A 56,076-nucleotide genomic window follows, 5' to 3' on the forward strand; every position below is an offset into this window, starting at 1 on the left:
AGACGTAGTACTCGCGGAAGTGGTCCGGGTCGGCGGGCGGCGGGTAGAGCACGGTCAAGCGGTACATCGGTTCTTCCTTCCTCACGACCGGCGGGCGAGGAACTCGCCGGTGCGTTCGGCGGTGGCGAGGATCCGCCACTGCCGGTCGGGGTAGTCGAAGTTGTTGGTGAACTCGTCGGCGATGGCCTTGTTCTCGTCCATCGCGCCGAACATGCGCAGCAGGTGCTCCGGCGGCGGGGCGAGCATCAGGTTGGTCCACTGCGCCGCGCCGAGCACGACATCGGCCCGCCGCGCGGCGACCCGCCGGCAGAACAGTTCGTCGAACCCGTAGTCCGCGAGGATCTCCTCCCCGGTGACCCACGCGGAGTGCGACGCGGAGTTCGCGCCCTGCCCGATGACAGGGTCGACCACGGTGTGCACGTCGCCGATCGCGAGCGCGTACTTTCCGTTCGGCAGCTTCGCGTAGTCCTGGCGCACGGTGGGCGTCAGGGCGCCCTGCAGGATGTCCAGCGGGGAGGTCAGCTCGAACTGCGCCGGGTCCACCCGTTCGAACGTCCTGGGGTGGTGCGTGGCGAGCTTGTCCAGCACCAGCCGCTCGTAGGCCTTCGGATCGTCGTCGTAACGCCGCTTGCCCAGGATCTCCAGATCGCCGCCGGGCACGTTCTCGAACAGCAGCGCGGTGGTGAACCCGGCGGCCGTGTACATCGGGATCTCCAGCAGTTCGCCGTGGCCCGGCGAAGCGCTGATGGTGACGCCCTTCGGTTCGGAATAGGCGATGCCGCGGTAGGTCCCGACCGACAGCACCCGCTGCGGCCGCTCGTACGGGCTCAGTTCCGGGCGGCGCGGGAACAGGCTCGCGAACGCGCCGCGCCCGGCCGCGACGACCAGCAGATCGTGCCGTTCGGCCAGCGGCTCGACGTCCTCGGCCTGCAGCATCCGGACTTCGAGTTGGCCGCCGCGCTCCTCGAAGGCCTCGGTCAGCTTCGGCAGGTAGAGCCGGTAGTCGATCGCGCTGGACCACTCGTCGAAATCGCCGCGGAACACCAGCGGCCGCGGCCCGCCGACATAGTGGTGGTGGCAGGAATAGCCGTACTGCTCGACGGGCCAGTAGTGCACGCCGAGCGCCTTTTCGCGCTTGATCGTCGGTGCGTGGTGCGCGACGCTGTTGAGCAGCCGCCCGTTCGCCAGCGCCGCGGCGGGCTTGTCGGTGTAGATCGTGACCGGGACGTCGTGCTGGCGCAGCATCAGGCCCAGATGCAGCCCGGCGATACCGGCGCCCACGATGCCGATGTCAGGCAGGGTTCTCATGCCTGACAGCTTCCCGCCGCGGGGGTGGCCGGGGCTTTGCCTCAGGCGAACCCTTGTTGACGATTCGCGTACTCCCGTGGGCTCATCCCGTACGCGGCCTTGAAGGTCCGGCTGAAATGCGCGGCGTCGGGCAGGCCCCAGGCCGCACCGACGGCGCTGACCGTACGGCCGGGCCGGGCGAGGTCACGACGGCACTGTTCGAGCCTGCGCGCGCGGATCCAGCCCGCCACGCCGGTGCCCTCGCCGGCGAACAGCTTCTGCAGGTACCGCGTGGAAATGTGCAGCGCGGCCGCCACCACATCGGGGCACAGCCCGGGATCGGCGAGGTTCTCGTCGACGAAAGCCTTGGCGCGCAACACAAGCGCGGCGTGCGACTGGTCGGCCGGTGCTGCGTCGGTGACCTGCTCGGTCAGCAGCGCGGAAAGCAGGTCCAGCACCGCGTCGGCCAGCGGCATCGTGCTGGCCGGGTTGCCGCCCTCCAAGCGCCGCGCGAGGCGACGGAACAGCGGCGAGAGCAGCGATCCCGTCTCGTCCTCGGCCTCGATGCGCCGCCCGAGCACGTGCTGCGCGCTTGTGGCGCCCAGCCGGAGCCGCTCGCGCGGGAACATGAACACCGCCATCGACGTGGTGTCCTCGAACGCGAGCGTGTACGGGCGATCGGTGTCGTACAAAGCGAAATCGCCCGGTCGCAGGATCGCCTCCCTGCCGTCCTGCACGAGCAGGCAGCCGCCGCGCAACTGCAGGCCCAGCTTGTAGTAGCCGCGTTCCCGGCGCGCGATCATCGCCTTGGTGCGGCGGACCCGGTGTGGCTGGGCGTCCACTCGGGACACCACCATCGCGCCGAGCTGGTCGATGCACACCTGTCCCTGGAACCGGTCGCGTTCCGCCGTCGCGTCCAGCGGCACGAAGGCCTCGGAGATGACGTGGCGCCAGTAGTCCAGACTCTCGGCCTCGGAGACCGACCTCGTCGTGTGCACCGCCAGATGGACCACGATGTCCTCCTTCTCCGCTAGCTGCCGAGGAAGTTGCGCACGCGGCGCTCCGTGGCGAGTGCACGCCACTGCCGGCCGGGATGGTCGAAGTTGGTGGTGAACTCGTCCGCCCGTGCCTGGTCCCGGGCGAGCCCGGCGAACAGGTCGTGCACGTACGCCGGCGGGTCGAGCATCAGGTTCGTCCACGACGAGGCCGCCAGCAGTGTTTCCTCGCGGGCGCGGGCGACGCGACGGCAGAACAGTTCGTCGTAGACGGTGTCCTCGGCGGCGTGGCTCGCGATGACGGCCGCGCTGTAGGACGCGATGTTCGCGCCCTGCCCCATGACCGGGTCCACGACCACGTGCGCGTCACCGGCGGCGAGCGCGAACCTGCCGTCGCCGAGGGCGAGCCAGTCCTCGCGTACAGAAGGGGTGACCGCGCCCCGCATCAGGTCGAGCGGATGTGTCAGCGCGAACTCGCCCGGGTCGACGCGCTCGAACGTGTCCGGATGGTGCACGCGCAGCTTTTCCAGTGCCTGCTTGGCGAAGAGGCCCGGATCGTCCGAAGAGGACAGTCCGGCGAGGTCACCGCCGGGCACGTTCTCGAACAGCAGCGCGGTGACCGGCCCGTGCCTGCTCAGCAACGGGATCTCCAGCAGCTCACCCGCGCCGGGGGCGATGCTGATGCTCACGCCCGCCTGGGCGGGCGGACGGATACCGGTGAACAGGCCCGCGCACAGCAGCCGGCGTGGTGCGTCGTGGGGGGAGTGCTCGGGCCTGCGGGGGAACAGGCCACTCAGCGGGCCGCGGCCGGTGGCGACGACGAGCAGATCGTGGCGCGCGGCCAGCGCGGCGAGATCCCGAGGACCCACCTCGGCGACCTCGACACGCCCGCCCCGCTCGGCGAGATCGCCGATCAGGCGGGGGAGGTAGAGCCGGTGGTCGACGGCGCACGAAGGATGCGCGAAACGGCCGGTGAAGCGGATCGGCTCGGGGCCGCCGACGTGGTGGTGGTGCGCGCCGTAGCCGAACTCCTCGGCGGGCCAGTGGTGCACACCGAGCGTGCGCTCGCGCTTCAGCAGCGGGTGGTGGTGCGCGACGGTGTTGAGCAGCCGGGCCCTGGTCAGGGCTTCGGCAGGCTGCTCGGTGTACAGCGTGACGTCGATGCCGGCGGCGCGCAGCAACAGACCGAGGTGCGTGCCCGCGATCCCCGTGCCCACGATGCCGACCGTTGCCACCGCGCTCCTTGCTCTATTATCGAGACGCTTTCTCTATTTCAGAGACAATGTAATCGCGGGCACAAGATACCCGGGGGAGCGATGGCGGAGCGCACGGTGGTCGGCGGCCAGGGGCTGCAAACGCTGGAGCGGGGACTCTCGGTGCTGGAGGCCGTCGCGGCGCGCGGCGCGTGCACGGCGAGCGAGGTCGCCGAGACCACCGGCCTGCACCGGTCGATCGCCTACCGGGTGCTGTGCACGCTGGAGGCGCGCGGATATCTGCGGCGCGACGCCGCGGGCCGTTACGAGGTGGGGCTCGCCGTGCTCCCGGTCGCCGCCGCCGCGCACGCGGACCTGCAGTCCTTGGCGCACAAGGAACTCAGCGGGGTCGCCGAAACGGTGGGGGCCACCGCGTTTCTCGCCGTCGCGCACGGCGAGGAGGCCTTCACGCTGGTGACCGTCGAGCCCCCGGCGAGCGAGGCCCCCGTGGTCTACCGGCCCGGTGCGCGGCACCCGCTGACCCGGGGTGCCTGCGGGCTGGCGATCCTGGCCGCGCAGGAGCCGCGGCCGCACGAACGGCCCGAGGTCGCGCTGGCCAGGGATCTCGGGCACGTGCGCACGGTCGGCGAAGTACTGCCGGGGGTCTCGCTGGCCGTGCCGGTGGCGCTGCGGGACGGCCGGGCGGCGAGCGTCTGCGTGCTGTTCGCGCCGGGCGCGCTGGACGAGGACGCGGCACTGGCGCGCCTGCACGCGGCGGCCGGGCGCCTCCGGGGTCGGTGATCCGGCTCTAGGATCTGTGCCCGGTCTCGCTGTGCTCGTTGTCGGTGAGCAACCGCCGGATGGCCTCGCTGACCGCCTCGAAGATCGGTGTCGGTTCGCCGGCCACCTCGGTCCCCCCGGCCTGCTGGTTCGTCTCGCGCTCTCCCATGCTGGTAGTGCAGCACACGCGCCGGGTCACCGCATGTCTACTTAGCTGTGTGGGTGATGGCCTCCGGGCGAGGTGTGATCACCCCCATTCTGGCGCGGTGCCACTCGGTCGGTTAGGTTAGCCAAAGCTAATTCCCCTGAGGAGGTCGTCGCATGTCCGGAACCCGGCCGAGAGGTCGCGTCGCCGCGTTGGTGTGTCTGCTCGGGGCGGTGCTCGCGCTCGCCGGCTGCGGCGGCTCCGGCTCCGGGGACGCCACGCCGGAAGCCGGTTCGGCACCGGCTGCCGAGGGCGCCTTCCCGGTCACGATCCCGACGGCCTTCGGCGACGTGACGGTGCCGAGCCGGCCGAAGCGGGTCGTCGCGCTCGGCTGGGGTGACGCGGAGGTCGCGCTGACGCTGGGCGTGCAACCGGTCGGCGAGGCGGACTGGCTGGCCATCGGCGACAACGGGGTCGCGGACTGGGTGCCGCAGGACAAGCGCTACACCACCGCGCCGAAATCGCTGGGCACGCTGGACGTCGACATGGAGCAGGTCGCCGCGCTGCAGCCGGACCTCATCCTGGACACGCGAGCGAGCGGCGAGCGGGACCGCTACGACAAGCTTTCCGGCCTCGGCGTTCCCGTGGTGAGCATCCCCCAGGGCGCAGAGTCCTACCGCACCACCTGGACCGGCCAGCTCGACCTGATCGGCAAGGCGCTCGGCAAGACCGCCGAGGCCGCCAAGGTCCGCACCGGCCTCGAGAGCAAGTTCGCCCAGACCGCCGCCGCACATCCGGAGTTCACGGGCAGGACCGTGGTGGTCGGCTCGAAGACGGCCGGCTCGTACGGCGCCTACGTCGCCGGCGATTCGCGTGTGGACTTCATGACCAAGCTCGGTTTCGTTCCCTCGCCCAAGGTGCAGGCACTGGCCGGGGAGGGCTTCTCGGTGACCATCTCGCCCGAGCGGATGGACCTGCTCGACGCCGACCTGACCGTGATCTCGCCGATCGGGGTGACCGCCGAGCAGATCAACGCCGACCCCCTGTTCCAGGCGGTGCCTTCGGTCAGGGCCGGGCACGGGCTGGTGCTGTCGGACCAGTCGATCTCGCAGGCCTTCGCCAGCGCCACGCCGCTGGGCCTGTCGTGGGCGATCGACAAGGTCGTCCCGCTCGTCGCACAGACGATCGCGCGACCAGGCCGGTGAGGACGACCGGCCTGGTCGTACTCGCGGCGATGCTGGCGGCCGCCGTGGTCGCCAGCATCGCCGTCGGTGCCAAGGGCATCCCGCCCCCGGTGGTGTTCGACGCGCTACTGCACCACGACCCGGCCAATCCGGACCACCTGATCGTCACCGGCGTGCGGGTGCCGCGCACGATCATCGGGCTGCTGGCCGGGGCGGCGCTCGGTGCCGGGGGCACGATCATCCAGGGAGTGACCCGCAATCCGCTGGCCGATCCGGGCGTCCTCGGCATCAACGCGGGCGCGTCGCTGCTGGTGCTCATCGCGATCAGTGTGTTCGGCGTGGGAACGATGACCGGCTACGTGTGGTTCGGATTCCTCGGTGCCGCGCTGGCCGCCCTCGTGGTGTACCTGGTGGGATCGTTCGGCCGCGACGGCGCGACCCCGCTCAAGCTCGCGCTCGCCGGCGCGGCGTGCATGGCCGCGTTCGGTTCGGTCACCACCGGCATCCTGGTCACCGACGACCTCGCGTTCGACCAGTTCCGGTTCTGGCAGGTCGGCTCGCTCACCGGCCGCGGCATGGACGTCGTGTGGCAGGCGCTGCCGTTCGTGCTCGCGGGCGCGGTGCTCGCGGTGTTCTGCGGCCGTGTCCTCAATGGTTTGTCGATGGGTGAGGACGTCGCGCGGTCGCTGGGCATGAACGTGACGCTCGCGCGCGTGGTGTGCGCGGTCGCGGTGGTGGTGCTGTGCGGGACGGCCACCTCCATCGCGGGCCCGATCGCGTTCGCCGGGCTCGTCGTGCCGCACGCGGCGAGGCTCGTCACGGGCCCCGACTACCGGTGGATCCTGCCGTACTCGGTGCTGATCGGGCCGTCGCTGCTGCTGGTATCCGACATCGTGGGACGGCTCGTCGCGCAACCGGGCGAGCTGCAGGTGGGCGTGGTGACCGCCGTGATCGGCGCGCCGGTGTTCATCCTCCTGCTGCGCAAGCGAAAGCGGGTCGCGCCGTGACCGGCGTCGTCGCCGTGCGGGCTCGCCTGAGGAGGCGGACCGTGCTCGTGACGTCGGTGCTGGCGCTCGCCGTGCTGGCCGTGTTCCTGCTCGCACTGTCCATGGGGGATTACCCGATCGGGGTGCCCGATGTGCTGGGCGCGCTGACCGGGCAGGGCAGCGTCGCGACGCACTACGTCGTGGTGCGGCTGCGGCTGCCCCGGGCGCTGCTGGGGCTGCTCGTGGGTGTCGCGTTCGGACTGGCCGGGGTGATCTTCCAGCGGCTGCTGCGCAATCCGCTGGCCAGTCCCGACGTGATCGGGCTGAGCGCGGGTTCCTGCGTCGGCGCGGTGATCTGCCTGCTCGTCTTCGGCGCGTCCGGGCTGGTGCTGCCCGCCTCGGCGCTCGCGGGCGGGCTGCTCACCGGCGTGCTCATCTACCTGCTCGCGTGGCGCCGGGGCGTGACCGGGTACCGGTTCGTGCTGACCGGGGTCGTGGTCTCTTCGGCGCTGATGGGTGTCGTGTCCTACGTGATGACCCGCGCCGACGTGCGGCTGGCGTCGGTGATGCTGCTGTGGCTGTCGGGCAGTCTCAACGGCGCCGACTGGGCCGATGTGCGCACGCTCGGGGTGTTCCTGGTCGTGCTCGTGCCGCTGGCGTTGCTGCTCGGCCGGATGCTGCCGGTGCTGCAACTGGGCAACGACCACGCGGCGGGACTCGGGCTGCGAGTCGAGCGGTCCCGGCTCGCGCTGCTCGCGGTCGCCGTCGGGCTGACCGCGGTGGCGACGGCGGTGTGCGGGCCGGTGGCGTTCGTGGCGTTCGTGTCCGGCCCCATCGCGTCGCGGCTGCTGCGCACCGGGCGGCCGGGCCTGCTCGCCGCGGCGCTGGTCGGCGCGCTGGTGACGCTGGTCGCGGACTTCGTGGCGCAGCACCTGCTCGGCGGGACCAAGCTGCCGGTCGGAGTGGTGACGGGGGCGGTCGGTTCGCCGTACCTGCTGTATCTGATGGCGACGGCGAACCGGGGAGCGCGCACATGAGCACATGGAAACCGGACGAGGCGCAGCTGATCACCAGCGAGGAGGAGCTGCGCTCGATCGTCGAACCACCGGTCCCGGCGATCGCGGCGAAGGGCGTGCCCGGGATCGACCCGGTGAGCCGGAGGTTCATCGAGGCCGCGCGCCTGTTCTTCGTCGCGACCCGTGGCCGGGACGGCGGCCTCGACGTCTCGCCGCGCGGTGACGAAGGCCGCGCCGTGATCGTCTTCGACGACGACAAGACGATCGCCTTCGCCGACCGGCGGGGCAACCGGCGGGTGGACAGCCTGCGCAACCTGCTGCTCAATCCCGAGATCGCACTGCTGTTCACGGTGCCCGGCGCGAGCGAGGTGCTGCGGGTGCGCGGCACCGGGCGGATCGTGCGGTCCGCGCCGTTCTTCGCCGAACTGGGCGATCCCGCGCTGGCCGTCGTCGTCGACGTCGAGGACCTGTTCGTCCACTGTGGACGTGCGCTGTCGCGGTCGGGGACCTGGAAACCGGAGATCTGGCCCGATCGCGCCGGGCTGCCCACCGGGGCGGAGCTGCTGCGAAGCCAGCTCGACGCGATCGGGTTCACCGGTTAGCGGGACCGCATGAACTGCCCGGGCGAGAGTGCTCGCGCCACGATGCGGGTGTCGCCGATCCAGCCGTAGAAGCCCTGCCCGTACTGGCCGCCACCCTGGGTACCGCCGATCGCGAACGGTTTGCCGACCGTGCTGATGCCGTTCGAGTCCAGGCTCGCGTTGCGCGCGATCTTCGAGCCGTCGACGTAGACCGAGGTGTGGTGCCCGTCGTTGACGACCGCGATGTGCAACAGGTACTGCGTGTCGGGAAAGACCGCGAGCGTGAACCGGGGGCTCGCGGAATCAGCGGGCCGGCCGTTCTCGCCGGCCTCGGCCGGGGTGCGGGCGACGGCCTGGGACGCCGCGATCGCGACGGGTGCGGCGGCAGCCGCCTGCAGCAGCGCGCGACGGCCGAGGCCGCCGGGTCCGGCAACACGATCCATTGAGGCTTTCCTCCTGTTTGGTGGGATCCGGCCTCAGTCTCATGATCATGGTTGGCGGCAGGGTGACACCGAGCCGAACAATCCGTGTGCACTGATTTGTGTCCACGATGTAAAGATTGGATCCGAAAACGTGGAATCAGGATCCACTGCTCGTAGGGTGGGACCTGTGTCGATCCGGCGATCACGGAAGCCCAGTTCACCAGGGCCGAAGGTTCTTGCCCGGCATCAGCGCGCGCACGGTGACCCGGCGAGCCTCGCCCGCGGCGGGTCGGGCGCCGGTGAAGCCGACCTCGCCGGGATCCCGGCCCGACGAGGGAGCCGGCGTGCCCTCGTGAACATAGATCGAAGCGTCCGGGCAGTAGTCGTACAACAGTTCGCGGCAGACGCCACAGGGTGCGATGACTCGCACCGTGCCCGCGGGGCGGTAGAGCACGGCCACGACGGCTTCGATGTCACCCTTGCCCGCGGTGAGTGCCGCACCCAGCGCGATGCCCTCCGCGCAGATCGACGACCGGCCCGCCGATCCGGCCACGTGCAGTCCGGTGTGGATGTCTCCGCCACGGGTGCGCATCGCCGCCGCCACCTCGTGCCGTTCGTGCCGGTAGGTGCGGCCCAGCAGGGCGACTGCCTCCTGCCACAGCACGGCGTCCGCCTCGGCTATTCCTGGATACGATTCCATGCAGATAGGATCCACTGATGGTCTCGCTGCTGCTCAGCGGGGGGCGGCTGATCGACGGCACGGGCGCGCCGCCGGTCGGTGACGCCGTGGTGCTCGTCGAGGACGGGCTCATCTCCTGGGCCGGTCCCGCGGCGGCGATGCCGCCGGTGCCGCCCGGCACGACCGAACTCGCGCTCGGCGGGCGGACCGTGCTGCCCGGGTTCTTCGACTGCCACACGCACCTCACGATGCGGCCGGGCGAGGGCGACGCGCTCGACCGGCTCACCGCGCCGCAGAGCCTGCGGGTGCTGCGCGCCGTGCCCAACCTTCGGGACACGCTCGACGCCGGGGTCACGACCGTGCGCGATCTCTCTGGTGCGGACCTCGGCATGAAGCTCGCCGTCGATCGCGGGCTCGTGCCGGGTCCGCGCATCTCGATCGCGATCCGCATTCTCAGCATCACCGGCGGGCACGGCGACTGGCGCAGCGCCAACGGCGTCGACCTCACCGGAGGCTCCGGTGGCGGCGCCGTCGCCGACGGACCGGACGAGTTCGTGCGCGCCACCAGGGCCGTGCTGCTCGAGGGCGCGGACTGTGTGAAGATCGCCGCCTCGGGCGGGATGAGCAGCCCCAACGGCGAACCCGGGCACGGCGGGCTGACCGCCGCCGAGATCAGGGCCGTGGTCGGCGAGGCCGATCGGCACGGCGGTGTCCCGGTCGCCGCGCACGCGCAGGCTGGGCCCGGCCTGCACGACGCGGTGCTGGCCGGGGTGCGCAGCATCGAGCACGGCTATCAGCTCGAAGCGCGAACGGTCGAGGAAATGCTGGCACGCGGCACCTTCCTCGTTCCCACACTGTCCACTTTGACCAGAGAGGTGACCGGGCCGCGGCCCGTGGTGGAGCGGCGGCGGCGCTGGATCGACACCGCCCGCGAATGCCTGGGCCGGGCGTTCGCCGCGGGCGTGCCCGTCGCGCTGGGCACCGACGCCGGGCTCGTGCCACACGGAGCGAACCTGCGCGAGCTGGCCCTGCTCGTCGAGTTCGGGCTCTCGCCGATGGCCGCACTCGTCGCCGGCACGTCGGCCGCCGCGCGGTTGTGCGGACTCGGCGACGAACTCGGCTCGATCGAAGCAGGCAAGCGTGCCGATCTGGTCGTCGTGGACGGCGACCCGCTCACCCGCATCTCCTCGCTCGCCGATCCCGCGAACGTGGTGCTCGTACTCAAGGACGGGCGAGTGGAGAAGAACCTCGGAGTAAGGAGTCCCGCCACATGAGCGAGTACCTGCTGGAAGCCCGCGATCTGCACATCACCTACGGCCCGAAGCACGCCGTGCGCGGGGTGAACCTCGGCGTGCGTCCCGGCGAGACGCTGGGCGTGGTGGGGGAGTCCGGATCCGGCAAGTCCAGCCTCGGCCGGGCGCTGGTCGGACTGGAACGCTGGAGCTCGGGTTCGGTGCGCTACGACGGGAGGGACCTGTCGCCGAAGCTGAAGCTGCCGCGTGCGGTCCGGCTCGATCTGCAGATGGTGTTCCAGGATCCGGCGAGCGCGCTCAACCCCCGGCGGCGTCTCGGCCGCGCCGTCGCCGAAGCCGCCGCGGCCCGCACCGGCACGCTGCCCGGCCGTCACGAGCTGGTCGCGCTGTTCGCCCACGTCGGGCTGAACGACTCGTTCCTCGACCGGTATCCCGGGCAGGCCTCCGGCGGGCAGCTGCAGCGGGTCGTGCTCGCCCGCGCGCTCGCGGTGCGGCCCCGGGTGCTGGTGGCCGACGAGCCGGTGTCCGCATTGGACGTCTCGGTGCAGGCGCAGGTGCTCAACCTGCTGTGCGATCTGCGGGAGGAACTCGACCTTTCGATCGTGTTCGTCTCCCACGACATCGCGGTGGTGCGGCACATGGCCGACCGGATCGCGGTGATGTACCAGGGCCAGGTCGTGGAGTCCGGCGACGCCGAACGGATCGTCGCGGATCCCGGCCACGACTACACCCGTAGCCTGCTCGACGCCGTTCCCGATCCCGACGCCGTGAGACCGCGGGCACTGACCTCGTGACGGTGCTCGACATCGCGGGCACGCCACGCGGCGTGTACCGGTTCGTGCTGGGCTACGAGCCGATTCCCGAGGCGATGTCGGTGCACGGCGGCGATCCCGCGCGGTTCCTGCTCGAGCCCGTGACCGCCGCCGCGGTGTGCTACGACGAGCAATGGGTGCTGCTCGATTCCGGGTTCAATGTGGACACCGTGCGCGACTCCGAACGCCGTGCCGCGCAGTACAACTACGACAGCTACACCGCCGTCGTGCCGCCGGGTGACCCGCTGGCCGATCAGGTGCGGCAGGCCGGGCTGGACTGGCGCCGCCTCGCCGGCTGCGCGCTCTCGCACCTGCATCTGGATCATTCGGGCGGGCTGCGGCTGCTGCCGCCCGGCACGCCGGTGATCCTCCAGCGTGCGGAATGGACATTCGCGACGACGGTCGCGGACAAGCGGCACGCCTACGCGCGCGAGGACTACCTGCGGCCGGGGCTGGCGGTGCGCCTGATCGACGGCGACACCGCGCTGGCCCCCGGCCTCACCGCGCTCGACACGCGTGGCCACACCCCGGGGCACCAGTCGTTCCGGATCGATGTGCCCGGCTGCGCCGTCGTGCTCGCCTGTGATGCCGCCGATCTGCGGATCAACCTGACCGGGCGGCGGCGCTGCGGCTGGATCGCCGAGCCGGGGCTGGCAGGCGCCGCCCAGCGGGCGGTCGAGCGGCTCGCCGGGCTGGCGGAGTCGGGTGAGGCCGAGGTCTGGCCCGGCCACGACCCCGGGTGGTGGGCCTGGCAGTCGCAAGGATTGTATCCAACACGTTAACAACGGATCCATGTTATTTGAGAATGGATCCAATATGTTTAGGCTCGGCAAGCGATCCCCGAAATGCAGGCCCCTAAGTGGAGGACACCCATGAGCGAGAAGCCTTTGCGTGACGAGGACGGCAATCCGATCCTCCCCGTGCGGCTGAGCAGGCGAGGCTTCCTCGTCCGCGCCGGGGCGCTCGGCCTGGCCACGATGCCGCTGGGCGCGTTCCTCGCCGCCTGCGGCCAGAGCACCGGCGACAGCGGCGCGAACGGCGAGATGGCCAAACTGCGCAAGGGCGGCACCGTCACCTTCGCGATCGACGGCACCAACGGCGTGCTCGACCCCGCGCTCTACACGACCCTCGGCGACTGGATGGCCGTCGACTGCGTGTGCCGGGGGCTGACCACGATCGACTTCGCCTCGACCACGCCGCAGATGGCGATGGCGGAAAGCTCGAAACTGTCCGACGACGGCAAGACGCTCACGCTGACCCTGCGCCAGGGCATCACGTTCCACGACGGTTCCGCCTTCACCGCGCAGGACTGCGTGCGCACCTTCAACCGGCAGCTCAACGACCAGGACGCCAGCCGCCCCGCCAGCTCCACCCGGCCGATGCGGGGTTCGCTCAACCGCAACGTCGCGGGCCTGCGCGCGGTGGACGAGCGCACGTTCGAGATCACGCTGAACCAGCCGGACGTGACGTTCCTGTCGCGGCTGACCGACATCGCGTGCCGCATCGTTTCGGGGGCGGCGCTGGACAAGTACGGTGCCGGCGTCGGCCAGCACCTCGTGGGCGCGGGCCCGTTCAAGCTCGTGTCGGCGGTGCCTCAGCAGGCCATCACGATGGAGGCCTACGGCGGCTACTTCGGTGGCAGCCCGCTGATCGACCGGCTGGTGCTGCAGCAGATGACCGACCCGTCCGCGCTCAACGCGGGTCTGCAAAGTGGACAGATCACGGCGTCGTCGTTCGTGGCGCACTCTTCGGCGAAGAGCCTGTCGGCCAACCCGAAGGTCACCGTCTACAAGACGCCCCGGCTGGTCGCGATCTTCCTGCTGATGAACGTCACCGATCCGGCCCTGTCGGACATCCGGGTGCGACAGGCGGTGAACCTCTGCGTCGACCGGGCGCAGATCGCGCAGAACGCGTTCTTCGGGTACGCCGACGAGCCCAAGGGCTACCTGCTGCCCGCGGAGCATGTCGGCTACGACGAGAGCCTCGCGGACCTGTCCGCCTACGACGTCAACCGCGCCAAGCAGCTCGTCGCCGAGGCCGGTGCGACCGGGCGGGCCGTCGAGCTGATCGCGCAGAACAACAACTGGTACCCCAAGGCCGCGCAGATCCTGGAGGAGAACCTCAAGGCCATCGGACTGGTGCCGACCGTCAAACTGTTCGATCCCGGCACGTTCTCCGGCAAGGTGTTCGATCTCAAGGCGCACCAGATCGCGCTGTGGGAACGCAACGGCTACGTGCCCGACCCGGAGGACCTGGCCAACAACATGCTGTCCTCCTCAGGCAGCTACGCCAACCGTGGCACCGGACATGCCACTTTGGACCCGGCGGTGGTCAAGCAGCTGGACTCGTTGCTGGTCAAGGGTTTGCAGACCAGCGATCCGAACGGACGCAAGGCCGCCTACACCGAGGCGCAGCGTTTCTTCGCCGAGAAGTTCATGGCGATCTCGATGGTGGCGCACGCGCAGAACATCGTCGTGTCCAGCGCCGACCTCGGCGGGGTCAACGCCGCGGCGCTGTCCAGCCAGCGCATGCAGCTGGAGAAGGCGGGTTTCAAGCAATGACCACGATCGCCGTAGCCGGGAGGTGGTCGCGGCGGCGCCTGGCACGTAAGCCGCTCGCGATCGCCGCCTGGGCCGTGCTCGCGCTCTACGTGGTGGTGATACTGGCCGGACCGCTGGTCGTATCGGGCGATCCGCTCGCGCAGAGCAGCGATCAGCTGCTGCCCGCGTTCTCGCCGGGACACCTGCTCGGCACCGACGACCTCGGCCGCGACCAGCTGGTGCGGTTGCTGCACGGCGGGCAGCCGTTGCTGCTGGTCAGCGTCGCGAGCACCGCGCTGGCCGCGGTCCTGGGGTCGGCGCTGGGCATGATCGCCGGGTTCTTCGGGCGGGTGCCCGACACCGTCGTGATGCGCTCGATGGACATCGTGCTCGCGTTCCCGCTCGTGCTGGTCGCGATCCTGATGGTGGCGGTGCTGGGCGGCGGCGCCGTCAACATGATCATCGCGATCACGGTGTCACAGATCCCGTACTTCGCCCGCCTGGCACGAAATCTCACGCTGCGCGAGCGCACGCACGACTACGTCCGTTCGGCCCGGGCGCTGGGCGTGTCCGGCGGAACCGTCCTGCGGCGCGAGATCCTGCCGAACCTCACGGGGTCGTTGCTGGTGCAGGCCACCTCGACACTCGCGATCGCCGCGGGCCTGGCCTCGGCACTGTCGTATCTGGGACTCGGGCTCAACGCGTCCACTCCGGACTGGGGTTACATGGTGAAGGCGGGCCAGGAGTTCATGTTCTCCAACCCGGGACTGGTGCTGCAGCCCGGACTGCTCATCACGGTGTTCGCGGTGGCGTGCAACTTCGCCGGGGACGATCTCGGCGACGCATTGGGGAGCCGCAAGTGACCACCGCCGAACTGACTCCGGCCCCGCCCCGCCGCGGCAGCACGCTGGTGCGCTCGCCGGTCCTGCGCCGCCTGCTGCTCGTGCCGGTGATCGCCTTCGTGGTCGTCGTGGTGGTGTTCTTCGTGGTCCGCGCGCTGCCCGGCGACGCGGCGCAACAGCTCACCGCGACCATGAACGGCGCCACGCCCGAGGACATCGCGCAAGTGCGGCAGAGCCTGGGCCTCGACGGCTCCCTCGCCGGCCAGTTCTGGGCCTACCTCGACGGGCTGGTGCACCTGCGGCTCGGATCGTCGTTCTACTCCGGACGCGAGGTCGCCGATCTGCTCGGCAGCGCACTGCCGGTGACCATCGAACTGGCCGTCGCCGCCGCGCTCGTCTCCACCGTCGTCGGCGTGCTGACCGGGATTCTCGCCGCCCGCCACCGCGACACCTGGATCGACTCGGTCATCCGCGGTGGCGCGACCATCGGATTCAGCCTGCCCTGGTTCGCGCTCGCGGTGCTCGCGATCGTGGTGTTCGGGGTGTGGCTGGAGTGGCTGCCGATCTTCGGGCGGCTGCCCAATACCGTGGACTACCAGCCCACAACGGGTTTCGTGCTGATCGACGCGATCGGGCAAGGCAGGTTCGATCTGCTCGGCCCGTGGCTGCGGCATCTCGCGCTGCCCGCGCTGACCCTGGCCGCCACCAGCGCCGGGTTCGTCTGCCGGATCACCAGGGAGGCCTACCTCACCGCGTCCGCGCAGGGTTTCGTGCGGACCGCCCGGATGAAGGGGCTGCCGGAGCGGCGCATCGCGCTCGGGCACGTGCTGCGCAACGCCTCGGTGCCCATCCTCACCGTGTCCGGCCTGCAGTTCGGTTCGCTGCTGGGCGGCGCGGTCATCACCGAGACGGTGTTCTCCTACCCGGGTGTCGGGAGCCTGCTCGTGGAGGCGGTCAACCGGCGCGACTACTTCCTGGTGCAGGGCGCCGCGCTCGCGATCGGGCTGATGTTCACGCTCGTCAACGCGATCGTGGATCTCGCCGTGCTGGCTATCGATCCGAGGACTCGCCGTGCCCACTGATGGAGGACCGATGACGGATGATCGCGAAGCCCGTCATCAGGGCCGACCGGGTGCGGGTGTCCCGCACGGCACTGAAACGTTGCGCATCACCGGACTCCGGGTCGGTTTCGGCACCGGGGAGGACCAGGTGCTCGCCGTCGACGGTGTCGACCTCGCGCTGACACCCGGCCGCGTGCACGCGCTGGTCGGCGAGTCAGGGTCGGGCAAGAGCGTCACCGGACTGACGGTGCTGGGACTGACCCGAGGCCGCGGCACGCACGTGTCCGGCGCGATCGACTACGCCGGCCGCGATCTGGTGCCGCTGGCCGAACCCGAGCTGCGCGGGCTGCGCGGCCGCGAGCTGGCCATGGTGTTCCAGGACCCGATGACCAGCCTCAACCCGCTGCACCGGGTGGGCAGGCAGATCGCCGAAATGGTGCGGTTGCACGACGGCGCGGGCAAACGCGAGGCCATGCGCCGCGCGGTGGAACTGCTCGGCGAGGTCGGGATACCGGAGCCGGAGCGGGCGGCCCGCGCCTATCCGCACGAGTTCTCCGGCGGGATGCGGCAGCGGGTGATGATCGCGATCGCGCTCGCGTGCCGTCCGAGGGTGCTCATCGCCGACGAGCCCACGACCGCGCTCGACGTCACGATCCAGGCCCAGATCCTGAACCTGATCCGCACGCTGTGCCAGGACTACGGCACCGCGGTGCTGCTGGTGACGCACGACCTCGGGGTGGTGGCGCAGTACGCCGACGAGGTCAGCGTCATGTACGTCGGCGAAGTCGTGGAGACCGGCACGGTCGCCGAGGTGCTCGCCGCGCCGCGCCATCCCTACACCCGGGGCCTGCTCGACGCGATCCCCAGGCTGCGCGGTGCCAGAAAGCCCCGTCTGGCCACGATCGCGGGCTCGGTACCGGTGTTCACCGCGGCGACCGCGGCCACGTCGGGCTGCCGGTTCGCCGCGCGCTGCGGGCACGAACACGACGCCTGCGGCGAACGGCCGCCGATGCGCGAGCTGGGGCCGGGGCGGGCCTACCGCTGCTGGCTGGAAGGAGAGGAAAGCCCTTGATCATCGACGCCTACAACACGGCTCAGAACGTGCGGGGCCGCTCGGACTACCTCACCGGGGTGCGGCCCGGCGAACAACCGCCGCCGCACATCCCGTTCGATCCGGGACGGCTGCTGGAGCGGATGGACGCGGCCGGCGTGGACAAGGCGATGGTGTGCTCGCTCGCGCAGCGCATCGAGAACGACTTCATCATCGAGCTGACCGCGAAGTTCCCCGACCGGCTGTTCGGCTTCGGGCAGGTGCGCCCGCAGGACGACGACGCGCTGGACGAAGTCGAGCGGATCGCGGCGGCCGGGCTGCCGGGGCTGAAGCTGCATCCGACGTTGCACGGCTACTTCGCCTCCGACCACGGGCTGCTCGACCCGGTGTTCCGGATCTGCCGCGAGCACGGGCTCATCGTGCTGATCAACGCACTCGACGACCCGTTCTGCCATCCGATGGCCATCGAAGAGGTCGCCAAGGGCTTCCCCGAGGTGCCGACGATCATCGCGCACATGGGTGCGGTGTGGAACGTGCCCGACGCGATCACCGTCGCCGAGCGCAACCCCAGCATCTACCTCGACACGTCCGCGACGCTGCTGTCCGATGTGCGGCGCGCGTACGGGCGGCTGGGACCGGAGAAGATCCTGATGGGCACCGAATGGCCGGGCCACGATTTCGACCTGGAGCGAATGAAGATCGCCAAGGCGATCACCGACGACGCCGACCGCGCGCTCGTCGAGGGCGGGAATATGGCAAGGCTGCTGGGGATGGCCGATGGAGGCACCTGTGATCCACAATGACGAAGTCCCGGTCACAGGGGCCGGCCGGGTGCGGGTGTCCCGCAATACTCCGCGTGAGCCCGAGGTTTCTCCTGAGCTGGCAAAGGAATTGGGCGGCAGCGGAGCACCCGTGCGCTGGGAGCGGCTGACCGCGCCCGAGGCGGCGGAGGTGGTCGGGGCCCGCGACGCCGCGATCATCCCGGTCGGTGCGACCGAGCAACACGGGCAGCACATGGCGATGTGCGTCGACACGACCGTCGCCAACCACGTCGCGCTGGGGGTGTCCGCGCTGACCGGTGTGCCCGTGGTGCCGCCGCTGTGCTACGGCGTGTCCGGCTCGCACGGATCGTTCCCCGGCACCATCGCGCTGCGCCCGGAGACGATGATCATGCTGGTCGAGGACGTCGTGGATTCCCTGTACGCCAGCGGGATCCGGCAGTTCATCCTGCTCAACGGGCACACCTGGAACAGCGGCTCGCTCGACGTCTCCGCCGAGAAGCTGCGCACCCGCTACGACGACGTCCGTGTCCGGTATCTGGCCTACGTCACCATGTACCCGGGGTCCGAAGTGGACGGACGGGTCACCTACGGGCGGGCGCTCATGCACGCCAACTTCTTCGAGACCTCCCTCATGCTGCACATCGATCCGGACGCGGTGCACATGGATCGGGTGGTCTCGCTGACCGACACCGACAGCTTCTGGGACTACCGCACCGATCAGGTCAGCCGCAGCGGTGTCTGGGGCAGGGAAATCGACCAGGCCACCGCCGCGCACGGTGCGGCCGAGGCGGCGCGGTGCATCGAGACGACGGCGCGGGCCGTGGCCGCCGCGGTGGCGGAGCCGTGGCCGGAACCGAGGGGGTGACCATGACGCAGACCATCGGCCTGCCCAGCATCGGCGAGACCGAGCCGATGTTGCTGGGCGGGGAATGGACCACCGGCACCGGGAACGGAATACCGGTGCTCAACCCGGCCACCGAGCAGGTGCTCACCACCATCGGCCAGGCCGGCCAGCCCGAAGTGGACGCCGCAGTGCGGGCCGCGGCCCTGGCGCACGAGGACGGCCGCTGGCGGGGCCTGCCGCCCGAGCGGCGGCGCGACACGCTGGTGCGGCTCGCCGAACTCGTCGCCGATGCCGCCGAGGAACTCGCGGTACTGGAGACGCTGGACAACGGCAAGCCGATCGAACGGGCACGCGGCGACATCGCGCTCGGCCTGGACGCGATCCGGCACTTCGCCGGGGCACCGGTCCGGCTGACCGGGCAGGTGCAGCCCAGCGCGCCCGACCGGCACGTCTACACACTGCGCCGGCCCATCGGCGTCGCGGCGCTGGTGCTGCCGTGGAACTTCCCGTTCATGATCGCGGCGTGGAAGCTCGCCCCGGCGCTGGCCGCCGGCTGCACCGTGGTGATCAAACCGGCCGAGCAGACTCCGCTGACCGCGCTGCGGCTGGCCGCGCTGTGCCTGGAGGCGGGCATTCCGCCGGGCGTGGTCAACGTGGTGACCGGCGACGGGCGCACCGGCGCCGAACTCGTGCGCCATCCCGGCGTGGCGAAGGTGTCCTTCACCGGCTCGACCCAGGTCGGGCGCGAGGTGATGGCGGCGGCCGCGGCCAGGATCGTGCCGGTCACGCTGGAGCTGGGCGGGAAATCGCCCGACATCGTGTTCGCCGACGCCGATCTCGACCGGCTCCTGCCGATGCTCTCGCGCACGATCTTCGGCCACTCCGGGCAGATGTGCACCGCGGGCAGCAGGCTGCTGCTGCACCGTTCGATCGCGCGCGAGGTGCTCGAACGGCTGGTCCCGATCGTCGAGTCGCTCAAGATCGGGCCCGGTCTCGACGGCGGCGTCACGATCGGCCCGCTCGTGTCCGCCGCGCAACGCGACCGCGTCGAAAGCTACCTGAAGCTCGGCGAGGGCACCGTGCTGACCGGGGAAGAATCCCCGCCGGGGCCGGGTTTCTTCGTGCGGCCCACCGTCCTTACCGGACTGTCAGCGGACGCGCGCTGTGCCAGGGAGGAGATCTTCGGGCCCGTGCTCACGGTGTTCGAGTTCGACACCGACGAGGAGGCGCTGGCGATGGCAGGCGACACCGAGTACGGCCTCGCGGCCGGGGTGTGGACGCGCGATCTGGGGCGCGCGCACCGGATGGCCGCCGAACTCGAGGCCGGAACCGTGTGGATCAACACCTACAACGAGTTCAACTCGGCCGTTCCGTTCGGCGGCATCAAGCAGTCCGGTTTCGGCAGGGATCTCGGCGATGCCGGCCTCGAGGGCTTCACGGTCCTCAAGAGCGTCACGGCGGCCTGGTGAGCGCCGCGGACGGGGTGGACGTCGCCGCCGAACGGGCCAGAACACCCGGCGCCACCACCGGACATCACTTCAACGCCGCGGGCGCGGCGCTGCCCGCCGCGAGCACGGTTGCGACCGTCGTCGCCCATCTGGAACTGGAAACCGCGATCGGCGGATACGAGGCGGCTTGGCAGGCCGCACCCCGGCTGGAGGGCGTCTACCGCCTGGCGGCCTCGGCGATCGGCGCGCACGAGGACGAGATCGCGCTCGTGGAGAGCGCGACCGCGGGCTGGCAGCGCGCGGTCGCGGCGCTGCGCCTGCGGCCCGGTGACCGGGTGCTGGCCGCGCGGTCCAGTTACGTCAGCAGCGCGCTGCAACTGCTGGCGCTGGAGCGTGAGACCGGCATCGCCGTGGAACTGCTCGACCTCGCGCCCGATGGCGGCGTCGACCTCGACTCGCTGGACCGGTCGCTGCGCCGCGGCCCCGTCGCACTGGTCACCGCGGCGCACGTGCCGACCTCGTCGGGACTGGTCGAGCCGGTCGAGCAGATCGGCGCAGCGTGCCGGGCCGCCGGGGTGCCGTTCCTGCTCGACGCCACCCAGTCCGTGGGGCAGCTCGACGTGGACGTGCGGCGCATCGGGTGCGATCTGCTGGTCTCGACCGGCCGCAAGTTCCTGCGCGGGCCGCGCGGGACGGGACTGCTCTACGCCTCGGCCGGAATCACCGACCGGCTGGCGCCGGTGTCGCCCGACGTGCGGGGCGCGCGGTGGATCCGGGAACGCGACTGGACGGTCGCGCCCGGCGCCCGCCGTTTCGAGCTGTGGGAGGCCGCGCACGCGCTGCGTCTCGGGCTCGGCGCCGCCCTCGCTGACTTCGCCGCGCTGGGCGGCGCGACGGTCGCGCACCGGATCGCGAGCCTCGGCAGCAGGATCCGCGCCGAGCTGTCCGAAGTAGACGGTGTGCGGGTCGTGGACCCGGCCGCCGCGGGCGGCGGCATCGTGACCTTCGAGGTGCCGGGAATTCCGGCCGAGCGGGTGCAGGCGGAGCTGTCCGCGCGCGGCGTGCACCTGGTGTCGGTGCCCGCTTCGCACGGCCGCTGGGATCTCGGTGCGCGGGAGCTGCCCGCGGTGCTGCGCGCGTCGGCGCATGTCTACAACGACGACACCGATGTCTACGCCCTCGTCGAGGCCGTGCGTGAGGTGGCGCGGGACCGGCCGAAGCAGGCGCGCGTGGTCGCGCCAGCCGAACCGGATCCCTTCTCCCGGCTCGTTCCCGGCGGCGGCAGGCCGGTGCCCGAGGTGTTCGACGCGGTCGTCGTCGGGCTCGGCGTGCACGGCCGCGCGACCCTGCACGAGCTGGCCCGGCGCGGGCTGCGCGTGGCCGGGCTGGAGCGGTTCCGGCTGGGCCACGAGCGCGGTTCCTCGCACGGTGCCACCAGGATGATCCGCCGCGCCTACCCGAACCCGGTCTGGGACCCGCTGGTCGAGGACGCCTACGAGGCCTGGACCCGGCTCGAACGCGACTCCGGCGTTTCCTTGGTCCGGACCACTGGCGGCCTGTACGCCCGGCCACCCGCGGGACCGGCCGCGCTGCGCGGACCCGGCTGTACCGAGGTCGATGCGGGCGAGGCCGCGAAGTTGATGCCCGCGCTGCGGCTGGCCGAGGGCTGGAGCGCGGTGTACGACCCGGCCGCCGGCGTGCTCGACGCCGAGGCCGCGATGCGGGTTCAGCTCGATCTCGCCACGGCCGCGGGTGCCGAGGTGCGGGAGCGGGAACCGGTGCTGCAGTGGCAGTACGAGGGCGACCTGATCGCGGTGCACACGCCCCGCGAGCGGCTGCTGACCCGCAACCTGGTGGTGTGCGCAGGCCCGTGGCTGGGCAGCCTGCTGCCGGAGTTCGCCGGGGAGCTGAGGCCCACGCGAATCGTCAACGCCTACTTCCCCGGCGCGGCACCGGAGGCGTTCGGCCCGCCGCGGCTGGGCGCGTTCTCGGCCGAACTGCCCGAGGGGCTGGCCTACGGCATCCCGGCGCTGGACGGGCGCGGGGTCAAGCTCGGCCTCGACAGCGGCCCGGCGATCGACCCGGACGACCCCGCCGGACCCGCGACGGCGGCCGAACTCGGCCTGCTCACGTCGATCGCGGCGCGCCTGCTGCCCGGCGCCGGAGCGGTGGGGGAGCACCTGACCTGCCGCTACACGATGACCGGTGACCGGCGGTTCCTCGTCGGCCCGGTGCCGGAGCGGCCGGGCGTGTTCGTGGCGAGCGCCTGCTCGGGGCACGGCTTCAAGTTCGCCCCGGCGCTCGGTGCGGCGCTGGCGGATCTGATCACCGGCCGGGACCGCGACGATCTCGCCTTCCTGTCACCGGCCCGGCTGCCCGTCAAGGGTGTGGCATGAGTGGCTCAGGGGCGGAAGACCGTGTGGGAGCGGCGTTCGTACCAGGCGGCGAGGTGTTCGCCCGAGGAGATGATGTGCGCGTGCATCGCCTCCCGGGCGCGTGCCGTGTCGCCGGCGGCGAGCGCTTCGATGATCTCGTCGTGCTGGGCGACGTTCTCCCGCCGGTGCCGCTCGCTGCCCGCCAGTGCGAGCGAGGACACGTTGCGCGGGAAGCTTTCGTTGATGCGGGACACCATCGCGGTCAGCCACTCGTTGTCGGCCGCGGTGCAGATGATGGTGTGGAACGAGTCGTTGGCGGCCTGGGTCTGGTCCGATCCGCCCTCCAGCGCCGCGCGGAGCACGTCGTTGTTCTCGCCGAGCGTGCGCAGCTGGGCGCGCGTGATGCGTTCCGCCGCGCGGCGGGCCGCCATGCCCTCCAGTTCGGCGCGGACCTCGTAGGCCTGGCGCACCTCCCACGGCGCCGGCACCCTGATCACCGCGCCACGGTTGGGCAGCACCTCGATCAGCCCGCCGCTTTGCAGCTGCCGCAACGCTTCCCGGATGGGGGTGCGGCTCACGCCGAACTCCGCGGCGAGCGCGGACTGCCGCAACGGCGTGCCGATGGCGAACTCGCCACTCATGATGCGCGCCCGGATGTTCGCGGCGATCTCGTCGACGAGCGATTCGTCGGCCTGCTGGGGTGGCATGAAGTCGCGACCAGTCCTTCCGGAATTGCTGGATCCAAAATTTGTCGGTTCGTATCCAATTAGGAGGATAGCCCGTGCACCTCGACCCTGAAAAGGCGCTGGACATTTCCGTCCCCATCCACCCGGGGATGCTGCACTGGGGCAGGCGGCCCGAGATCGAGATCGTCGAGTCACGGTCGCAGGGCCTGCCCTCGAATGTCAGCCGGTGGCGCATCGGGGCCCATACCGGTACCCATATCGACGCGCCGGCGCATTTCGTCGACGGTGGGAAGACGGTAGACCAGCTCGACCTGGCCGCGCTGATGGGCCCGGCCCGGGTGCTGGACCTGACCGGCGTCGAGCACGCCATCACCGCGGCCGCCCTCGAACGCGCGGGACTCGGCGACGAGGGCCGCGTCCTGCTCAAGACGAGCAACTCCGCGACCGTGCTGCGCTCGCCGTGGAAGTCCCCTTCCTGGGTGGGTCTCGCGCCGGACGGCGCCCGGCTGCTGATCGAGGCGGGGGTGCGGATGGCCGCGATCGACTACCTCTCGATCGAGGACACCGACCACACCACGCACTGGGAAACGCACCAGCTCCTGTGCGGCGCCGGGGTGCTGATCCTGGAGGTGGCCGACCTGCTGCACGCCGAGCCCGGCGTGTACTGGCAGCTCTCGCAGCCGATCCCGTTGCAGGGCGCGGAAGCCGCGCCCGCCCCGACCCTGTTGTTCCCGATGGACCAGGCATGAGCGCGAGCGCCGTCGCGATCGCCGCGCCGCACCGGGCCGCCGTGGCGGCCGCGGAGGAGTCCGTGCGGCGCGGCGGGAACGCCGTCGACGCGGCACTCGCGGCCGCGGCCGCGCTGACCGTCGTGTACCCGCACCAGTGCTCGCTCGGTGGCGACCTCGTCGCCCTGGTGCACCTGCCCGGCGGCGCCGTGTCCGCGGTGCTCTCGATCGGCGCGGCGCCACTGGATGCGGTGCGGCCCAACGGTTCCCGCATGCCGAGGCAGGGCGCGGGCAGCGTCACCGTGCCCGGCGTGGTGGCGGGCTGGCAGGCGCTCGCGCGGCACGCCCGGCTGTCGCCGGCCGAACCGCTGCGGCACGCCGCGGACCTGGCCCGCGCGGGGGTCGCGGTGTCGCCAGGGCTCGCGCACGCTGTTGCGGACCGGCGGGACGCGGTGAGTGCCGATCCCGGCCTGCGGGCCCTGCTGCTGGACGGCGACGAGGTGCGCACGATGCTGCGCCAGCCCCGCCTGGCCGACACTCTCGACGCGCTGGCCGCCGATCCCGCATCGTTCTACCGCGGCGAGGTCGCCGCGAAGCTGGTGGGCTTCCTGCGCGGCGGTGGCAGCCGTCTGTCCACAACGGACTTCGAGCGGCACGAGGCCGAGATCGCGAAGCCGCTGGTGCTCGACGCGCCCGGCGGACGCTGGTACGTGGCCCCGCCGCCGAGCCAGGGCGCGGTCCTGCTCGCCGTGCTCGGCGGCATGGCGGAGACGGATCTCGTGGAGCTGTGCCGCCGCGCGGCCGCGACCCGCGACCGGCTGCTCGGCGACCCGCGGTCCGGGCCCGTCGACGTCGACGGGCTGCTGCGCGCCGGGGAACCCGCCGGTGCGGGCACCGCGACCCGCGCGGCCGGGGACACCGTGGCGGTGACCGCGGTCGGCGACGACGGGCTCGCGGTCTCGCTGATCCAAAGCGTGTACCAGTCCTTCGGCGCGGGCCTGCTCGACCCGGACACCGGGATCGTGCTGCACAACCGTGGTTCGGCGTTCAGCCTGGAGCCCGGACATCCCGCCGAGTTCGGCCCTGGCAGGCGCCCGCCGCACACGCTGTGCCCCGCGCTCGGCGCCGCCGAGGGGGTGCTGCTCGCGGCCGGCTGCCAGGGCGGCAGGGCACAACCGCAGATCCTCGCCCAGACGGTGCCGGAACTGCTGGACCCGGGCACCGATCCGGCGGCGGTGCTGGCACGCCCGCGCTGGGTCGTCGGCGCGAGGGACCTCGGCTACGAGCGGGAAACCGTGCTCGCCGAACCCGGTTCCCTGCCCGGCGCCGTGACACTGCCCGTGGCCACCACCGAAGGCCCGGTCGACGAGGCCGGGCATGTGCAGATCGCCCGGCTGGCGGGCACGCGGCTCGAGGCCGCATCCGATCCACGAGCGGACGGCGGCGCCGTCGTGCTCGCACCGCACAAGGAGGACCGATCGTGAGCATGATGGCACCCGCCGGGACGCAGGCGCCGCCGCATCCGCTGGACCCGCTCGGCGTCGCGGAACTGGCGGCCGCCGTCGCGGCGATCCGGGACAGCGGCAAGGTCGGCCCCGGCGCCCGGTTCTGGGGCGTGACACTGGACGAGGACCACGCGCGGCGCACCGGCGGGCGCCGCGCCCGTACCGTCGTCCTCGACCCGGGAGCGCACCAGGCCTACGAGGTCGACATCGAACTGGGCGAGCCCGCCACCGCGGTCGCGTGGCGCGCGCTGGACCCGCGCAACCCCGGCATGACCTCCGAGGAGGCGCGCACCGCGGCCGCCGCCTGCCGCGAGGATCCGCGATTCCGGGCGGTACTGGCCAAACGCGGCATCACCGACCTGTCGCTGGTGATGGTCGATCCCGAGTCCATCGGCGGCTTCGAACCGCCCGAGTACGCCGGCCGCAGGCTCACCTGGGGCAGTGTGTGGCTCAAGACCTCGCCCGAGGACAACCACTACGCGCGCCCGGTGCAGGGTGTCGTGCCGATCATCGACATGGAGCGCATGGAGGTGCTGCGCGTCGAGGACCACGGCGAGACCCCGCTCGCGAGCGAGCCCGGCGATTTCACCGCGGCCGCGCATCCGCCGCGCGCCGGCCTGACACCGCTGGACGTGGTGCAGCCGGAGGGCCCGAGTTTTTCCGTGCACGGCAACGAGGTGCGCTGGCAGAACTGGTCGTTTCGCATCGGGTTCACCCACCGCGAAGGGCTCGTGCTGCACGACCTGGCCTATGCGCAGCGCCCCGTGGTGCGCCGCGCCGCGGTCAACGAGATGTACGTGCCCTACTTCGACACCAGCTCCACCCAGTACCGCAAGAACTTCTTCGACTGGGGCGAGTACGGCGGCGGGCCGCTGACCAACTCGCTGGAGCTGGGCTGCGACTGCCTCGGCGTGATCCACTACTTCGACGCCACCGTGCTCGGTGGCGACGGCGTGCCGCGGTCGATCCCCAACGCGATCTGCATGCACGAGGAGGACGACGGCATCCTCTGGAAGCACCACGACGGCCGTCGCGGCACCACCGAGGTGCGGCGCTCGCGCAGGCTCATCGTCTCCAGCTTCGTCACGGTCGCCAACTACGACTACGGTTTCTACTGGTCGCTGCACCAGGACGGCTCGGTCGACCTGGAGATCAAGATGACCGGGATCCTCTCCGCGACCGGTATCGGCGACGACGAGGACCCGCCTTACGCGCGCAAGGTCGCGCCGAACGTCGCGGTCACCAACCACCAGCACTACTTCGCGGTGCGCCTGGACATGGCCGTGGACGGTCCGCTCAACCGGCTCGCCGAGGTGTTCGCCGCGCCCGAGGAGGATCCGGCGCTCGACCCGTACGGCAACGCGTGCCGCACCGGGGTGCGCCCGGTGCGCAGCGAGCGCGAGGCCGGGCTGAGCACCGATCCGGTGCGGTCGCTGCACTGGCGGGTCGAAAGCGCCGAGCGCGTGAACCGGATGGGCGAGCCGACCGCGTACCGGCTGTTCGTCGACAGCACCGCGCGGCTGCCCGTGCGCGAGGACAGCGTGTGCGCACGGCGGGCACCGTTCGTCGGCCGACAGCTGTGGGCCACCGCCTACGACCCGGACCGCCGCTTCGTCGGCGGCGAGTATCCCAACCAGGCCGAACCGGGCTCGGACGGCGTGCAGGTGTGGCAGCGCGAGGACCGTTCGCTCGACCCGGCCGAACTCGTACTGTGGGCGACCGTCGGTTCGCACCACTTCCCGCGTCCGGAGGACTGGCCGGTGATGCCGGTGGCGAAGGCGCGGCTGCGGCTTGAGCCGGACGGGTTCTTCGACCGCAACCCCGCTCTCGACGTTCCGCCGCCCTCGGCGAGCTGTCATCCGTCGGACCACTGTCACTAGGAGAAGCCGTGCTTTCCCATGAGGACAACGAACTGGTCACCCGCACCGGGCCCGGCACCCCGGCCGGTAACCTGCTGCGGGCCTACTGGCAGCCCGCCGCGCTGGTGTCGGAGATGTCGCCGGAACGGCCCGTCAAACCGGTGCGGCTGCTCGGTGAGGACCTCGTCCTGTACAAAAAGGACGATGGGGGCTGGGCGCTGGTGAGCCGGTTCTGCGCGCATCGGGGCGTGGACCTGTCCTTCGGGCGGCTGGAGGACGGCGGCCTGCGCTGCCTGTACCACGGCTGGCTCTACGGCGCGGACGGGCGCTGCCTGGAGCAGCCCGCCGAACCGGAGCGCAGCCGGTTCCACGAGAAGGTGCGGATCGCGGCCTATCCGTGCCAGGAGCGCAACGGCATCGTCTTCGCCTACCTCGGCGGCGGCACCCCACCGCCGTTCCCGGACTACGACTGCTTCCTCGCGCCCGAGGAGTACACGTTCGCGTTCAAGGGCCTGTGGGAGTGCAACTGGCTGCAGGGTGTGGAGGGCGGTATCGACCCCAGCCACGTGTCGTTCCTGCACCGGTTCCTCGACGAGGACCCGCGCGAGACCTACGGGCAGCAGTTCCGCGAGGAGGTCGAGGGCACCGGCAAGACGTTGTCGAGCATCGTCGGGGAGAGCTTCCGGCCGGACATCGACGTCGAGACCGACGTCCACGGCCTGCGCGTGTTCGCGGTCCGCACGCTCAGCCAGGACCTGCGGCACGTCCGGGTCACGAACCTGGTGTTCCCCAACGCCTTCGTGGTGCCCTTCGGCAACGACAAGGTGTTCTGCCAGTGGCACGTCCCGGTCGACGATCACAACCACTACTGGTACATGATCTTCTACGACTTCCGCGAGAAGACCGACAAGGAAACCCTGCTGCGGCAACGGATGGCCGGGGTGACGCTGCCGGACTTCCGCTCGACCCGCAACCGCGACAACGACTGGGGTTTCGACCCGGGCGAACAGAAGTCCCGCACGTACACCGGGATGGGGCTGGACATCAACGTGCACGATCAGTGGGCGGTGGAGAGCATGGGCCCGATCCAGGATCGTACCGTCGAGCGGCTCGGTGTCTCCGACCGCGCGGTGACCGCCAACCGGCGGCTGCTGCTGCGCTCGATCGCCGCGCACGCGGCGGGAAGGCCGGTGCCGGGCCTGGCCACGGACGAGGCGTCCGCGGCGGCGCTGCGGGGACCGCTGGCGGTGGACACGACCGCACCCGCGGGGGGCTGGCAGCAGCACTGGCGCGATCAGGAAGCCAAGCGCCGCGCCGAATCCCCGTGGGCCGGAGTGCTGCCGTGACCCCGCGCTCGGTCGACGAACGGCCGGTCGCCGAGGGCGGCGGGGGAGTGGCGGTCCGCCCGATGCCCGACGCCGACCGCGGCGGTTTCGTGGAGCGGCACGGGTTGTGGGGCGACGCGGACTACGCGGCGGCGGCACAGTTGCGGCGCGTGCTCGACGAACAGGGCATCGAACTGGTGCGACTGTCCTTTTGCGACCAGCACGGTTCGCTGCGCGGTAAGACGCTGACCCGCGACGCGCTGTGGGGTGCCTTGCGGGACGGCTGCACGGCGCCGTCGTCGCTGCTGCTCAAGGACACCTCGGGCAAGTCGGTGTACCCGGTGTTCACGCCCGGCGCGGGAATCGGGATCGAGGGGCTCGCCGGCGCGGGCGACCTGGTGCTGGTGCCCGATCCCGGCACGTTCCGCGTGCTGCCCTGGGCGCAGGGCACGGGCTGGCTGCTGTGCGATCTGTACTTTCCGGACGGCACACCGGTGCCACTGTCCACACGGGAGCTGTGCCGGAAGGCGCTGACCCGGCTCGGCGGGCACGGCTACGAGCTGACCGTCGGCGTGGAGCTGGAGTTCCACGTGTTCCGCACCGTGCACGACGGCCGTGACCCGGCACGCCCGGGGGCGCCGGGCGAGCCGCCCGTGGTGGCGCCGCTGACCCGCGGCGCGCAGCTGCTGCACGAGGAGGAGCTCGACTCGGTGGACGACGTCGTGCACCTGCTGCACGACGGGCTGACCGCGCTCGATCTGCCGGTGCGGTCGATCGAGCTGGAGTTCGGGCCGAACCAGCTGGAGGTGACGCTCGCGCCGCGGCCGGGGCTGGCCGCCGCCGACGCGGTGGTGCTCTGCCGCGGCGCGATCCGGCAGTTGTGCCGCAGGAACGGCTACCATGCCACGTTCATGAGCCGCCCGCTCGGCGCCGACACCGCCTCGGCCGGCTGGCACCTGCACCAGTCCCTTGTGGACAGCATGACCGGGGAGAACGCCTTCGTGTCCACGGTTCCCGGCGCGGTGCTGTCGGAGACCGGGATGCGCTACCTGGCGGGTCTGCTCCGGCACGCGGCCGCGGCCGCGGTGTTCGCGACGCCGACCGTCAACGGCTACAAGCGGTACCAGCCCTTCTCGCTCGCGCCGGACCGGATCGTCTGGGGCGTGGACAACAAGGGCGCGATGGTCCGGGCCGTGGGCGGTGCCGCGACCCGCCTGGAGAACCGGTCCGGCGAGCCGGCCGCGAACCCGTATCTCTACGTCGCCTCGCAGGTGGTCAGCGGGCTGGCCGGGATCGAGGAGGCGCTGGATCCGGGCCCGCCGACGGAAACCCCGTATGCGGCCGAGGCGCCGCGGCTGCCGGGAAGCCTGATGGAGGCACTCGACGCGCTGGAGCGGGATCCGGTGTTCGCGCCGGTGTTCGGCCGCGAGGTGGTGGACTGGTTCGTCACGCTCAAGCGGGCGGAGGTGGCGCGGTACCTGGCGGAGGTGTCGGCGTGGGAACAGCGCGAGTACTTCGGGCTGTTCTGAGCACCCGGCTCTCCAGCCAGTCGCTCATTTCGCGGGTGATCGCGGCCGGGTCGGCGCCGCGCGCGTCCACGTTGTCGGCGTGCAGCTCCAGCACCGGAATCCCGGCGGCCTCCAGGGCCCGCGTGGTGAAGTAGCTGCCGCGCGGGTCGTCGGAGACCAGGTGCACCACGCCGTCCACGCCGTGCAGCCGTGCCTCCTTGACGTACCACTCCGCCGACCACGGCGGGGTGTAGAGCTGATCGGAGAACGCGGCGAACCGGGCGGCCAGCGCGCGTAGCGGATCGTCGCCGTAGCGGAGGTAGCCGTCCGCCGCGATCGCGAGGTACATCGACCACACGAACACCGCGCCGTGCGATTCCTGGAACCGCCGGTAGAAGTCCAGGTCGAACCACAACCCCCGGCCGATCCACATCAGCCGCGCCCGCTCGTCGCGGCACACCGCGCCGCCGGCCCGCACCCGCTCGGCCACCTCGTCATGGAACCGGCGCGCCGCGTCGCGGGCCCATTCCGTGCCACGGTGCCACTGCGGCACCATGACGCTCGGAATGCTGTCGGTGACGGCGAGCGGGCACGGCCGGGCGCGGGCGATGAGGTCGCGTGTGCGCCGGTTCCACTCCTGCTGCTCGTTGACCAGCGCCATCACCTCACGGAACCGCGATTCGGAGAACACCGCGCCGGTGGTCTGCTCCAGGAACCGGATCAGCCCTTCCAGCTCGCCGACCAGCAGATCGAGCCGGTCGGCGCCGATCGCCTCCTCCCAGCGGCCCGGCATCAGCTCCCACCACCGCGCCGGCACGTCGTTCTCCGCCGCGCTTTCCAACGGGTAGAAGGTGATTCCCGGCTGCTCGTCCCAGACGTCGAAGATCTTGCGGGACGCGTCACCGGTGGTCTCGGCGAGCACAATGGACGGTCGCGGCAGCCCGCCCCACGGCGCGGACGCCGGATCCGGGTCGAAGACCGATGCGAGCGAGGTCGAGCTGTACTGCTCGATGTAGTCGGGATAGCCACGCTCCCGCAGGTAGCCCAGATAGTCCTGGGTGCGCCGCTTGGCCGCGACGATCGAGGCCCACCACTGGTTCACCACGTACGGGATGCCCATGGTGCGGAAGATCTCCTGTGGTGCGTCGGCGTTGACCAGCGCGAGCGGCCCGTCCTGCTCGCGCAGCGCGGCGAACCACTGCCGCTGGTAGGCCGTGGCCGCCGTCGCCGATTCCAGCCGCGCGCTCACCGGCCCGCCCCTGCCGGGACGAGCGCGCCGAGATCGGCCGCGCCGTAGGGCTGGCGTTCCAGCACTATCGCGGGCAGCCCGGTTTCCTCGCGCTGGGCGGAAAAATCCCACGGCGGCCCGTCGTCGCGCACCCGCGCGTACAAGACCAGCAGCTCGGCGCCGCACTCGGCCGCGGCTTTCGCGGTGTGCCGTGCGCGGTGCCGGATCGACGAGGTCGGCGCCGCCGGGCCGTTGTGCTGGTAGCGCTCCGCCAGCGCCGGTTCGGTGGGGGCGCCGACCGTGCGGCGGAACAGCAGATCGCCCCAGTCGTGGTCCTCGCCGACGATCAGCAAACCGGTCTCCTCCAGCGCGGCGTAGACATCGCCGGTGTCGTGCCCGCTGCCGGTGAGGAACACCGGTTTGCCGTCGGCTTCGGGCAAAGTTTCGTCCAGCAGCGCCGCCACCAGCTCGCACGCCCGGCCTACAGGCAGCGCCGTGGTCGCCGCGACGACCGCCAGCGCCTGCGTGCCCGTCAGCCGGCGCTCGCGCCGCAGCCGCGTCATCGCGGTCAGCAGCTCACGCAACCGGTCGTGCGCCGCGATCGCCCGCGCCAGCTCGTGGCCGGAGACGGCGTGCCCGAACCACGCTTCCAGCGTGGCCCGCAACTGGCGGATCTTCGCCAGCACGTACCGGGTTGTCGTGCGGTGTGGCAGATGCAGCACATCGACCAGATGCACGGGCGGCAACGCGATCGAGGGCTCCACCCGCCGCAGTTCCCGCAGCGCGTAGAACAGCCGCGCCGAGGCCTCGCAGTCGCGGGACACCACCACCCCGGCCAGCTCACCGAACTCGCCGAGCAGCAGGCGTGAGAGCACCGACCGTGCCGCCGGGTCGAGGCCCTGCCCGAGATACCGGTCGCCGAGGCTGTGGTCGGCGCCCGGCGCCCCGAACAGCCGCAGTGGCAACGCGCCCGCCGCGGTCAGCAGCTCCACCGGGACATCCGCGCCGACGTATCCGATCACCGGACGGTCCGTGGCGCGCGCGACGGCCATCCGGTCCGCCGCGTGCGCCAGCAGCCGCGCGAGGGACATGTCTTCCTCCGTGTGCTCAGATGACCGATTCGGCGGCCAGGTCGGCGATCTCGCGTTCGCTGTAGCCCAGCCGCTCGCGGTACACCTGGTCGTTGTGCTCGCCGAGTGCGGGCGCGGGACGGTCGAAACCCGCGCGCGAGGCCGAAAACCGGATGGGCACACCCGTCGCGGCCAGGTCGGCGACGTCGCCGTAGCGCGGATGCACCACGGGCACCACCTCCTCGCGCGCCCGAACCAGCGGATCCCGCACCGCGCTGTGCGGATCGCGCACCTCGGCGGCGGGCACGCCTTCCGCCGTCAGCGCGTCGAGCAGCTCGGCGAGCGGGCGGGTGCGGCACCATTCGCGGATCAGGCCGTGCAACTCGTCGGCGTTGCGGACCCGCTCGTCGCGGGTGCGGAAACGCTTGTCCTCGATGAGGTCCGCGCGCCCCATCGCCCGTAGCACGCCGTGCGCGAAGGCATCCGTCGGCGCACACAACGCCAGATGCCCGTCCGCGGTGGGCAGGATCCCGAACGGGGCCAGTCTCGGCACCATCGATCCGGTGCGCTGCGGCAGCCCGACCGCGTCGAAGGCGTCGAACGGCTCGCACGCGACCAGCGACGTCAGCGCACCGAGCATCGACACGTCGACATGTTGCCCCTCGCCGGTCTGCTCGGCCTGCAGCAGCGCCGAAACCGTGCCGATCACCGCGAACAGCGGGGCGAGCATGTCGCCGACCGGCAGCCCGAACCGCACCGGGCCCTCGTCGGGTTCGCCCGCGGTCATCATCACCCCGGACAGGGCCTGGATGATCGAGTCCATCGCCTTGCCCGAGCCCGGGCCGCCCTGCGCGCCGAACCCGCTGATCGAGGTGTAGACGATCTTCGGGTTGAGCGTGCGCACCGCCGGGTAGTCGATGCCGAGGCGCCGGGTGACGCCCGGGCTGTAGTTCTCCACGACGACATCGGCGTCGCGCACGAGATCGGCGAAAACGGCGTGCCCGCGCGGGTTCTTGAGGTCGAGCGTCACGCTGAGCTTGTTGCGGCCGCGCACCAGCATCGACACCGACATGTCACCGGGTTCCCGCCGCACCAGCGACAGCCCGGACCGGCTGACGTAGGGCGCGTTGTTGCGGGAGGCGTCACCCCCGGTCGCGGGATTCTCCACCTTGATCACAGTGGCGCCGAGCCCGGCCAGCAGCAGGGTCGCGTAGGGCCCGGCGAGCGCGGTGGTCAGGTCGATGACGGTGCGCCCGGCGAGTGGCTGGTCGGTCATGCTGCCCTCGTCACGTCGATCAGGAATTCCTCGTCCCGGCGGGAAATCCGGGTACCGAACCCGGCGGCGCCGGTGATGCCGGCGATGTAGCCTGCGACGTGCTCGGCGCCGGGCACGGGTCGTGCCTCGTCGTCGATCCAGCACGGCACGAAACCGGCCTCGGCCAAGCCGTCCCGGTCGAACCGGCACCATGCGATCGCGGTGTTGCGGCTTTCCGGGTGGAACGGGAACGCGGGCATCCGCGGATCGGGTTCGAAACCGTAGAGTTGCCTGCGCCGCTCGGCCCATGCCGCGCGTTCGGCGCTGCCGGTGTCCTCGCTCGGGGTCAGCGCGTGGGTGACGGTGACGAAGTTGCCCAGCCCGTGGAAGATCGGCTTGCCCCGGTGCACCTCGATTCCGCGCATGATGTGCGAGTGGTGCCCGAACACCGCGTCGGCACCGGCATCGATCGCGGCACGCGCCAGCGGGCCCTCGTACATCGCGACCACCTCCGGCGTGTGCCCGACGCCCTTGTGCATCGACACCAGGACCACGTCGGCCCGTTGCCGCAGGGCGCGGATGTCCTCGGCCATCGCCTCCTGGGTGTCCGGATCGGTGAAGGTGTAGATCTTCGGCGGGCCGCCGGGACTGGCGTGGTCGAGTTCGTAGTGGGTGAGCACGTGCACGTAGGCGCAGCCGCCCTTGCGCGAGGTCGCCCAGGATTCCCTCGGCCCGACACAGTTGTAGGACAGCACGCCGACGGTGAGCCCGTCGCGTTCGACGATCGCGGGCGTGCGCGCTTCGGCGAGGTTCGCGCCCGCACCGGCGGTGACCAGGCCCGCTTTCCGGGCGTGCGCGACGGTGTCGGCGACCCCGGTCTCGCCCGCGTCGTAGATGTGGTTGCCCGCCAGGGTGACGACGTCGAAGCCGGCCGCGGCCAGCGCGCCGAGCGCCGCCGGATCGGCCGGGGGCGCGGGCACGTCGGTGCTCTGCTGCGCGGTGGTGGTGGAGTGGGGGACCTCGACGTGGCCGATCGTGACGTCGGCCGTGCGCAGCACGGGCGCGGCCGGGGCCAGGAAGAAGGCCGGGTCCGGCTCGTCGAGGATCAGATCCCCCACCGACGCGATGGTGATCACGAAACACGCTCCATTGTGGACGTTGTGGTGTTGTTGTGGCGGGACAGGAACGAGCGGAGGCGGTCGGTCTTCGGGCTGCCGAACAGCTCCTGCGGCGGCCCGGATTCGACGATGCGCCCGGCCTCCATGAACACGCACCGGTCGGCCACCTCGCGTGCGAAGGCCATCTCGTGCGTGACCACGACCATGGTCTTGCCCTCGGCGGCCAGCCCGCGCATCACCTTGAGCACGTCCTCGACCAGTTCCGGATCGAGCGCGCTCGTCGGCTCGTCGAACAGGATGATCCGCGGACGGGTGGCCAGTGCCCTGGCGATCGCGACCCGCTGCTGCTGGCCGCCGGAGAGCTGGCGCGGGTAGCGCTGCGCCCGGTCACGCAGCCCGACCCGGTCCAGCAGTTCCAGCGCCTCCCGTTCGGCGTCGGACCGCGAGCGCCCGTGTACCCGCACCGGAGCCTCGGTGACGTTGCGCAGCACGGTGAAGTGCGGCAGCAGGTTGAACTGCTGGAACACCATGCTCATCCGCCGCCGCTGCGCCGCGATCTGCCTTTCCCGCAACGGAATCAGCGCCTCGCCGCGCCGGCGGTGGCCGAGCAGTTCGCCGTCGAGGTAGATCGCGCCGGCGTCGATGGTCTCCAGTTGGTGGGCGCACCGGATCAACGTGGACTTGCCGGACCCGGACGGGCCGATGATCACCACGACCTCGCCCTCGTGCACGTCGAGGGTCACGTCGTCGAGCGCGACGTGGTCACCGAAGGACTTGCGTACCGACCGCAGCCGCAGCGCCGGGGTCATCGCGTCACCCCTCGGGAGAAGCGCCGCTCCAGCACCCGCTGTCCCATGGTCAGCAGCGTGACCACGACCAGGTACCACGCGCACGCGACGATCAGCAGCGGCACGATCTGGTAGGTGCGGTCGTAGATGACCTGCACCGAGTGCAGCAGGTCGGTCATCGAGATCACCGACACCAGCGCGGTTCCCTTCAGGACGGTGATGAACTGGCTGCCGGCGGGCGGCAGCATGACGCGCATCGCCTGCGGCAGCACGACCCGCGTGAACGTCTGCGCGGGCGTGAATCCCATGGCGCGGGCGGCGTCCCGCTGGCCCGGGTCCACGCCGAGCAGCCCGGCGCGGATGATCTCGGCGAGGTAGGCCGATTCCACCAGTGACAGCCCGATGATCGCCGCGGTCAACGGGGTGATCACCTGGTTGGAGTCCCAGGACAGCAGCACCGGCCCGAACGGGATGCCCAGCGAGAGCCGGGGTAGCAGGTAGGCCAGGTTGAACCAGAAGATCAGCTGCACCAGCGGCGGAATGCCGCGGAACACTCCGATGTAGACGGTGGAGGCCCAGCGCAGCGGCGGAAACCCGGACAGCTGCGCCGCCGCGAGCAGGCCGCCCACGGCCGAGGCGATCGCCATCGCGATCACGGCCAGCAGCACCGTGGTTGCCAGTCCGGAAAGGATGGTCGGATCGAACAGGTAGTGCCACACCACGTCCCATTGGAAACGGGAGTTGTGGATGAGGAACCAGGCCAGTTGCGCGGCGAACACGGCGAGCACGAACCCGCCGGCCCAGCGCCAGGGATGCACCAGTCGGCGCGCGGTGGCCACGTCCTCGTCTTGAACTGCCGCGTCCGCGGTGGTCATGGCGTACTCCACAACGGGCTCACTTCGAGGTGGCGACGTCGAGCAGCGGTGCGGCGACCATGACGTCGGTCAGTCCCCACTGCTGCATGATCCGGCGGTATTCGCCGTTGTCGAACAGCTGCTGGAAGGCCTTGAGCATGACCTGTCCCATGCCGCTGCTCTTGGGCACGAGCAGGGCGAGGTCGTCGGCCGTCGCGCCCTGCGCCTCGGTCTGCGTGACGTAGGAGTAGCTGCCCTTCTGCTGCGAGGTCACGTCGATCGCGGCCGCCTGCGTCATCCCGGCGGCGTCCGCGCGGCCTGCCTGCGTGGCCAGCAGTGTGCCGTTGGTGTCGTCCAGCGGCAGCGCGGTCGCGGCAGGTTTTCCCTTGCCGGTGCAGTATTGCGAGAGCTTGGCCAGCTGGTCTTCGACGATGCTGGCCTTGACCAGCGCGACACGCTTACCGCACAGATCGTCGACGGTCTTGATGCCTGCGGTCGAGTTCGACGGCACCACGTAGGAGGTGCGCGTGGTCATCCAGGTGATCGTGTCGAACTGCTGCTCGCGTTCGGCCGTGGCCTTGACCGGCCCGTTGAACGCGTCGTACCGGCCGGACAGCATGCCCTGCAGCGCCGCGGACAGGTTCGTGACGATCTGCGTCTCGGTGCGCACACCGAGCAGCTTGCCCAGTGCGTCCTGGAAGTCCTTGTCGATGCCGGTGACGGTCGTCCCGTCGGTACCCACCGTGCGATACGGCGGATGGGAGTCTCCGGCGAACTTCAGCACCCCGGAGTCCTTGACCTGCTGCGGCAGTGCGTTGTGCAGCTCCGGTACTCCCGCACCGGAGTCGGAACTGGCGGGTTCGCCGCTGCCGACGGTGGCGCCACACGCGGTCAGAGCCAGCGCGGTGCCCACGGCGAGGACAGTCGGTGCGACGCGGCGAAGTGGATGGCGCATGGCGGTGCATCTCCCTGCGTTGGGCCTGTGCCAGGCGGTGGGGACGAAATCCACATTGTCGATCTGGTTGACGAGCGTCGCATGAGCTGTCGCCTATGGCAAGACCTGTTTGCCCTCACGTTTCCGGTCCGAGTTGTCACATCGGCGTCCGGTCGGTGTCGTACAGTGCTGGCATGGCCACGGACGCGTTACCCCGTCCGCAGCAGGGCGCGGAGCCCCAGCTGCTGCTCACGTCGCTGCTCGGGGACTTCTGGTACTGGCGTGACGAGCACATCCCGGCGACCGCGCTGGTCCGGCTGCTCGCGGATTTCGACGTCACGGCGGACGGGGCTCGGGCGGCGATGCGCCGCCTCGCGGCGCGTGGCCTGCTGACCGTGGCCCGGCAGGGGCGCACGACCGCCTACGGCATCCCGCCGCGCACCTCGGAGGTGATCATCGAGCGGACCTACCGGATGCTGACGTTCGGCTCGACCGCTCCGTCCTGGGACGGGATGTGGACCGTCGTGGCGTTCTCGGTGCCGGAGCAGGAGCGCGGCGTGCGCACGGCGCTGCGGTCCCGGTTGCGGCTGCTGCATTTCGCCCCGCTCTACGACGGGGTGTGGGTGTGCCCGCACGACCGGGGCGAGCAGGTCCGGGAGCTGCTCGCGGAGCTGGGCGTGACCACCGCGACCGTGCTGCGCGCGCAGGAGGTTCCGGGCGGCGCGAGCCCGCGGGAGGCCTTCGATCTCGCGCCATTGGCCGAGGAGTACCACGCCTTCGCCGAGCGGTACGAGCCGTTGCTGGACAGTCTCGACGCGGGCCTGATCGGGCCCGCGCAGGCGATGCGGATCCGCACCGAGCTGCGCGTGTCGTGGCGGCATTTTCCGGAAACCGATCCGGATCTGCCCGCCGAACTGCTGCCGCCGGGCTGGGACAGGGCACGCGCGCAGGGGGTGTTCGTGCGGATCTACGACCGGCTCGGCCCGCTGGCCGAGATCCGCTTCCGCCAGATACTCGGCACGGTCGCGCCCGAGCTCGTCGACCTGGCCGCGCACCACGATTCGGCGACCGTCGCGGAACGATTCGCCGCCCTGGGCGACCGCCGCGCGCACGGCGACACCCCGTTCGAACAGGCGGCGCAGGCGCGGCGGCTCGCGGAGGCCCGCAGACAGCATTGAGCCGCCCCGCGTGGTGCGGAGCGGCTCGGTGGAACGGCCCCGGTGCCGCCGGGATGGCGTGCGGCGGCACCGGGGCCCGGCTCAGTCGTCGATCTTCGACGGGTGTTTCGCCAGTGGGGTCACCTTGATCGTCATGTAGGAGAACAGCGGCAGCCCGGACAGGATCTCGTGCAACTCGTCACCCGACTCGACGTCGAAGATCGAGAAGTTGGAGTACTCACCCACGATGCGCCAGATCTGCGGCCATTTCCCGGTCCGCTGCAGGTCCTGGCTGTAGGCCTTCTCCCTGGCCACGATGTCCGCGCGCACCGCGGGGTCGAGATCGGGTGGCAGGTGGACGTCCATCCTGACGTGGAACAACATGGGTGGGTACTCCTAACGCGTTCAGCGCACCGGGTCCAGGACGAAGCCGTAGTCCACGGTCTCGCCGTTGTCCGCCGGCTTCGGGTCCAGCACCAGTTCCGGCTTGACCGCCGAGGCGATGTCGTCGTCGTTGTGCTCGTCACCGGGGAAGTACAGCTGCGCGGTGAGCAGCTCGTGCCCGGGCGCGGACACCTTGACGTGCAGGTGCGCCGGGCGCCACGCGTGCCAGCCCGCCGCCGCGATCAGCTTGCCGCACGCGCCGTCGGTCGGGATCTGGTACGGCGCCGGCTTGACGGTGTGGATCTCGAACCGGCCCTGCTCGTCGGTGGTGAAGCTCGCGCGCAGGTTCCACTCGGGGATGCCGGGTGCGAACTGCGAGTAGTACCCCTCCGCGTCGGCGTGCCACAGCTCGACCTTCGCGCCCGGCAGCGCCGTGCCGTCGGTCGAGGTGACCTGGCCGGTCCACACCAGCGGCGTGCCGGGCTCGTTCTCCCGGGTGGGCACACTGCCGCTGGAACCCTGCTCGGGCGCGTTGGGCACGTAGTACGGGCCCTCGATGGTGCCCTTGTTGCCCTGGCGGTGTTCGGTGGCGACCTCCTCGACGACGTGCTCGACCCACACGTCGAGGAACAGCGGCCATTCGCCGTCCTCGCCGACGCTGATCAGCCAGGACTTCAGGGCGTTGTACTCGTCGTAGGTGACCTTGTGCTTGCGGATGGTCTCGTGCACCGCGTCGAGCACCTCACGCGCGAGCAGGGACACCCGCTCCTTGGGGGTGTTCGCGACGCCGGCGAGCTTGTCCGACTTGAACCGGGCGGTCGCGCCCGCGCCGGAGCCGGCGGCGGTGGCGACCTCGTGGTGGGTGGCGGTCATGGGATCCTCCTTGATCTCTTTTTCTTACTCAGGTGTCCTGGCGATAGCGCGCGAGTTTGTCCGGGTCGATCTCGGCGCCGATCCCGGCACCGGGACGGATGGCCAGCTCGCCGTCGCGGATCTCCAGTGGTTCGGTGAGCAGGTCGTCGCTCATGTCGAGGAAGTTCGACAGCTCCCCGGCCCTGCGCGCGGTGAGCTGATACGACGATCCGAACGCGACAGTGCACAGTGTCCCGAGCTGGCCGTCGATCTGGTTGCCCATCACGACTTCCAGCCCGAGGCCCTCGGCGAGGTGGTGCACCCGCTGCGAGTGGGTGAAACCGCTGCGGGCGACCTTGATGCTGATCGCGGTGGCCGACCCGCCGAGGATCTCGCGGGTCACGTCGGCCGGGGTCACGGCGGACTCGTCGGCGATGAAGGGCACGTCGAGCTGGGACACCAGCCAGCGGCGGCCCAGCACGTCGTCGGCGGGGCACAGCTCCTCGGCGAAGAGCAGGCCCAGATCCGACATCTCCTTCATCGCCGCGGCCGATTCCGACGCGGTCCAGCCGCGGTTGCCGTCGACGTAGAGCTCGACCTGCGGGCCGAGGTTCTCGCGCAGCGCCCGCACCACCGCGGTGTCCAGGCCGACCGGGCGGCGGCCGACCTTGACCTTGAACGTGGTGATGCCGTGCCGCTCGCGCACGCGCTGTGCCTCGGCGACCATCGCGGCCGGCTCGTCGAAGCCGAGCATGTGCGATACGCGCATGCGGTCGGTGTAGCCGCCCAGCAGTTCGGTCACCGCCACGTCGAGCGTGCGGCCCAGCGCGTCCCACACGGCCATGTCGAGTGCGGACTTCGCGGCCGGGTTGCCGACGGTGCGGGCCAGGCGCGCGACCATGGTTTCCCGCTCCAGCAGGGACAGGCTGACCACCTGTGGCGCGAAGATCTGCTCGATCACGGTGACGATGCCCGCCTGCGTCTCGCCGTAGGTGAACGGGCGAGGGGGTGCCTCCGCGATCCCGACGACACCGTCGTCGGTGTGCACCCGCACCAGCACGTGCTCGGCGACGTGGACCTCGCCGGAGGCGAACTTGAGCGGTTTGCGGTAGGGGATGGCGAACGGGATCGCCTCCACCCGGGTGATTTTCATCGGCTGACCTCGGCAGTCGTGGTGAGCGCGGTCTCGAGCACGTCGAGCACCGATCGGACGAGCGGGGATTCGTTGTCGCTTTTCCAGGCGAGCGCGAGTTCGACGGCACCGGCGTCGGCCAGATCGCGGAACACCACACCGGCCAGCGGCAGCGCGCGAGCCGAGGCCGGGATCACGGCGATGCCGAGCCCACCCGCGACCAGCGCCAGCAGCACGGCGGTGCCCGCCGCCTCGTGCTCACGGTGCGGGCTGAACCCGGCGGCCTGGCAGCTGCGCATGACGGCGTCGTTGACCACGGAGTCCTTGGTCGCGTAGACGATGAAGTCCTCGGCGCGCAGGTCCGCCATCGACACCACGGGCTCGACCGCGAGCCGGTGATCGGCGGGCACGGCCAGGATCAGCGGCTCGGCCTCCAGCGCGCGCAGCTCGATACCGTCGCCGCGCACCGGCGGCCGCAGCACGCCGAGGTCGAGACTGCCCGCGCGCAGGCCGTCGCACTGGTCCGGGGTGAGCAGGTCGGCGTGCACCTCGAGGGCCACGCCGGGCAGCCTGCGCTTGACCGTGCGGGCGATCTCGGGCAGATGGGAGAACGCGGCGGTGCCGGTGAAGCCGACCCGGACGAGGCCGAGCCTGCCGCCCGCGATCCGCCGCACCCCGCGCACGCTGCCCTCCACCGCGCCGAGCACGCGCTGGGCCTCCTCGAGGAAGAACTCGCCCGCCGGTGTCAGGCTGACCTGACGGGTGGTGCGGGTGAACAGCGGTGCCCCCAGTTCGGCTTCCAGCTGGCGGATGGCCTGGGAGAGCGCGGGCTGCGCCATGTGCAGCCGCTCGGCGGCGCGGCCGAAATGGCAGGTGTCAGCCACGGCGACGAAATAGCGCAGGTGACGCAGTTCCATCTCCGGACCTCCTTCCACTTCGGCGTGCCTCGCGGTGCGATTGATTCACGGTAGGTACGGATATTGAGTCAGCACAAGGACTCGTTTCCGTTGGATTGATAGGTGGCACGTATCAATTACACCCTGGGTCAGGACTAGGCATTCGCCTCGGGTGGCGCGCGCCACGTCCTGTCATGGTCGAACGAACATCCGATCAGAGCCGATCGTGGAGGGCTCCATGACTGAGACCTTGGACCACCTGTCCGCCGTTCTGGCGGACGCCCTCGTTGAGGACCGCGAGGCCGGTGTCTACCGCGCGAACCGCAGGATCTTCACCGACGAGGAGATCTTCGAGCTCGAGATGAAGCACATCTTCGAGGGGAACTGGATTTACCTCGCGCACGAATCGCAGCTGCCCAACCCCGGCGACTACTTCACTACCTACATCGGCCGCCAGCCCGTGGTCATCACGCGCGATGCGAAGGGCGAGCTGCACTGCCTGATCAACGCCTGCGCCCACCGCGGCGCGATGATCTGCCGCCGCAAGGCGGACAACCGGCCGACACTGACCTGCCCGTTCCACGGGTGGACCTTCCGCAACGACGGCAAGCTGCTCAAGGTCAAGGACCCCGAGGGCGCGGGCTATCCGGAGTCGTTCGACAGGGACGGCTCGCACGACCTGACCAGGGTCGCGCGGTTCGACTCCTACCGCGGCTTCCTGTTCGGCAGCCTCAACGCCGACGTGCTGCCGCTGGCCGAGCACCTCGGTGACACCACGAAGATCATCGACATGCTCGTGGACCAGTCGCCGGACGGGCTGGAGGTGCTGCGCGGCGCATCGACCTACACCTACGACGGAAACTGGAAGGTGCAGGCCGAGAACGGCGCCGACGGCTACCACGTCACGGCGACGCACTGGAACTACGCCGCCACCACGGCGCGGCGCGGCACCGGAGCGTCCAAGAACGACACCAAGACCCTCGACGCGGGCAGCTGGGGCAAGTCCGGTGGCGGCTACTGGTCGTTCCCGCAGGGGCACCTGTGCCTGTGGACGTGGGCGGGCAACCCACAGGACCGTCCACTGTGGAACCGCATGGAGGAGCTGAAGAAGGAGTTCGGCGACGCCAAGGGCGAGTTCATGGTGCGCGGCTCGCGCAACCTCTGCCTGTACCCCAACGTGTACCTGATGGACCAGTTCTCCACGCAGATCCGGCATTTCCGCCCGATCGCGCCGGACAAGACCGAGGTCACCATCTACTGCATCGCGCCGAAGGGGGAGAGCGCCGACGCCCGCGCGTGGCGGATCCGGCAGTACGAGGACTTCTTCAACGCCTCCGGTATGGCCACCCCCGACGACCTGGAGGAGTTCCGCTCCTGTCAGCTGACCTTCCGGGCGCAGGCCGCGCCGTGGAACGACATGAGCCGCGGCGCCGAGCATTGGCTGGGCGGTCCCGACGAGGTCGCGGAGACGCTCGACCTCAAGGACGTCGTCTCCTCCGGGGTCAAGAACGAGGACGAGGGCCTTTATCCGGTGCAGCACGGTTTCTGGCTGCGCACGATGCGCGCGGCGCTGGAGGAGGAAGCACGATGACCATCCCGGCCGAGAAGACCGTCACCCAGACCGACATCGAGCAGTTCCTCTACCGCGAGGCGCGCTACCTCGACGACCGCGAGTTCGAGAAGTGGCTCGACTGCTACGCCGACGACGTCGTCTACTGGATGCCCTCGTGGGGCGACGACGATCAGCTCACCGAGAACCCGCAGACCGACATCTCGCTGATCTACTACCCGAACAAGGGCGGGCTGGAGGACCGGGTGTTCCGCATCCGCACGGAGCGTTCCAGCGCCACGTCGCTGCCGGAACCGCGCACCAGCCACAACATCAGCAACGTCGAGGTCATCGAGCGGCGCGGCGATCTGGTGGACGTGCGGTTCAACTGGCACACCATGTACTTCCGGTACAAGACCGTCGACCCCTACTACGGCACCTCGTTCTACACGATCGACTTCTCCGGCGAGTCCCCGTTGATCCGCCGCAAGACGATCATCTTGAAGAACGACTACATCCACCACGTCGTCGACGTCTACCACTTCTGAAATTTTGTCCCGAGTGGTTTGCGTAGCGGTGCGGGTGGCGGTGCAAGATGCCGTCCTCACAGCAAGCGGCTCTGCCGCTTCAATGAGCTTCGCCCAGCCAGGAGTCACTATGAGCTACCAGGTCGCGCTGTCCTTTGAGGACGGTGTCACGCGCTTCATCGAGTGCGCGCCGGATCAGACCGTCGCCGACGCCTCCTACCGGCAGCGCATCAACATCCCGCTCGACTGCCGGGACGGGGCGTGCGGCACGTGCAAGGCGTTCTGCGAGTCCGGCGACTACGACGGCGGCACCTACATCGAGGACGCGCTCACCGCCGCGGAGGCCGGCGAGGGCTACGTGCTGCCCTGCAGTATGAAACCGCGCTCCGATCTGGTGCTGCGCATCGCGAGCACCTCGGCGGTCGCCAAGACCGAGGCCGCCGCCTACACCGGCACACTGACCGGGCTCGACCGCCTGTCGCCGACCACCTTCGCGCTCACCGTGGAGATCCCGGACCGCGACAAGCTCGCGTTCCTGCCCGGCCAGTACGTCAACATCACCGTGCCCGGCACCGGCGAGGCCCGCTCGTACTCCTTCAGCAACGCGCCCGACGACAAGAGCCTCACCTTCCTGGTGAAGCTCACCCCGGGTGGCGTCATGTCGGACTACCTCACCGGCCGCGCCTCGGTCGGAGACGAGATCACCTTCGCCGGCCCCAACGGCAGCTTCTTCCTGCGCGAGACCGGCCGCCCGGTGCTGCTGCTGGCCGGCGGCACCGGGCTGGCGCCGATCCTGTCGATCCTGCGCACGATGCGCGCGCAGGGCTCCCGGCGCCCCGCTCACCTGGTCTACGGGGTGAGCACCGACGACGACCTGGTCGAACTGGACACCATCGCCGATCTCGCCGCCGGCATCGAGGGCCTGACCTGGGACTACTGTGTCTCCGACCCGGCCAGCCCCGTGCCCAACAAGGGCTACGTGATGAGCCTGATCCGCGACGAGCACCTCTATGGCGGCGACGTCGCGGTGTACCTGTGCGGCCCGCCGCCCATGGTCGAGGCCGTGCGCAAGGACTTCGCCGGACGGGGTGTCGAGCCGACCGGCTTCTACTACGAGAAGTTCGCGCTCTCCGGCACCGCCCCCAAGGCGCCCGCCCGGCCGGAACCGGAGCCGGTCGCCGACACGCCCGCCGAGCCCGCGGCCCCCGCCGAGCCCGAGCCGTCCATCGTGGACGGTGCGGGGGAGGGCCGTGGCGTCACCGGCCAGAACCTGTTCCCCGCCACCGAACTGGCTCCGCTGGGCGCCGCAACCGCGCGTTCCGGAGGGGACGAGGCCGCGACCGCGCGGTTGATCGCCGGTCAGGCGATCTGGCCCGAGGGCGGCGGCACGGGCACGCTCGACGCCGGGGAGCCGTTGCGCCCGGCCGCCGAAGCCCGCTGCGTCGGCGGCCAGGAGATGCTGCCCGCCGCGGATCTCACCCCGCTCGTGGCGCCGAGCGGCGGCTACGAGATCGGCGAGGAGCATCCGTCGGTGCACGAGTCCGACGCGGTCTTCGAGGCGCGCCAGGCACTGGAACTGGGCGCCGTGGAGATCACCATCGGCAGGCTGAGCTCCCGGCAGCTGGCCGGGTACCGGCTGCTCGCCGAGGCCACCGTGCCCTATGTGGACGGTGACCGTTTCGTCGACGCCGCCGCCTACACCGAGGCCAACGCCGCCTTCCACGACTACCTGTTCACCCTCACCGGCAACGAGCACCTGCTGCAGGCCTACCGCGCGCTCGGCGTGAAGGCGCACATGGAGGACGTGCTGCGCGACGCGACGTGGTGCCACCCGCGCTGCACGCAGGACCACCTGGACATCGTGTCCGCGTTCGAGGCCGGTGACCGGCAGGCGGCCCGGCGGCTGATCGCCGAGCACGCGGGGCGGTCGAAGATCACAACCCGGCGCGCGATGGGGGCGGGGCGGCGGCCGAGGTTCGTCAGCCCCGGCCGGTTCGACGGCAAGGTCGTCGTGGTGACCGGAGCCGCACAGGGCATCGGCGAGCACACCGCACGCCGGATCAGCGCCGAAGGCGGCACGCTCGTGCTCGCCGACCGCTCCGATCTCGTCGCGGGCGTGGCGCGCGATCTCGACAACGAGGCGCTGCCGGTCGTCGCGGACCTGGAGACGTGGGAGGGCGCGCAGGCCGTCGTCGAGCAGGCGCTGGCCCGCTACGGCCGGATCGACGTGCTGATCAACAACGTCGGCGGGGCGATCTGGTTCAAGCCGTTCACCGAGTTCACCGGTGCCGAGATCGGGGCGGAGATCAACCGCTCGCTGATGACGACGCTACTGTCCTGTCGCGCGGTGCTGCCCTCGATGGTCGAGCACGGGCATGGCGTGATCGTGAACGTGTCGTCGGCGGCGACGCGCGGCATCCACCGCATCCCGTATTCGGCGGCCAAGGGCGGCATTAACGCGATCACCGCGTCGCTCGCGTTCGAGTACGCCGACGCCGGGATCCGGGTGGTCGCGACAGCCCCTGGCGGCACCGAGGCGCCGCCGCGGCGCGTCTCGCGGGGCGGGTCGGCGCTGGAGACCGCGCGCGAACAGGCCTGGTACCAGGCGCACATCGACCAGACGGTGGCCTCCTCGCTGATGAAGCGTTACGGCACGCTCGACGAGCAGGCGGCGGCGATCGCGTTCCTGGCCTCCGACGAGGCGTCCTACATCACCGGCACGGTGCTGCCGGTGGCGGGCGGCGACCTCGGCTGAAGAGGGGGTTACCGTGATCAGGTGACCGGCCCGACGCTGACCGCCCGCGACGACGCGCTCGCGGCACTGGAGCGCGACCTTGGCCGCCCCGGTCCCGGGTTCGCGCTGGTCAGTGGCCCCGAAGGCGTCGGAAAGACGGCGCTGGCCGAGGCCGTCGCCGCGCGTCACGACGGGCCGGTGCTACGGGCGGTGGCCGCGCCGTGGGAGACCGGGCGGGCGCACGGCGTGCTCTGCCAGCTCCTGCCCGGGCTCGATCCGGAGCCGGCCTGCCTCGCCGACCACGTGGCACGCTCCGGGAAACCGGTGCTGGCCATTGTGGACGATGCACAGTGGACGGACCAGGAATCGGTGCGGGTACTGGCCTCCACGGTCCGGCACCATCCCGGCGTCGCCCTGCGCGTGCTGGCCACGGCCCGCACCGGGGATCCCCGGGTGCCCGCCGGGGCGGTGGACCTGCTGCACCGGTGCGCGACCACCCGGATCGCGCTGCACCCGTTCACCGCGCCCGAGGTGGGGGAGCTGGCCGCCGCCTGCGGCGTGCTGCTGCATCCGTCGATGGCCGAACGGCTGTGGCGGCACACCGGCGGCATCGCGCGGCACGTCGTGGAGTTGCTCGCCGAGGTGCCCAAGGCGACGTGGGCACGCTTCGACCCCGATCTGCCCGCTCCCGCCGCGGTCGCCGCACGGGTGGGTACCGCGCTGGAGGGCTGCGGTCCGGCCGCGCGACGGCTCGCCGGTGCCGCCGCCGTGCTCGGTCCCGGCACCGCGGTGCGGGATGTGGCGTTGCTGGCCGGGGTCGAGGACGGGCTGCTCGACGTCCTGGACGAGGCCGCCGGTGCGGGACTGGTCGTGCTGGGCCCGCACGGCCTCACCGAGATCGGGCCCGCCGATCCGATGGTGCGGGCCGCCGTGCTCGCCGCGATGGGACCGGCCGCCGCCGCGGCCCTGCACCGCGAGGCGGCGGAGCTGATCGAGGACCCGGTGCGCCGCACGCGCCTGCTGGTCGCCGCCTCACCCGTCCCGGACCAGGCCGTGGCCGACCGGCTGGACGAACTGGCCACCGAACGCGCGGCGGAGGGGGCGTGGGCGGTCGCCGCGTCGCTGCTCACCGACGCCAGCAGGCTCACCGAGGACCGGCTCAGCCGCGAAAGCAGGCTGACCCGCGCGGTGGACGCGCTGATCGGCGCGGGGGACGCGTTCGCCGCCGCGGCCCTGATTCCCGAGGTGGAGAGCCTGCGGGAGACGCCGCTGCGCAACGCCGTGCTCGGTTATCTCGCGATCGTGCGGGGCCGCGCGACCGAGGCGGAGACCCGTCTCGCGCGCGCCTGGGATCTGGTCAACGCCGGCCGCGAACCCGATGTGGCGGCGCTGATCGCGCAGCGGTACGTGCTGCACGCGCTGTCCCGCTGCCACGCCGGTGAGCTGCTGGAATGGGCCGACCGTGCGCTGTCGCTGACGGAGGCGAACGCCCCGGCCGCCGTGGAAGCGGCGGCGATCCGCGGGCTCGGGCTCGCGTCCGAGGGGCGCGCGGCCGAGGCCGCCGCCGGGTACGCGGAACTGTCCGAACGGGTGCGGCACGGCGCGCAGGTGCAGCGGGTGATGATGGCCCGCGGCTGGCTGAACCTGATGGTGGACGCGGTCGACGACGCCCGGGCCGATCTCGGGGGTTCGGTGCCCACCACCGTCCACGGTGGATCGGCCCGGATTTCCTTGTGGGCCAGCGCGTGGCTGGCCAGGGCACAGTTCCTCAGCGGCGAATGGGACGACGCGGTGCGCACCGTCCGCGAGGCCACGGTGCTGCTCGACCGGACCGGGATCGTGCTGGCGGGACCGCTGCTGCAGTGGACGGCCGTGGCCGTGCACGCCTTGCGCGACGAGCCGGAGCCGGCCGCCGAAGCGATGCGGCGCGCCGATGCCGGGCCGCAGGACTACGAGATCATGCGCGTGCCCGCGCACCTGGCGCGGGCGCATCTGGCCGAGGCGCGGGCCGATTCCGCCGGAGTGGTGCGCGCGCTGCGCCCGCTGACCCAGTCGTGGGCCAGCGGTGTCGCCGATTCGAGCCTGTGGCCGTGGGGCGACATGTACGCGCACGCGCTGGTGCTGGAAGGCCGCTACGCCGAGGCGGACGCCTTCCTCACCCAGCACGAGCGCGTGGCCGCCGGGCGGGACAGCGCGGCCGAACGCGCCCGGCTCGCCGCCGCCCGCGGCCGGCTGCTGGGCACCCAGGGCGAACTGGGCCGCGCCCGCGACCGGTTCGACGAATCCCTCGCACTGCTGGAAAATCTGCCGCTGCGCTACGACCAGGCGCGCGTCGGTTTCGCCTACGGGCAGATCCTGCGCCGGGCCGGGAAACGCCGCGAGGCGGATGCCGTGTTCACCACCGCGCGGGAAACCTTCGCCGCGCTGGGCGCCGTGACGTACGTGGCGCGCTGCGACCGCGAGCTGAAGGCGGGCGGCGTGCACGCCCCGCGCGCCGACCGCGGGATCGCGGAGCTGACCCCGCAGGAAGAAGCCGTGTCGGAACTCGTCGCGCGGGGACTGTCCAATCGCGAGGTCGCGGCGGAACTGTTCGTCTCGGCCAAAACGGTGCAGTATCACCTGACCCGGATCTACGCCAAGCTCGGGATCCGCTCGCGGGCGGAACTGGCCGCGCGCAAGGCGCGCTAGCCGTGCGTGCGATGCCGGTGTGGTCACCGGTCCAGTCCGGCAGGCGGCGCAGTGCCCACTGACCGGCACCGGCAAACCGGAGGTTCAGGCCCGCGGCGGACGCAGGCCGGTGAGCATCATCAGGGTGTCGGTCAGTTCCCCGACCGCGCGGGCCCTGGCGGTGCCGCGCAGGGGACCGCACCAGGCCGGTGCCTGCGCCATGGCCGCGTGCATGCACTGCAGCACCGTGTCGATGCTGGTGACGACGAACTCGCCGGTGCCGACGCCCTCCTCCAGCACCACGCGGAAGACCTCGTTGTGCCGCAGGCGCAGGCTCTTGATCCGCTCGCGCTGGGGCTCCGGCCACTTCGTCGGCACCAGGAACAGCCGCAGCGCCTCGGGATAGTCGCGCACGGCGATCGTCACGTGCTCGTGGATCAGCGTGCGCAGCCGCTGCGCCGGCGGGCCGCCGGTCTCGCTCGCCAGGCGTTCCAGCCGGTCGGTCCAGTCGTTGCCCAGCGTCTCGATCGCGGCCGTGACCAGCTCTTCCTTGCTGGCGAAGTAGTAGTACAGCGACCCCTTGGTGACGTCGAGCCGGTCCGCGACGTCCTCCAGGCTCACCGCGTCGTACCCGCGTTCGCCGAACAGTTCGGCCGCGGTGGTGAGGATCTTCTGGATACGCTGCCCCCGCTTGCGCTGCACCCGGCTGCTGGTGGCGGGGCTGTCCTGCTGCGTGCTCATCGACCGCAGCGTAACTGACCCATGAGTCAAAGTTCTACCCGAGTGCGTTCCTGTCACATTCGCCGCGCGGGCGGTGTCTTGATGCCGGACAAGCCCCGATGCGAGGAGGAGCGCATGGCTAGAGTCGGTGACGTGACCGCCGCGGACCCGTTCGTCGTGCATCGCAGCCTGCTGTTCACCGTCGCCTACGAGATGCTCGGCTCGGCCGCCGACGCCGAGGACGTGGTGCAGGAGGCCTGGCTGCGGTGGGACGGCGTCGAGCAGGACACCGTGCGCGACCCCCGCGCCTACCTGGTGCGGGTGGTGACCCGGCAGGCACTGAACAAACTGCGGGCGCAGGCCCGCAGGCGCGAGGACTACATCGGCGAGTGGCTGCCGGAACCGCTGCTGACCAGCCCCGACGTCGCCGAGGACGTCGAGCTGGCGGAAAGCGTGTCGTTCGCGATGCTGACCGTGCTGCAGACGCTGGGCCCGATCGAGCGCGCGGTGTTCGTACTGCGCGAGGTGTTCGACACGCCCTACGACGAGATCGCCGGGACGACCGGGAAGTCGGCCGCCGCGGTCCGGCAGATCGCGCACCGGGCCCGCGAGCACGTCGCCGCGCGCCGGCCCCGGGTCGCGGTGAGCCGGGCCGAGCAGGACGCCGTCGTGCGGCGGCTGCTGATCGCGTTGCGCGGCGGCGACATGCGGGGCCTGCTCGACCTGATGGCCCCGGACGTCGTCGTCGTGGCCGACGGCGGCGGTCTGGCGCAGGCGGCGCGGCGTCCGTTGCGTGGCGCGGAACTCGTGGCGAACCTGCTCGCGAAGTATGCCGAGCACGCCCCGGAGGGCTCGATCGAGACCGTCGCGTGGTTCAACGGCGAGCCCGCGATCCGCATCGACGTCGCGGGCCGGATCGACACCGCGGTGAGCGTCGTGGTGGAGGACGGCCTGATCACCCGGATCTACGCGGTGCGCAACCCGCACAAGCTCGGACGGCTCGGCGAGGCGGCGTCACTGAGCCGGTGAGACCGGTGGCGTGCCGTGCGTGTGGAAGGCTCGATGGTCTGCGGGCCCACCTCGTGGACGATGTCGTGCGTCAGGACCATCGATGCTGCTCGCTTCGGGGAAAAACGTTGCCCTCGAACAGTTTCCGGGCCGTGCGGACGACGCCCGCGCGACGAACGCGGGTGCCGTCGAGTTCGACCTCGACGTCGAGATGCCCGCTCGGATGCTCGATCGTGAGCCGGTTGCCGGACAGGTGTGCGGCCGCACCGGGATGAACGTGCGGGTGCGCAGCGTGCCCCCGGCCTTCGGTGGCGCCACGACCGTCGTTGTGGGAATCGAGGTCCCACTGACGTCGCCGAGCCCCATCAGCTTGCCCGCCCGCGACCGCAGGGACTGCACGCGCTCGGCGATCCCCGGCGCGGCAAGGTCCTCCGGTGACTCGTCGCCGGTGAGCCCGAGATCACCTGCCGCGACCACGACCACTGGCATACCGTTGTCGATGCAGGTCACCTCGACGCCGTCGAGCACGTCACGCACATGGCCGGTGGGCAGCAGACCGCCGCACACCGAACCCTCGGTGCCGGAGAAATCGAGCTGGATCCCAGCCGCCGTCCCGGGCACTCCGGCGATCGCGGTGTCGCCGTCGTAGCGCACGACGCCGCCCGGGGTGGGGAAGGTGGCGCGCGCGACGGAATCCGAGTTCACCTGGTGGATCCGCACCGACGTGTGCTCGCCGTCCGCGGGGACCAGGCCGCGCTCCACCGCGAACGGGCCGACCCCGGCCAGGATGTTGCCGCAGTTCTGCCGGCCGGAGACGATCGGCTCGTCGACACCCGGTTGCAGGAAAAGGTAGTCGACGTCAGCATCGTCCCTTGTGGACGGTGAGACGACGGCGACCTTGCTCGTGAGCGGATGCGCGCCGCCGATTCCGTCGATCTGCCTCGGATCGGGGGAGCCCATGACACGCAACAGCAACTCGTCACGTCGCCGGGCATCCACGGGCAGATCGCTCGCGAGGAAGTAGGCGCCCTTCGAGGTGCCGCCACGCATGAGCATGCACCGCAGACCGGTCATAGCCCGTATTCCTCGGCGGTGAGGTATTGGATGCCGAGTTGTGTGAGTTTGGGGCGGAGGTTGTAGTGGTCGAGTCCGAGTGTGCCGTTGCGGAAGGCTTGGCGGGTGGCTTGTTCTTTGTGGGCGCGTGTTTGGGCGGTGGTGAGGGCGGTGTGGGTGTGGTGGCGGGGGATGACCATGGCGCCGTCGTTGTCGGCGAGGATGGCGTCGCCGGGGTGGATGTGTTGTCCGGCGATGGTGATGGGGGTGTTGACGGAGCCGGGGGTGTTTTTGACGGTGCCTTGGGCGCTGATGGTGGGGGACCAGACGGGGAAGTTCATGGTGTGGAGTTGGGTGGTGTCGCGGATGCCGGTGGTGGTGATGAGTCCGCGGACGCCGCGGTGTTGGAGGGTGGTGGCGAGGAGTTCGCCGAAGGCGCCGTCGGTGTTGGGGGAGGTGGTGGTGACGACGAGGATGTCGCCGGGTTGGGTGTGTTCGATGGCGGCGTGGATCATGAGGTTGTCGCCGGGCCAGCACAGGACGGTGATGGCGGTGCCGGCGATGGGGGGTCCGGGGTAGAGGGGGCGTAGGTGGGGGCCGAGGTAGCCGGTGCGGCCGAGGGCTTCGTGGACGGTGGCGACGCCGTAGTCGGTGAGGGCGGTGACGGTGGCGAGGTTGGCGCGGGGTGGGTTGGTGATGATGAGGGGTGTCATGCGAGTTCTCCGGTGACTTGGGGGTAGAGCCGCATGTAGGCCTCGGCTTTGGTGGTGTGGGGTAGGGCGAGGTTGGGGCCGGCGTTGCGGGTGAGTTGGGTGCCGCGGCGGGTGGCGAGGTCGGTGTAGTAGTGCCACATGTGTTGTTGGGCGGGTAGGCAGTGCATGGCTTGGTGTTTGGTGTCGAAGACGTTGGTGATGTCGAGGAGCAGGTTGGGTGTGAAGTCGCATTGTTCGGGTTGGTGGGGTTCGAAGAAGAACACCGGGGGCGCGCCGAGTGGTTGGCCGGGGGCGTTGTAGCCGGGGGCTTGGGCGAGGATGCGGGCTTGTAGGGCCATGCGGGCGGCGGCGGGGTGGTCGTTGTTGTAGGGGTCGGTCAGCGGGTGGGTGAGCACGATGGTGGGGTTGAGGCGCCGGTAGATGTGCACGATGCGGTCGACGAGTTCGGGGGTTTCGAGCAGGGGGTAGTCGCCGGCGTCGAGGAATTCGATGTCGGCGCCCAGGACGTGGGCGGCGTTGCTGGCTTCGGTGCGGCGCAGGGTTTTGATCTCATCGAGGGTGTGGCCCTCGCGCCAGGCTTTGGCGGATTCGCCGCGTTCGCCGTAGGTCAGGCACACCACCGTGGCGGGCTCACCGCGGGCGGTGGCCAACGCGATCGCTCCCGCCGCACGCCACACGAAATCCCCCGCATGCGCCGACACCACCAACAACGACATCACACAACTCCCTTGCGATCCAACAAGTCTCTCCCAGAACCGTAAGTGACCGCCAACAAAATTGTCAACAATTTGGTTGACAGTCCTTCTCGTGTACGCCTCGTTCGACCGTCCAGTGCGGTATTCATCCGATCTGCGTGAGCCGTAACGCTGCGAAACCCGCCAAAAGTGGCGACCGGCCCGGTAAAGATCCGATGTATCCTGCCCGAAAGGGAAGGAGCACAGGATGGCGCAGATCGCCCTGCACACCGAGCTGAAGCCCGGAGCCGAGCCGGACTACGAGGCCGTGCACGAAACCATCCCGGCCGATGTCGCGGCCGCGCTCGCCGAGCACGGCGTCACGGACTGGCGGATCTGGCGGGACGGCACGCACCTGTTCCATCTCATCGAGGTCGAGGACTACCGCGCGATGCGGCACGCGCTGCGCGAGCACCCCGCGAATGTGGGCTGGCAGGCCACCGTCGGCCCGCTGCACGCCAAAGCCGATGATTACTCCGGCAATGACGACGGCATCCCGCTGCTGTGGAGCCTCGCCGCGCAACTGGGCCGGAAAGGGGGCTGAGCGCGATGTCGGTGACCGATGACGCGATCGAGGCCATCAAGCAGATGATCGTGGACGGCGAGCTCAAACCCGGCGATCGCCTGCCGAGGGAAGCCGATCTCGCCGAACGCCTTGGCCTGTCCCGGAATTCTCTGCGCGAGGCGGTGCGCGCCCTGTCGCTGATCCACGTGCTGGACGTCCGGCGCGGTGACGGCACCTACGTGACGAGCCTCGACCCGTCGGTGCTGATGGACGCGATGGGCTTCGTCGTGGACTTCCATCGCGACGACACCGTGCTGCAGTTCTTCGAGGCGCGGCGCGTCATCGAACCCGTCGTCACCGGCATGGCGGCCACCCGCATGCCACGCGAGGACATCGACGGACTGGCCACCCTCCTGGACTCGCTGGGCGATTCGCCGACCGCGGAGGAACTGGTGGCCAACGACCTGGAGTTCCACCGGCGCATCGCGGCCGGCGCGGGCAACCCGGTGCTGGCGTCGCTGGTGGAGAGCGTGTCCGGCCGCACCCAGCGGGCCAGGACGTGGCGCGGCATCACGCAGGAAGGCGTCACCGAACGCACCCTGTCGGAGCACCGGGCGATCCAGCAGGCACTGGCGCAACGCCAGACCGATGTCGCGATCGCGCTGGCCACCGTGCACATCGCGGGCGTCGAACAATGGATCAGGCAAACCCTGGTGGACCAACCGTGAAAACGCCGGTGCGGGTTGTTGCCGCGAGGGACCCCGTCACGGGGCCATGAGGGCGTCCCTCACGGCATCTCAGCCGCGCGGCCTCAACCGCAGGTCCTGCATACCGCCGTCGACGGCGATCCCCGTGCCGGAGGTCGAGGACGCCAGCGGGCTGGCCAGATACGCCACCGCGTGGGCGACCTCCTCCGCGGAGACGAGCCTGCCGTGCGGTTGCCGCGCCTCCAGCGCCGCCCGCTCGGCCGCCGGGTCGTCGGCCTTCTCCAGCAGCCTGCCGATCCACGGGGTGTCCGCGGTACCGGGGTTCACGCAGTTGACCCGGATACCCTCGGCGAGGTGGTCGGCCGCCATCGCCCTGGTCAGCGCGATCACCGAGCCCTTCGACGCGCTGTAGAGAGCCCGCTGCGGCAGGCCCGCCGTGCCGGCGATGGATCCGGTGTTCACGATCGCCGCCGCCCGCGACTTCCGCAGGTGCGGCAGCGCGGCCCTGGCCACGCGCACCATGCCGAGCAGGTTCACGTCGAGCACCCGCAGCCACTCGGCGTCGTCGTTGTCGGCGACCGTGCCCTGCGCGCCGATCCCGGCGTTGTTGACCACGATGTCGAGCCCGCCGAAATGATCCACGACGGTATCGATCGCGCGGCGCACCGAATCGTCGTCGGTGACGTCGGTGCGCACGCCGAGCAGATCCTCCTTCGGCTCGACCTCCCGCAGGTCCAGCGCCGCGACTCGCGCGCCCCGCTCCCGCAGCACGGCGACCACCGCGGCGCCGATCCCGGACGCGCCCCCGGTCACCGCCGCGACCAGACCCTCGAACTCAGCCATGCTTCACGAACTCCTGTCGTTGCCGCCCGAGCCCCTCGATCTCGATCTCCACCACGTCCCCGGGCTTGAGGTAGGGGTATTTGCCCGACAGCGCCACGCCCTGCGGGGTGCCGGTCATGATCACGTCCCCGGGTTCGAGCGCGAGGTACTGGCTCAGATGCCACACCAGGTGCTCGACCCCGAAGATCAGGTCGGCCGTGGACGAATCCTGCCGCGGCTCCCCGTTGACCCAGCTGCGCAACCGCAGATTTCCGTGATCGACCTCGTCCGGCGTGACCAGCCACGGGCCGAGCGGGTTGAACCCGGGCGCGCACTTGCCCTTGCTCCACTGCCCGCCGGAGTCGACCAGCTGGAACTGGCGCTCGGAAACGTCGTTGCCCACCACGAAACCCGCGACGTGGCTGAGGCTTTCGCCGGGTGAGCCGAGGTAGAGCGCGCGCTGGCCGATCACCACACCGAGCTCGACCTCCCAGTCGGTGCGCTCGCTGCCGGGCGGGATGGTGACCGGGTCGTCCGGGCCGCCGACGGTGTTCGGCGTCTTGAGGAACATGATCGGAACCTCGGGCGGGGCCGAACCGGATTCGGCTGCGTGCGCCGCGTAGTTCATCCCGATGCAGATGATCGCGCCGGGCCTGGCCACCGGTGAACCGGTCCGCAGCCCCGCCACGTCGCCGGCCTCGGGCAGCTCACCGGCGGCCAGTGCGGCCCGCACGGCGTCGATGCCCCCGGAGGCGAGGAACGCGCCGTCGATGTCGGCCGTC

General features: G+C 71.0%; 54 protein-coding genes (2 of these 54 running past the window's edge). 29 read left to right on the forward strand and 25 right to left on the reverse strand.

Annotated elements, in window-relative coordinates; translation table 11 throughout:
• The 4 genes in view from HFP15_RS00275 to HFP15_RS00290 are tightly spaced (at most 41 nt apart) and all read right to left on the reverse strand, a layout consistent with a single transcriptional unit that may run on beyond the window.
• Nucleotides 1-67, reverse strand: the start of a protein-coding gene (locus tag HFP15_RS00275; protein ID WP_168510116.1) for an EthD family reductase. The gene continues 242 nt to the left of window position 1, outside the view; the window shows 67 of its 309 coding nt (coding positions 1-67); it begins with the start codon at nt 65-67; its stop codon lies beyond the left edge, outside the window.
• 14 nt (nt 68-81) lie between these two features.
• Nucleotides 82-1,308 (reverse strand): styrene monooxygenase subunit StyA, encoded by a 1,227-nt coding sequence (gene styA / locus HFP15_RS00280; protein WP_168510118.1) that lies wholly within the window; start codon nt 1,306-1,308, stop codon nt 82-84.
• A gap of 41 nt (nt 1,309-1,349) precedes the next feature.
• On the reverse strand, nt 1,350-2,300 hold the full coding sequence (locus HFP15_RS00285; RefSeq protein ID WP_168510120.1) for an AraC-like ligand-binding domain-containing protein: 951 nt from the start codon (nt 2,298-2,300) through the stop codon (nt 1,350-1,352).
• 17 nt (nt 2,301-2,317) lie between these two features.
• On the reverse strand, nt 2,318-3,517 hold the full coding sequence (locus HFP15_RS00290; protein WP_168510122.1) for a styrene monooxygenase/indole monooxygenase family protein: 1,200 nt from the start codon (nt 3,515-3,517) through the stop codon (nt 2,318-2,320).
• Nucleotides 3,518-3,598: 81 nt separating this feature from the next.
• Between HFP15_RS00290 and HFP15_RS00295 the strand changes: the two genes are divergently transcribed.
• Nucleotides 3,599-4,276, forward strand: a complete 678-nt coding sequence (locus HFP15_RS00295; RefSeq protein WP_168510124.1) for an IclR family transcriptional regulator — start codon at nt 3,599-3,601, stop codon at nt 4,274-4,276.
• 7 nt (nt 4,277-4,283) lie between these two features.
• Here HFP15_RS00295 and HFP15_RS00300 read toward each other — a convergent pair whose 3' ends face one another.
• Nucleotides 4,284-4,424 carry a hypothetical protein gene (locus HFP15_RS00300; protein ID WP_168510125.1) on the reverse strand — a complete coding sequence of 47 codons (141 nt, stop codon included), beginning with the start codon at nt 4,422-4,424 and terminating at the stop codon, nt 4,284-4,286.
• A 152-nt stretch (nt 4,425-4,576) separates the two neighbouring features.
• Between HFP15_RS00300 and HFP15_RS00305 the strand changes: the two genes are divergently transcribed.
• From HFP15_RS00305 to HFP15_RS00320, 4 genes are read left to right on the forward strand one after another with little or no spacing between them, the layout of a single operon-like run.
• The gene (locus HFP15_RS00305) at nt 4,577-5,605 is read left to right on the forward strand and encodes an ABC transporter substrate-binding protein (RefSeq protein WP_168510127.1); all 1,029 of its coding nucleotides are present in this window, start codon (nt 4,577-4,579) and stop codon (nt 5,603-5,605) included.
• A gap of 29 nt (nt 5,606-5,634) precedes the next feature.
• Complete coding sequence (locus HFP15_RS00310; protein ID WP_168511198.1) at nt 5,635-6,591, forward strand: FecCD family ABC transporter permease; 957 nt, start codon at nt 5,635-5,637, stop codon at nt 6,589-6,591.
• A gap of 41 nt (nt 6,592-6,632) precedes the next feature.
• On the forward strand, nt 6,633-7,607 hold the full coding sequence (locus tag HFP15_RS00315) for a FecCD family ABC transporter permease (protein WP_312871339.1): 975 nt from the start codon (nt 6,633-6,635) through the stop codon (nt 7,605-7,607).
• On the forward strand, nt 7,604-8,188 hold the full coding sequence (locus HFP15_RS00320; protein ID WP_168510131.1) for an MSMEG_1061 family FMN-dependent PPOX-type flavoprotein: 585 nt from the start codon (nt 7,604-7,606) through the stop codon (nt 8,186-8,188). Before HFP15_RS00315 ends, HFP15_RS00320 begins: the two co-directional genes overlap by 4 nt.
• On the opposite strand, the gene HFP15_RS00325 is transcribed toward HFP15_RS00320, so the two are convergent.
• Together HFP15_RS00325 and HFP15_RS00330 are read right to left on the reverse strand one after the other, a co-directional pair.
• A complete protein-coding gene (locus HFP15_RS00325; RefSeq protein WP_168510133.1) occupies nt 8,185-8,610 on the reverse strand; it encodes a LamG-like jellyroll fold domain-containing protein in 426 nt (141 codons plus the stop codon). The two genes, HFP15_RS00320 and HFP15_RS00325, sit on opposite strands and share 4 nt — an antisense overlap.
• 196 nt (nt 8,611-8,806) lie before the next feature.
• A complete protein-coding gene (locus HFP15_RS00330; protein ID WP_168510135.1) occupies nt 8,807-9,289 on the reverse strand; it encodes a cytidine/deoxycytidylate deaminase family protein in 483 nt (160 codons plus the stop codon).
• Nucleotides 9,290-9,306: 17 nt separating this feature from the next.
• Between HFP15_RS00330 and HFP15_RS00335 the strand changes: the two genes are divergently transcribed.
• The 11 genes from HFP15_RS00335 to solA all read left to right on the forward strand — a co-directional run bounded on the left by HFP15_RS00335 (nt 9,307) and on the right by solA (nt 22,297).
• Nucleotides 9,307-10,542: a metal-dependent hydrolase family protein gene (locus tag HFP15_RS00335; protein ID WP_168510137.1), complete on the forward strand. Its 1,236-nt coding sequence runs from the start codon at nt 9,307-9,309 to the stop codon at nt 10,540-10,542.
• On the forward strand, nt 10,539-11,315 hold the full coding sequence (locus HFP15_RS00340) for an ABC transporter ATP-binding protein (RefSeq protein WP_168510139.1): 777 nt from the start codon (nt 10,539-10,541) through the stop codon (nt 11,313-11,315). The genes HFP15_RS00335 and HFP15_RS00340 overlap by 4 nt, the downstream gene beginning before the upstream one ends.
• Nucleotides 11,312-12,115, forward strand: coding sequence for an N-acyl homoserine lactonase family protein (locus HFP15_RS00345; protein WP_168510141.1), 804 nt, complete (start codon nt 11,312-11,314; stop codon nt 12,113-12,115). The genes HFP15_RS00340 and HFP15_RS00345 overlap by 4 nt, the downstream gene beginning before the upstream one ends.
• A 90-nt stretch (nt 12,116-12,205) precedes the next feature.
• On the forward strand, nt 12,206-13,894 hold the full coding sequence (locus HFP15_RS00350; protein ID WP_168510143.1) for an ABC transporter substrate-binding protein: 1,689 nt from the start codon (nt 12,206-12,208) through the stop codon (nt 13,892-13,894).
• Complete coding sequence (locus HFP15_RS00355; protein WP_210716576.1) at nt 13,891-14,736, forward strand: ABC transporter permease; 846 nt, start codon at nt 13,891-13,893, stop codon at nt 14,734-14,736. Before HFP15_RS00350 ends, HFP15_RS00355 begins: the two co-directional genes overlap by 4 nt.
• A complete protein-coding gene (locus HFP15_RS00360) occupies nt 14,733-15,797 on the forward strand; it encodes an ABC transporter permease (protein WP_210716577.1) in 1,065 nt (354 codons plus the stop codon). Before HFP15_RS00355 ends, HFP15_RS00360 begins: the two co-directional genes overlap by 4 nt.
• A 10-nt stretch (nt 15,798-15,807) precedes the next feature.
• Complete coding sequence (locus HFP15_RS00365) at nt 15,808-16,848, forward strand: ABC transporter ATP-binding protein (protein ID WP_168510145.1); 1,041 nt, start codon at nt 15,808-15,810, stop codon at nt 16,846-16,848.
• Nucleotides 16,845-17,630 carry an amidohydrolase family protein gene (locus HFP15_RS00370; RefSeq protein WP_168510147.1) on the forward strand — a complete coding sequence of 262 codons (786 nt, stop codon included), beginning with the start codon at nt 16,845-16,847 and terminating at the stop codon, nt 17,628-17,630. The genes HFP15_RS00365 and HFP15_RS00370 overlap by 4 nt, the downstream gene beginning before the upstream one ends.
• On the forward strand, nt 17,617-18,474 hold the full coding sequence (locus HFP15_RS00375) for a creatininase family protein (protein ID WP_210716578.1): 858 nt from the start codon (nt 17,617-17,619) through the stop codon (nt 18,472-18,474). Before HFP15_RS00370 ends, HFP15_RS00375 begins: the two co-directional genes overlap by 14 nt.
• A 2-nt stretch (nt 18,475-18,476) precedes the next feature.
• Nucleotides 18,477-19,922: an aldehyde dehydrogenase family protein gene (locus HFP15_RS42080; RefSeq protein WP_210716579.1), complete on the forward strand. Its 1,446-nt coding sequence runs from the start codon at nt 18,477-18,479 to the stop codon at nt 19,920-19,922.
• Entirely contained in the window at nt 19,919-22,297 is a 2,379-nt protein-coding gene (gene solA / locus HFP15_RS42085) for an N-methyl-L-tryptophan oxidase (protein ID WP_210716580.1), read from the forward strand. Before HFP15_RS42080 ends, solA begins: the two co-directional genes overlap by 4 nt.
• 5 nt (nt 22,298-22,302) lie before the next feature.
• Here solA and HFP15_RS00385 read toward each other — a convergent pair whose 3' ends face one another.
• Nucleotides 22,303-22,983, reverse strand: a complete 681-nt coding sequence (locus HFP15_RS00385) for a GntR family transcriptional regulator (RefSeq protein ID WP_168510151.1) — start codon at nt 22,981-22,983, stop codon at nt 22,303-22,305.
• Between the two features lie 74 nt (nt 22,984-23,057).
• Here HFP15_RS00385 and HFP15_RS00390 point away from each other — a divergent pair, with 74 nt between their 5' ends.
• The 5 genes from HFP15_RS00390 to HFP15_RS00410 are packed head-to-tail and all read left to right on the forward strand — an operon-like array spanning nt 23,058 to nt 29,908.
• On the forward strand, nt 23,058-23,711 hold the full coding sequence (locus HFP15_RS00390) for a cyclase family protein (RefSeq protein ID WP_168510153.1): 654 nt from the start codon (nt 23,058-23,060) through the stop codon (nt 23,709-23,711).
• Nucleotides 23,708-25,174, forward strand: a complete 1,467-nt coding sequence (locus tag HFP15_RS00395) for a gamma-glutamyltransferase (protein ID WP_168510155.1) — start codon at nt 23,708-23,710, stop codon at nt 25,172-25,174. Before HFP15_RS00390 ends, HFP15_RS00395 begins: the two co-directional genes overlap by 4 nt.
• A gap of 2 nt (nt 25,175-25,176) precedes the next feature.
• The gene (locus tag HFP15_RS00400) at nt 25,177-27,075 is read left to right on the forward strand and encodes a primary-amine oxidase (protein ID WP_168511207.1); all 1,899 of its coding nucleotides are present in this window, start codon (nt 25,177-25,179) and stop codon (nt 27,073-27,075) included.
• An 8-nt stretch (nt 27,076-27,083) separates the two neighbouring features.
• Nucleotides 27,084-28,400 (forward strand): Rieske 2Fe-2S domain-containing protein, encoded by a 1,317-nt coding sequence (locus tag HFP15_RS00405; protein WP_168510157.1) that lies wholly within the window; start codon nt 27,084-27,086, stop codon nt 28,398-28,400.
• Nucleotides 28,397-29,908 carry a glutamine synthetase family protein gene (locus tag HFP15_RS00410; RefSeq protein ID WP_210716582.1) on the forward strand — a complete coding sequence of 504 codons (1,512 nt, stop codon included), beginning with the start codon at nt 28,397-28,399 and terminating at the stop codon, nt 29,906-29,908. Before HFP15_RS00405 ends, HFP15_RS00410 begins: the two co-directional genes overlap by 4 nt.
• Here HFP15_RS00410 and HFP15_RS00415 read toward each other — a convergent pair.
• From HFP15_RS00415 to HFP15_RS00445, 7 genes are read right to left on the reverse strand one after another with little or no spacing between them, the layout of a single operon-like run.
• Entirely contained in the window at nt 29,832-31,136 is a 1,305-nt protein-coding gene (locus HFP15_RS00415; protein WP_168510159.1) for a 2-hydroxyacyl-CoA dehydratase family protein, read from the reverse strand. The genes HFP15_RS00410 and HFP15_RS00415 overlap by 77 nt on opposite strands.
• On the reverse strand, nt 31,133-32,206 hold the full coding sequence (locus HFP15_RS00420; RefSeq protein ID WP_168510161.1) for a 2-hydroxyacyl-CoA dehydratase family protein: 1,074 nt from the start codon (nt 32,204-32,206) through the stop codon (nt 31,133-31,135). The genes HFP15_RS00415 and HFP15_RS00420 overlap by 4 nt, the downstream gene beginning before the upstream one ends.
• A gap of 16 nt (nt 32,207-32,222) precedes the next feature.
• Complete coding sequence (locus HFP15_RS00425) at nt 32,223-33,461, reverse strand: CaiB/BaiF CoA transferase family protein (RefSeq protein ID WP_168510163.1); 1,239 nt, start codon at nt 33,459-33,461, stop codon at nt 32,223-32,225.
• Nucleotides 33,458-34,576 carry a CapA family protein gene (locus HFP15_RS00430; protein WP_168510165.1) on the reverse strand — a complete coding sequence of 373 codons (1,119 nt, stop codon included), beginning with the start codon at nt 34,574-34,576 and terminating at the stop codon, nt 33,458-33,460. Before HFP15_RS00430 ends, HFP15_RS00425 begins: the two co-directional genes overlap by 4 nt.
• Nucleotides 34,573-35,367, reverse strand: a complete 795-nt coding sequence (locus HFP15_RS00435; RefSeq protein ID WP_168510167.1) for an amino acid ABC transporter ATP-binding protein — start codon at nt 35,365-35,367, stop codon at nt 34,573-34,575. The genes HFP15_RS00430 and HFP15_RS00435 overlap by 4 nt, the downstream gene beginning before the upstream one ends.
• The gene (locus HFP15_RS00440) at nt 35,364-36,221 is read right to left on the reverse strand and encodes an amino acid ABC transporter permease (RefSeq protein WP_168510169.1); all 858 of its coding nucleotides are present in this window, start codon (nt 36,219-36,221) and stop codon (nt 35,364-35,366) included. The genes HFP15_RS00435 and HFP15_RS00440 overlap by 4 nt, the downstream gene beginning before the upstream one ends.
• Before the next feature lie 19 nt (nt 36,222-36,240).
• On the reverse strand, nt 36,241-37,155 hold the full coding sequence (locus tag HFP15_RS00445; RefSeq protein WP_168510171.1) for a transporter substrate-binding domain-containing protein: 915 nt from the start codon (nt 37,153-37,155) through the stop codon (nt 36,241-36,243).
• Between the two features lie 173 nt (nt 37,156-37,328).
• Between HFP15_RS00445 and HFP15_RS00450 the strand changes: the two genes are divergently transcribed.
• Nucleotides 37,329-38,312: a PaaX family transcriptional regulator gene (locus HFP15_RS00450; protein WP_168510173.1), complete on the forward strand. Its 984-nt coding sequence runs from the start codon at nt 37,329-37,331 to the stop codon at nt 38,310-38,312.
• An 81-nt stretch (nt 38,313-38,393) separates the two neighbouring features.
• On the opposite strand, the gene catC is transcribed toward HFP15_RS00450, so the two are convergent.
• Genes catC through HFP15_RS00470 form a run of 4 tightly spaced genes read right to left on the reverse strand, consistent with a single transcriptional unit; the run spans nt 38,394 to nt 41,576 of the window.
• Complete coding sequence (gene catC / locus HFP15_RS00455) at nt 38,394-38,675, reverse strand: muconolactone Delta-isomerase (protein WP_168510175.1); 282 nt, start codon at nt 38,673-38,675, stop codon at nt 38,394-38,396.
• A gap of 21 nt (nt 38,676-38,696) precedes the next feature.
• Nucleotides 38,697-39,548, reverse strand: coding sequence for a catechol 1,2-dioxygenase (catA, locus tag HFP15_RS00460; protein ID WP_168510177.1), 852 nt, complete (start codon nt 39,546-39,548; stop codon nt 38,697-38,699).
• Between the two features lie 28 nt (nt 39,549-39,576).
• Complete coding sequence (locus tag HFP15_RS00465) at nt 39,577-40,680, reverse strand: mandelate racemase/muconate lactonizing enzyme family protein (RefSeq protein WP_168510179.1); 1,104 nt, start codon at nt 40,678-40,680, stop codon at nt 39,577-39,579.
• Entirely contained in the window at nt 40,677-41,576 is a 900-nt protein-coding gene (locus HFP15_RS00470) for a LysR substrate-binding domain-containing protein (RefSeq protein ID WP_168510182.1), read from the reverse strand. The genes HFP15_RS00465 and HFP15_RS00470 overlap by 4 nt, the downstream gene beginning before the upstream one ends.
• A gap of 217 nt (nt 41,577-41,793) precedes the next feature.
• Between HFP15_RS00470 and benA the strand changes: the two genes are divergently transcribed.
• From benA to HFP15_RS00490, 4 genes are all read left to right on the forward strand, one after another.
• Nucleotides 41,794-43,146: a benzoate 1,2-dioxygenase large subunit gene (gene benA, locus HFP15_RS00475; protein WP_168510184.1), complete on the forward strand. Its 1,353-nt coding sequence runs from the start codon at nt 41,794-41,796 to the stop codon at nt 43,144-43,146.
• On the forward strand, nt 43,143-43,652 hold the full coding sequence (gene benB, locus HFP15_RS00480) for a benzoate 1,2-dioxygenase small subunit (protein WP_168510186.1): 510 nt from the start codon (nt 43,143-43,145) through the stop codon (nt 43,650-43,652). The genes benA and benB overlap by 4 nt, the downstream gene beginning before the upstream one ends.
• Before the next feature lie 109 nt (nt 43,653-43,761).
• Nucleotides 43,762-46,386: a benzoate 1,2-dioxygenase electron transfer component BenC gene (gene benC, locus HFP15_RS00485; RefSeq protein WP_168510188.1), complete on the forward strand. Its 2,625-nt coding sequence runs from the start codon at nt 43,762-43,764 to the stop codon at nt 46,384-46,386.
• A 21-nt stretch (nt 46,387-46,407) separates the two neighbouring features.
• Nucleotides 46,408-49,053, forward strand: coding sequence for a LuxR family transcriptional regulator (locus HFP15_RS00490; RefSeq protein ID WP_168510190.1), 2,646 nt, complete (start codon nt 46,408-46,410; stop codon nt 49,051-49,053).
• Between the two features lie 84 nt (nt 49,054-49,137).
• On the opposite strand, the gene HFP15_RS00495 is transcribed toward HFP15_RS00490, so the two are convergent.
• Complete coding sequence (locus HFP15_RS00495; protein ID WP_168510192.1) at nt 49,138-49,773, reverse strand: TetR/AcrR family transcriptional regulator; 636 nt, start codon at nt 49,771-49,773, stop codon at nt 49,138-49,140.
• A 114-nt stretch (nt 49,774-49,887) separates the two neighbouring features.
• Here HFP15_RS00495 and HFP15_RS00500 point away from each other — a divergent pair, with 114 nt between their 5' ends.
• Complete coding sequence (locus HFP15_RS00500; protein ID WP_210716583.1) at nt 49,888-50,781, forward strand: RNA polymerase sigma-70 factor; 894 nt, start codon at nt 49,888-49,890, stop codon at nt 50,779-50,781.
• On the opposite strand, the gene HFP15_RS00505 is transcribed toward HFP15_RS00500, so the two are convergent.
• The 3 genes from HFP15_RS00505 to HFP15_RS00515 are packed head-to-tail and all read right to left on the reverse strand — an operon-like array spanning nt 50,767 to nt 53,245.
• Nucleotides 50,767-51,834, reverse strand: coding sequence for a PrpF domain-containing protein (locus HFP15_RS00505; protein WP_246271243.1), 1,068 nt, complete (start codon nt 51,832-51,834; stop codon nt 50,767-50,769). The genes HFP15_RS00500 and HFP15_RS00505 overlap by 15 nt on opposite strands.
• Nucleotides 51,831-52,526: a 4-carboxy-4-hydroxy-2-oxoadipate aldolase/oxaloacetate decarboxylase gene (locus HFP15_RS00510; protein ID WP_168510196.1), complete on the reverse strand. Its 696-nt coding sequence runs from the start codon at nt 52,524-52,526 to the stop codon at nt 51,831-51,833. Before HFP15_RS00510 ends, HFP15_RS00505 begins: the two co-directional genes overlap by 4 nt.
• A complete protein-coding gene (locus HFP15_RS00515; protein WP_168510198.1) occupies nt 52,523-53,245 on the reverse strand; it encodes a PIG-L deacetylase family protein in 723 nt (240 codons plus the stop codon). Before HFP15_RS00515 ends, HFP15_RS00510 begins: the two co-directional genes overlap by 4 nt.
• Before the next feature lie 223 nt (nt 53,246-53,468).
• Here HFP15_RS00515 and HFP15_RS00520 point away from each other — a divergent pair, with 223 nt between their 5' ends.
• Together HFP15_RS00520 and HFP15_RS00525 are read left to right on the forward strand one after the other, a co-directional pair.
• A complete protein-coding gene (locus tag HFP15_RS00520) occupies nt 53,469-53,804 on the forward strand; it encodes an L-rhamnose mutarotase (RefSeq protein WP_168510200.1) in 336 nt (111 codons plus the stop codon).
• 5 nt (nt 53,805-53,809) lie between these two features.
• The gene (locus HFP15_RS00525; RefSeq protein WP_168510202.1) at nt 53,810-54,493 is read left to right on the forward strand and encodes a FadR/GntR family transcriptional regulator; all 684 of its coding nucleotides are present in this window, start codon (nt 53,810-53,812) and stop codon (nt 54,491-54,493) included.
• 69 nt (nt 54,494-54,562) lie between these two features.
• Here HFP15_RS00525 and HFP15_RS00530 read toward each other — a convergent pair whose 3' ends face one another.
• Together HFP15_RS00530 and HFP15_RS00535 are read right to left on the reverse strand one after the other, a co-directional pair.
• A complete protein-coding gene (locus HFP15_RS00530) occupies nt 54,563-55,315 on the reverse strand; it encodes an SDR family NAD(P)-dependent oxidoreductase (protein WP_168510204.1) in 753 nt (250 codons plus the stop codon).
• Nucleotides 55,308-56,076 carry the 3' portion of a fumarylacetoacetate hydrolase family protein gene (locus tag HFP15_RS00535; RefSeq protein ID WP_168510206.1) on the reverse strand. 83 nt of this gene lie beyond the right edge of the window, so the window shows 769 of its 852 coding nt (coding positions 84-852); its start codon lies off the right edge, out of view — the gene reads right to left on this strand; it ends in the stop codon at nt 55,308-55,310. The genes HFP15_RS00530 and HFP15_RS00535 overlap by 8 nt, the downstream gene beginning before the upstream one ends.

The sequence above is a fragment of the Amycolatopsis acididurans genome (assembly GCF_012328925.1).
In the GTDB taxonomy this organism is placed as follows: domain Bacteria; phylum Actinomycetota; class Actinomycetes; order Mycobacteriales; family Pseudonocardiaceae; genus Amycolatopsis_E; species Amycolatopsis_E acididurans.

Bases quoted from the DNA above. Each gene is read 5' to 3' on its own strand.
- HFP15_RS00335 (WP_168510137.1), top strand. From the start codon at position 9,307: ATGGTCTCGCTGCTGCTCAGCGGGGGGCGGCTGATCGACGGCACGGGC.
- HFP15_RS00320 (WP_168510131.1), top strand. From the start codon at position 7,604: ATGAGCACATGGAAACCGGACGAGGCGCAGCTGATCACCAGCGAGGAG.
- HFP15_RS00355 (WP_210716576.1), top strand. From the start codon at position 13,891: ATGACCACGATCGCCGTAGCCGGGAGGTGGTCGCGGCGGCGCCTGGCA.
- HFP15_RS00465 (WP_168510179.1), bottom strand. From the start codon at position 40,680: ATGAAAATCACCCGGGTGGAGGCGATCCCGTTCGCCATCCCCTACCGC.
- HFP15_RS00440 (WP_168510169.1), bottom strand. From the start codon at position 36,221: ATGACCACCGCGGACGCGGCAGTTCAAGACGAGGACGTGGCCACCGCG.
- HFP15_RS00365 (WP_168510145.1), top strand. From the start codon at position 15,808: ATGACGGATGATCGCGAAGCCCGTCATCAGGGCCGACCGGGTGCGGGT.
- HFP15_RS00525 (WP_168510202.1), top strand. From the start codon at position 53,810: ATGTCGGTGACCGATGACGCGATCGAGGCCATCAAGCAGATGATCGTG.
- HFP15_RS00520 (WP_168510200.1), top strand. From the start codon at position 53,469: ATGGCGCAGATCGCCCTGCACACCGAGCTGAAGCCCGGAGCCGAGCCG.
- HFP15_RS42080 (WP_210716579.1), top strand. From the start codon at position 18,477: ATGACGCAGACCATCGGCCTGCCCAGCATCGGCGAGACCGAGCCGATG.
- HFP15_RS00310 (WP_168511198.1), top strand. From the start codon at position 5,635: ATGCTGGCGGCCGCCGTGGTCGCCAGCATCGCCGTCGGTGCCAAGGGC.
- HFP15_RS00495 (WP_168510192.1), bottom strand. From the start codon at position 49,773: ATGAGCACGCAGCAGGACAGCCCCGCCACCAGCAGCCGGGTGCAGCGC.
- HFP15_RS00395 (WP_168510155.1), top strand. From the start codon at position 23,708: ATGAGCGCGAGCGCCGTCGCGATCGCCGCGCCGCACCGGGCCGCCGTG.
- HFP15_RS00305 (WP_168510127.1), top strand. From the start codon at position 4,577: ATGTCCGGAACCCGGCCGAGAGGTCGCGTCGCCGCGTTGGTGTGTCTG.
- benC (WP_168510188.1), top strand. From the start codon at position 43,762: ATGAGCTACCAGGTCGCGCTGTCCTTTGAGGACGGTGTCACGCGCTTC.
- catC (WP_168510175.1), bottom strand. From the start codon at position 38,675: ATGTTGTTCCACGTCAGGATGGACGTCCACCTGCCACCCGATCTCGAC.
- HFP15_RS00385 (WP_168510151.1), bottom strand. From the start codon at position 22,983: ATGCCACCCCAGCAGGCCGACGAATCGCTCGTCGACGAGATCGCCGCG.
- HFP15_RS00330 (WP_168510135.1), bottom strand. From the start codon at position 9,289: ATGGAATCGTATCCAGGAATAGCCGAGGCGGACGCCGTGCTGTGGCAG.
- catA (WP_168510177.1), bottom strand. From the start codon at position 39,548: ATGACCGCCACCCACCACGAGGTCGCCACCGCCGCCGGCTCCGGCGCG.
- HFP15_RS00505 (WP_246271243.1), bottom strand. From the start codon at position 51,834: ATGACCGGTCTGCGGTGCATGCTCATGCGTGGCGGCACCTCGAAGGGC.
- HFP15_RS00530 (WP_168510204.1), bottom strand. From the start codon at position 55,315: ATGGCTGAGTTCGAGGGTCTGGTCGCGGCGGTGACCGGGGGCGCGTCC.
- HFP15_RS00295 (WP_168510124.1), top strand. From the start codon at position 3,599: ATGGCGGAGCGCACGGTGGTCGGCGGCCAGGGGCTGCAAACGCTGGAG.
- HFP15_RS00325 (WP_168510133.1), bottom strand. From the start codon at position 8,610: ATGGATCGTGTTGCCGGACCCGGCGGCCTCGGCCGTCGCGCGCTGCTG.
- HFP15_RS00400 (WP_168511207.1), top strand. From the start codon at position 25,177: ATGATGGCACCCGCCGGGACGCAGGCGCCGCCGCATCCGCTGGACCCG.
- HFP15_RS00340 (WP_168510139.1), top strand. From the start codon at position 10,539: ATGAGCGAGTACCTGCTGGAAGCCCGCGATCTGCACATCACCTACGGC.
- HFP15_RS00435 (WP_168510167.1), bottom strand. From the start codon at position 35,367: ATGACCCCGGCGCTGCGGCTGCGGTCGGTACGCAAGTCCTTCGGTGAC.
- styA (WP_168510118.1), bottom strand. From the start codon at position 1,308: ATGAGAACCCTGCCTGACATCGGCATCGTGGGCGCCGGTATCGCCGGG.
- benA (WP_168510184.1), top strand. From the start codon at position 41,794: ATGACTGAGACCTTGGACCACCTGTCCGCCGTTCTGGCGGACGCCCTC.
- benB (WP_168510186.1), top strand. From the start codon at position 43,143: ATGACCATCCCGGCCGAGAAGACCGTCACCCAGACCGACATCGAGCAG.
- HFP15_RS00425 (WP_168510163.1), bottom strand. From the start codon at position 33,461: ATGACCGACCAGCCACTCGCCGGGCGCACCGTCATCGACCTGACCACC.
- HFP15_RS00445 (WP_168510171.1), bottom strand. From the start codon at position 37,155: ATGCGCCATCCACTTCGCCGCGTCGCACCGACTGTCCTCGCCGTGGGC.
- HFP15_RS00510 (WP_168510196.1), bottom strand. From the start codon at position 52,526: ATGACACCCCTCATCATCACCAACCCACCCCGCGCCAACCTCGCCACC.
- HFP15_RS00420 (WP_168510161.1), bottom strand. From the start codon at position 32,206: ATGTCCCTCGCGCGGCTGCTGGCGCACGCGGCGGACCGGATGGCCGTC.
- HFP15_RS00450 (WP_168510173.1), top strand. From the start codon at position 37,329: ATGGCCACGGACGCGTTACCCCGTCCGCAGCAGGGCGCGGAGCCCCAG.
- HFP15_RS00470 (WP_168510182.1), bottom strand. From the start codon at position 41,576: ATGGAACTGCGTCACCTGCGCTATTTCGTCGCCGTGGCTGACACCTGC.
- HFP15_RS00350 (WP_168510143.1), top strand. From the start codon at position 12,206: ATGAGCGAGAAGCCTTTGCGTGACGAGGACGGCAATCCGATCCTCCCC.
- HFP15_RS00300 (WP_168510125.1), bottom strand. From the start codon at position 4,424: ATGGGAGAGCGCGAGACGAACCAGCAGGCCGGGGGGACCGAGGTGGCC.
- HFP15_RS00500 (WP_210716583.1), top strand. From the start codon at position 49,888: ATGGCTAGAGTCGGTGACGTGACCGCCGCGGACCCGTTCGTCGTGCAT.